The 57,172-nt window shown below is 61.1% G+C and carries 53 protein-coding genes (2 of these 53 cut by a window edge); 27 read left to right on the plus strand and 26 right to left on the minus strand.

Going from position 1 to position 57,172, the window contains the following annotated elements:
* Positions 1–916: the 3' portion of a ribose-phosphate pyrophosphokinase gene (locus PR017_RS10045; protein WP_111222706.1), read on the plus strand. 17 nt of this gene lie to the left of the window's left edge; 916 of the gene's 933 nt are visible here — the last part of the coding sequence; its start codon lies off the left edge, out of view; its stop codon occupies positions 914–916.
* 26 nt (positions 917–942) lie between these two features.
* On the opposite strand, the gene PR017_RS10050 is transcribed toward PR017_RS10045, so the two are convergent.
* The 4 genes from PR017_RS10050 to PR017_RS10065 all read right to left on the minus strand — a co-directional run bounded on the left by PR017_RS10050 (position 943) and on the right by PR017_RS10065 (position 5,683).
* Positions 943–1,329 carry a DUF779 domain-containing protein gene (locus tag PR017_RS10050; protein WP_111222705.1) on the minus strand — a complete coding sequence of 129 codons (387 nt, stop codon included), beginning with the start codon at positions 1,327–1,329 and terminating at the stop codon, positions 943–945.
* A 74-nt stretch (positions 1,330–1,403) separates the two neighbouring features.
* Positions 1,404–2,912, minus strand: a complete 1,509-nt coding sequence (adh, locus tag PR017_RS10055; protein ID WP_111222704.1) for an aldehyde dehydrogenase — start codon at positions 2,910–2,912, stop codon at positions 1,404–1,406.
* Between the two features lie 237 nt (positions 2,913–3,149).
* Positions 3,150–4,109, minus strand: coding sequence for a GAF domain-containing protein (locus PR017_RS10060; RefSeq protein ID WP_111222703.1), 960 nt, complete (start codon positions 4,107–4,109; stop codon positions 3,150–3,152).
* A gap of 119 nt (positions 4,110–4,228) precedes the next feature.
* The gene (locus PR017_RS10065; protein WP_111222702.1) at positions 4,229–5,683 is read right to left on the minus strand and encodes a hypothetical protein; all 1,455 of its coding nucleotides are present in this window, start codon (positions 5,681–5,683) and stop codon (positions 4,229–4,231) included.
* Positions 5,684–6,145: 462 nt separating this feature from the next.
* Here PR017_RS10065 and PR017_RS10070 point away from each other — a divergent pair, with 462 nt between their 5' ends.
* The 5 genes from PR017_RS10070 (at position 6,146) to PR017_RS10090 (ending at position 11,500) form a co-directional block, all read left to right on the plus strand.
* The gene (locus PR017_RS10070; RefSeq protein WP_111222701.1) at positions 6,146–6,766 is read left to right on the plus strand and encodes a 50S ribosomal protein L25/general stress protein Ctc; all 621 of its coding nucleotides are present in this window, start codon (positions 6,146–6,148) and stop codon (positions 6,764–6,766) included.
* A gap of 233 nt (positions 6,767–6,999) precedes the next feature.
* Positions 7,000–9,366 (plus strand): putative bifunctional diguanylate cyclase/phosphodiesterase, encoded by a 2,367-nt coding sequence (locus tag PR017_RS10075; protein WP_111222700.1) that lies wholly within the window; start codon positions 7,000–7,002, stop codon positions 9,364–9,366.
* 20 nt (positions 9,367–9,386) lie between these two features.
* Entirely contained in the window at positions 9,387–10,106 is a 720-nt protein-coding gene (locus PR017_RS10080; protein WP_111222699.1) for a substrate-binding periplasmic protein, read from the plus strand.
* A gap of 94 nt (positions 10,107–10,200) precedes the next feature.
* Positions 10,201–10,926: an aminoacyl-tRNA hydrolase gene (gene pth / locus PR017_RS10085; protein WP_111223004.1), complete on the plus strand. Its 726-nt coding sequence runs from the start codon at positions 10,201–10,203 to the stop codon at positions 10,924–10,926.
* Positions 10,927–10,930: 4 nt separating this feature from the next.
* Positions 10,931–11,500 (plus strand): YcxB family protein, encoded by a 570-nt coding sequence (locus tag PR017_RS10090; protein WP_111222698.1) that lies wholly within the window; start codon positions 10,931–10,933, stop codon positions 11,498–11,500.
* A 42-nt stretch (positions 11,501–11,542) separates the two neighbouring features.
* Here PR017_RS10090 and clpS read toward each other — a convergent pair whose 3' ends face one another.
* The gene (gene clpS / locus PR017_RS10095; protein ID WP_111222697.1) at positions 11,543–11,854 is read right to left on the minus strand and encodes an ATP-dependent Clp protease adapter ClpS; all 312 of its coding nucleotides are present in this window, start codon (positions 11,852–11,854) and stop codon (positions 11,543–11,545) included.
* A gap of 360 nt (positions 11,855–12,214) precedes the next feature.
* On the opposite strand from clpS, the gene ychF reads away from it, so the two are divergent.
* Genes ychF through PR017_RS10110 form a run of 3 tightly spaced genes read left to right on the plus strand, consistent with a single transcriptional unit; the run spans position 12,215 to position 14,294 of the window.
* The gene (ychF, locus tag PR017_RS10100) at positions 12,215–13,318 is read left to right on the plus strand and encodes a redox-regulated ATPase YchF (RefSeq protein WP_111222695.1); all 1,104 of its coding nucleotides are present in this window, start codon (positions 12,215–12,217) and stop codon (positions 13,316–13,318) included.
* 41 nt (positions 13,319–13,359) lie between these two features.
* Complete coding sequence (locus PR017_RS10105; RefSeq protein ID WP_111222694.1) at positions 13,360–13,830, plus strand: MaoC family dehydratase; 471 nt, start codon at positions 13,360–13,362, stop codon at positions 13,828–13,830.
* Entirely contained in the window at positions 13,827–14,294 is a 468-nt protein-coding gene (locus tag PR017_RS10110; protein ID WP_111222693.1) for a MaoC family dehydratase, read from the plus strand. The genes PR017_RS10105 and PR017_RS10110 overlap by 4 nt, the downstream gene beginning before the upstream one ends.
* Positions 14,295–14,321: 27 nt before the next feature.
* Here the strand turns inward: PR017_RS10110 and PR017_RS10115 are convergent, their stop codons facing one another.
* The 4 genes from PR017_RS10115 to petA all read right to left on the minus strand — a co-directional run bounded on the left by PR017_RS10115 (position 14,322) and on the right by petA (position 17,829).
* Positions 14,322–14,864 (minus strand): adenine phosphoribosyltransferase, encoded by a 543-nt coding sequence (locus tag PR017_RS10115; protein ID WP_111222692.1) that lies wholly within the window; start codon positions 14,862–14,864, stop codon positions 14,322–14,324.
* 167 nt (positions 14,865–15,031) lie between these two features.
* Positions 15,032–15,889 (minus strand): cytochrome c1, encoded by an 858-nt coding sequence (locus PR017_RS10120; protein ID WP_111222691.1) that lies wholly within the window; start codon positions 15,887–15,889, stop codon positions 15,032–15,034.
* A 23-nt stretch (positions 15,890–15,912) separates the two neighbouring features.
* A complete protein-coding gene (locus tag PR017_RS10125) occupies positions 15,913–17,235 on the minus strand; it encodes a cytochrome b (RefSeq protein WP_111222690.1) in 1,323 nt (440 codons plus the stop codon).
* Between the two features lie 15 nt (positions 17,236–17,250).
* Positions 17,251–17,829, minus strand: a complete 579-nt coding sequence (gene petA / locus PR017_RS10130) for a ubiquinol-cytochrome c reductase iron-sulfur subunit (RefSeq protein WP_111222689.1) — start codon at positions 17,827–17,829, stop codon at positions 17,251–17,253.
* A 379-nt stretch (positions 17,830–18,208) separates the two neighbouring features.
* Between petA and PR017_RS10135 the strand changes: the two genes are divergently transcribed.
* Together PR017_RS10135 and PR017_RS10140 are read left to right on the plus strand one after the other, a co-directional pair.
* Positions 18,209–19,141: an endonuclease/exonuclease/phosphatase family protein gene (locus PR017_RS10135; RefSeq protein ID WP_111222688.1), complete on the plus strand. Its 933-nt coding sequence runs from the start codon at positions 18,209–18,211 to the stop codon at positions 19,139–19,141.
* A gap of 253 nt (positions 19,142–19,394) precedes the next feature.
* A complete protein-coding gene (locus PR017_RS10140) occupies positions 19,395–20,375 on the plus strand; it encodes an acyltransferase (protein ID WP_161959389.1) in 981 nt (326 codons plus the stop codon).
* 28 nt (positions 20,376–20,403) lie between these two features.
* Here PR017_RS10140 and PR017_RS10145 read toward each other — a convergent pair whose 3' ends face one another.
* Positions 20,404–22,254, minus strand: coding sequence for an ABC transporter ATP-binding protein (locus PR017_RS10145; protein ID WP_111223003.1), 1,851 nt, complete (start codon positions 22,252–22,254; stop codon positions 20,404–20,406).
* Between the two features lie 381 nt (positions 22,255–22,635).
* Here PR017_RS10145 and PR017_RS10150 point away from each other — a divergent pair, with 381 nt between their 5' ends.
* Together PR017_RS10150 and PR017_RS10155 are read left to right on the plus strand one after the other, a co-directional pair.
* Entirely contained in the window at positions 22,636–23,097 is a 462-nt protein-coding gene (locus PR017_RS10150; RefSeq protein WP_111222686.1) for a tRNA (cytidine(34)-2'-O)-methyltransferase, read from the plus strand.
* Positions 23,098–23,298: 201 nt separating this feature from the next.
* Complete coding sequence (locus PR017_RS10155; protein ID WP_111222685.1) at positions 23,299–24,945, plus strand: Na/Pi cotransporter family protein; 1,647 nt, start codon at positions 23,299–23,301, stop codon at positions 24,943–24,945.
* Between the two features lie 68 nt (positions 24,946–25,013).
* Here PR017_RS10155 and PR017_RS10160 read toward each other — a convergent pair whose 3' ends face one another.
* Positions 25,014–25,271 carry a hypothetical protein gene (locus PR017_RS10160; protein WP_111222684.1) on the minus strand — a complete coding sequence of 86 codons (258 nt, stop codon included), beginning with the start codon at positions 25,269–25,271 and terminating at the stop codon, positions 25,014–25,016.
* A gap of 172 nt (positions 25,272–25,443) precedes the next feature.
* Here PR017_RS10160 and hemF point away from each other — a divergent pair, with 172 nt between their 5' ends.
* Positions 25,444–26,352, plus strand: a complete 909-nt coding sequence (gene hemF / locus PR017_RS10165; protein ID WP_111222683.1) for an oxygen-dependent coproporphyrinogen oxidase — start codon at positions 25,444–25,446, stop codon at positions 26,350–26,352.
* A gap of 83 nt (positions 26,353–26,435) precedes the next feature.
* On the plus strand, positions 26,436–26,705 hold the full coding sequence (locus PR017_RS10170; protein WP_111222682.1) for a hypothetical protein: 270 nt from the start codon (positions 26,436–26,438) through the stop codon (positions 26,703–26,705).
* Positions 26,706–26,770: 65 nt separating this feature from the next.
* Here the strand turns inward: PR017_RS10170 and PR017_RS10175 are convergent, their stop codons facing one another.
* From PR017_RS10175 to PR017_RS10185, 3 genes are read right to left on the minus strand one after another with little or no spacing between them, the layout of a single operon-like run.
* Positions 26,771–28,021 (minus strand): CCA tRNA nucleotidyltransferase, encoded by a 1,251-nt coding sequence (locus PR017_RS10175; protein ID WP_111222681.1) that lies wholly within the window; start codon positions 28,019–28,021, stop codon positions 26,771–26,773.
* Positions 28,018–28,653, minus strand: coding sequence for a CoA pyrophosphatase (locus PR017_RS10180; protein WP_111222680.1), 636 nt, complete (start codon positions 28,651–28,653; stop codon positions 28,018–28,020). Before PR017_RS10180 ends, PR017_RS10175 begins: the two co-directional genes overlap by 4 nt.
* Entirely contained in the window at positions 28,646–29,272 is a 627-nt protein-coding gene (locus tag PR017_RS10185) for a DUF1285 domain-containing protein (protein WP_111222679.1), read from the minus strand. The genes PR017_RS10180 and PR017_RS10185 overlap by 8 nt, the downstream gene beginning before the upstream one ends.
* Before the next feature lie 160 nt (positions 29,273–29,432).
* Here PR017_RS10185 and PR017_RS10190 point away from each other — a divergent pair, with 160 nt between their 5' ends.
* From PR017_RS10190 to PR017_RS10210, 5 genes are read left to right on the plus strand one after another with little or no spacing between them, the layout of a single operon-like run.
* The gene (locus tag PR017_RS10190) at positions 29,433–30,446 is read left to right on the plus strand and encodes an AAA family ATPase (protein WP_111222678.1); all 1,014 of its coding nucleotides are present in this window, start codon (positions 29,433–29,435) and stop codon (positions 30,444–30,446) included.
* Between the two features lie 14 nt (positions 30,447–30,460).
* Entirely contained in the window at positions 30,461–31,381 is a 921-nt protein-coding gene (locus PR017_RS10195) for a DUF58 domain-containing protein (RefSeq protein ID WP_111222677.1), read from the plus strand.
* Entirely contained in the window at positions 31,378–34,203 is a 2,826-nt protein-coding gene (locus PR017_RS10200; protein WP_111222676.1) for a DUF4159 domain-containing protein, read from the plus strand. Before PR017_RS10195 ends, PR017_RS10200 begins: the two co-directional genes overlap by 4 nt.
* 1 nt (position 34,204) lies before the next feature.
* On the plus strand, positions 34,205–36,274 hold the full coding sequence (locus PR017_RS10205) for a hypothetical protein (RefSeq protein ID WP_111222675.1): 2,070 nt from the start codon (positions 34,205–34,207) through the stop codon (positions 36,272–36,274).
* A gap of 2 nt (positions 36,275–36,276) precedes the next feature.
* A complete protein-coding gene (locus PR017_RS10210; RefSeq protein WP_111222674.1) occupies positions 36,277–36,705 on the plus strand; it encodes a GNAT family N-acetyltransferase in 429 nt (142 codons plus the stop codon).
* A 9-nt stretch (positions 36,706–36,714) separates the two neighbouring features.
* On the opposite strand, the gene PR017_RS10215 is transcribed toward PR017_RS10210, so the two are convergent.
* On the minus strand, positions 36,715–37,284 hold the full coding sequence (locus PR017_RS10215) for a GNAT family N-acetyltransferase (RefSeq protein ID WP_206423235.1): 570 nt from the start codon (positions 37,282–37,284) through the stop codon (positions 36,715–36,717).
* Between the two features lie 197 nt (positions 37,285–37,481).
* Here PR017_RS10215 and PR017_RS10220 point away from each other — a divergent pair, with 197 nt between their 5' ends.
* Positions 37,482–38,459: a glutathione S-transferase family protein gene (locus PR017_RS10220; RefSeq protein ID WP_111222673.1), complete on the plus strand. Its 978-nt coding sequence runs from the start codon at positions 37,482–37,484 to the stop codon at positions 38,457–38,459.
* A 10-nt stretch (positions 38,460–38,469) separates the two neighbouring features.
* On the opposite strand, the gene PR017_RS10225 is transcribed toward PR017_RS10220, so the two are convergent.
* On the minus strand, positions 38,470–38,958 hold the full coding sequence (locus PR017_RS10225; protein ID WP_111222672.1) for an NUDIX domain-containing protein: 489 nt from the start codon (positions 38,956–38,958) through the stop codon (positions 38,470–38,472).
* Between the two features lie 105 nt (positions 38,959–39,063).
* Between PR017_RS10225 and PR017_RS10230 the strand changes: the two genes are divergently transcribed.
* The 3 genes from PR017_RS10230 to PR017_RS10240 all read left to right on the plus strand — a co-directional run bounded on the left by PR017_RS10230 (position 39,064) and on the right by PR017_RS10240 (position 41,634).
* A complete protein-coding gene (locus tag PR017_RS10230; RefSeq protein WP_111222671.1) occupies positions 39,064–39,972 on the plus strand; it encodes a metallophosphoesterase family protein in 909 nt (302 codons plus the stop codon).
* Positions 39,973–40,288: 316 nt separating this feature from the next.
* Positions 40,289–40,801: an RNA polymerase sigma factor gene (locus tag PR017_RS10235; RefSeq protein WP_111222670.1), complete on the plus strand. Its 513-nt coding sequence runs from the start codon at positions 40,289–40,291 to the stop codon at positions 40,799–40,801.
* Positions 40,798–41,634 carry an anti-sigma factor family protein gene (locus tag PR017_RS10240; protein ID WP_111222669.1) on the plus strand — a complete coding sequence of 279 codons (837 nt, stop codon included), beginning with the start codon at positions 40,798–40,800 and terminating at the stop codon, positions 41,632–41,634. Before PR017_RS10235 ends, PR017_RS10240 begins: the two co-directional genes overlap by 4 nt.
* A 79-nt stretch (positions 41,635–41,713) precedes the next feature.
* Here PR017_RS10240 and leuA read toward each other — a convergent pair whose 3' ends face one another.
* The 6 genes from leuA to PR017_RS10270 all read right to left on the minus strand — a co-directional run bounded on the left by leuA (position 41,714) and on the right by PR017_RS10270 (position 47,043).
* Positions 41,714–43,456: a 2-isopropylmalate synthase gene (gene leuA, locus PR017_RS10245; RefSeq protein WP_111222668.1), complete on the minus strand. Its 1,743-nt coding sequence runs from the start codon at positions 43,454–43,456 to the stop codon at positions 41,714–41,716.
* Positions 43,457–43,811: 355 nt separating this feature from the next.
* On the minus strand, positions 43,812–44,054 hold the full coding sequence (gene brnA, locus PR017_RS10250; protein WP_111222667.1) for a type II toxin-antitoxin system BrnA family antitoxin: 243 nt from the start codon (positions 44,052–44,054) through the stop codon (positions 43,812–43,814).
* Positions 44,041–44,304 (minus strand): BrnT family toxin, encoded by a 264-nt coding sequence (locus tag PR017_RS10255; protein ID WP_111222666.1) that lies wholly within the window; start codon positions 44,302–44,304, stop codon positions 44,041–44,043. Before PR017_RS10255 ends, brnA begins: the two co-directional genes overlap by 14 nt.
* Before the next feature lie 36 nt (positions 44,305–44,340).
* Positions 44,341–45,531, minus strand: a complete 1,191-nt coding sequence (locus PR017_RS10260) for a benzoate/H(+) symporter BenE family transporter (protein ID WP_111222665.1) — start codon at positions 45,529–45,531, stop codon at positions 44,341–44,343.
* 99 nt (positions 45,532–45,630) lie between these two features.
* A complete protein-coding gene (locus PR017_RS10265; RefSeq protein ID WP_111222664.1) occupies positions 45,631–46,365 on the minus strand; it encodes a class I SAM-dependent DNA methyltransferase in 735 nt (244 codons plus the stop codon).
* Positions 46,366–46,458: 93 nt separating this feature from the next.
* Positions 46,459–47,043: an ATP-dependent Clp protease proteolytic subunit gene (locus tag PR017_RS10270; protein WP_111222663.1), complete on the minus strand. Its 585-nt coding sequence runs from the start codon at positions 47,041–47,043 to the stop codon at positions 46,459–46,461.
* A gap of 218 nt (positions 47,044–47,261) precedes the next feature.
* On the opposite strand from PR017_RS10270, the gene PR017_RS10275 reads away from it, so the two are divergent.
* Entirely contained in the window at positions 47,262–48,077 is an 816-nt protein-coding gene (locus PR017_RS10275; protein ID WP_111222662.1) for a DUF2076 domain-containing protein, read from the plus strand.
* Positions 48,078–48,140: 63 nt separating this feature from the next.
* Here the strand turns inward: PR017_RS10275 and queF are convergent, their stop codons facing one another.
* On the minus strand, positions 48,141–48,605 hold the full coding sequence (gene queF, locus PR017_RS10280) for a preQ(1) synthase (RefSeq protein WP_111222661.1): 465 nt from the start codon (positions 48,603–48,605) through the stop codon (positions 48,141–48,143).
* Positions 48,606–48,811: 206 nt separating this feature from the next.
* Between queF and PR017_RS10285 the strand changes: the two genes are divergently transcribed.
* Entirely contained in the window at positions 48,812–49,492 is a 681-nt protein-coding gene (locus PR017_RS10285; protein ID WP_111222660.1) for a GNAT family N-acetyltransferase, read from the plus strand.
* A 57-nt stretch (positions 49,493–49,549) separates the two neighbouring features.
* On the opposite strand, the gene PR017_RS10290 is transcribed toward PR017_RS10285, so the two are convergent.
* The 3 genes from PR017_RS10290 to PR017_RS10300 all read right to left on the minus strand — a co-directional run bounded on the left by PR017_RS10290 (position 49,550) and on the right by PR017_RS10300 (position 56,107).
* Positions 49,550–51,739: an anthranilate synthase gene (locus tag PR017_RS10290; RefSeq protein ID WP_111222659.1), complete on the minus strand. Its 2,190-nt coding sequence runs from the start codon at positions 51,737–51,739 to the stop codon at positions 49,550–49,552.
* 254 nt (positions 51,740–51,993) lie between these two features.
* Positions 51,994–53,520, minus strand: coding sequence for an ABC-F family ATP-binding cassette domain-containing protein (locus PR017_RS10295; protein WP_111222658.1), 1,527 nt, complete (start codon positions 53,518–53,520; stop codon positions 51,994–51,996).
* Positions 53,521–53,878: 358 nt separating this feature from the next.
* Entirely contained in the window at positions 53,879–56,107 is a 2,229-nt protein-coding gene (locus PR017_RS10300) for a TonB-dependent hemoglobin/transferrin/lactoferrin family receptor (protein ID WP_111222657.1), read from the minus strand.
* Positions 56,108–56,376: 269 nt separating this feature from the next.
* Between PR017_RS10300 and PR017_RS10305 the strand changes: the two genes are divergently transcribed.
* Positions 56,377–57,172, plus strand: the 5' portion of a protein-coding gene (locus PR017_RS10305; protein ID WP_111222656.1) for an extensin-like domain-containing protein. Its footprint extends 155 nt past the window's final position; the window shows 796 of its 951 coding nt (coding positions 1–796); the start codon lies at positions 56,377–56,379; the stop codon falls past the right edge of the window.

The following is a 57,172-nucleotide window of genomic DNA, read 5'->3' on the forward strand; positions in this document are numbered from 1 at the left end:
GAACTCGAACCGGCAACTTGCCGAAGCGATCTGCAATTATCTCAACGTGCCCTTGGGCAGGGCAACTGTCCGCAGGTTCGCCGACCAGGAGATCTTCGTCGAGATCCAGGAAAACGTCCGCGGCGAGGACGTCTTCCTTGTGCAGTCTACCTCTTTCCCGACGAACGATCACCTGATGGAACTGCTGATCATGATCGACGCCATGCGCCGCTCGTCAGCACGACGCATTACTGCAGTTATCCCTTATTTCGGTTATGCCCGCCAGGATCGTCGCGCCTCCGGCCGTACACCTATTTCAGCCAAGCTCGTCGCAAACCTGATTACCGAGGCCGGCGCCGACCGCGTGCTGACGCTCGACCTGCATGCTGGCCAGATCCAGGGCTTCTTCGACATCCCGACCGATAATCTTTATGCCGTGCCGGTTCTGACGCGGGACATCAAGGCGAACTACGACATCAGCAACGTCACAGTTGTTTCCCCCGACGTCGGCGGTGTGGTCCGCGCCCGAGCGCTCGCAAAACGCCTCGACTGTCTGCTGGCGATCGTTGACAAACGTCGCGACCGTCCCGGCGAGTCCGAAGTCATGAACATCATCGGTGACGTTCAAGGCAAGGATTGCATCCTCATCGACGACATCGTCGATTCCGGCGGCACGCTTTGCAATGCCGCCGATGCGATGCTGGCCCAAGGCGCTGCCAGCGTCACGGCATACATCACACACGGCGTACTGTCCGGTGGAGCCGTCACCCGCATCACCTCGTCCAAGCTGAAGGAACTTGTCATCACGGACACGATCCAGCCGACGACAGCGGTGCAATCCGCCCACAACATCCGCGTTCTCTCGACGGCCAGCCTGATGGGCGAGGCAATCAACCGTACCAGCCAGGAAGAATCGGTTTCCAGCCTGTTCGACTGAGGCCGCCTACCGAAAATCCATAGTTCCTAGACCCTTTTCACCAAGGGGATCGCGCAGGCTTCGCCTCCGTCGAACATCCTCGAGCGCGTCAGAAACCGTTTCTCGCGGCCATTGTCGAGCGAGAACATGCCGCCCCTGCCCGGCACTACGTCGATGATCAGTTGCGTGTGCCGCCAGGCTTCGAACTGGCTGCCGGATATGTAGACCGGGACACCGCCGATCTCGCCGAGCTTCACGTCATGATCGCCGATCATGAACTCCTCCACCGGGTAGCACATCGGCGATGATCCATCGCAGCAGCCACCGGACTGGTGAAAAAGCACGTTCGGATGATCGACCTGGATTTCGCGTATTAACTGCAGCGCCGCATCGGTCGCCAGAACCCGCGGTTCGCCATTGATGGTTTCGGACATCTTACCTCCTGCAAACGCATTGCCCTCCCCCTTTTCAGGGAGAGGGCCGATACCTTCAACCATTCGCACCGCTCTCAAAAGAAACCGAGTGCCTTGGTGCTGTAGCTCACCAGCATGTTCTTGGTCTGCTGGTAATGATCGAGCATCATCTTGTGGTTTTCACGGCCGACGCCCGACTGCTTGTAACCGCCGAATGCCGCATGGGCAGGATAGGCGTGGTAGCAGTTGGTCCAGACACGTCCCGCCTGGATTTCGCGGCCAAAGCGGTAGCATCGGTTGGCATCGCGGCTCCAGACACCGGCACCGAGGCCGTAGAGCGTGTCGTTAGCGATCTCGAGCGCTTCCTTATCGTCCTTGAAAGTCGTCACCGAGACCACGGGGCCGAAGATCTCTTCCTGGAACACCCGCATCTTGTTGTGACCCTTGAAGATCGTCGGCTTGACGTAGAAACCGTTGGCGAGTTCGCCGCCGAGGTCATTGCGCGAGCCTCCGGTCAGCACTTCCGCGCCTTCCTGCCGGCCGATGTCGAGATAGGCGAGGATCTTCTCCAGCTGCTCGCTGGAGGCCTGCGCGCCGATCATCGTGGCGCTGTCAAGCGGGTTGCCCTGCTTGATCGCCTCGACGCGCTTGACGGCCTTTTCCATGAACCGGTCATAGATGGATTCCTGGATCAGCGCCCGGCTGGGGCATGTGCAGACTTCGCCCTGGTTGAGCGCGAACATCGCAAAGCCTTCCAGCGCCTTGTCGAGGAAATCGTCGTCCTGCGACATGACGTCGTCGAAGAAGATGTTCGGCGACTTGCCGCCCAGTTCCAGCGTCACGGGGATGAGGTTTTGGCTGGCATACTGCATGATCAGCCGACCCGTCGAGGTTTCGCCGGTGAAGGCAATCTTGGCGATGCGCGGGCTGGTGGCCAGCGGCTTGCCAGCTTCAAGGCCAAAGCCATTGACGATGTTGAGAACGCCGGCAGGAAACAGGTCGCCCACCATTTCGGCCCAGATCAGCAGCGACGCCGGCGTCTGTTCGGCAGGCTTGATGACCACGCAATTGCCGGCGGCAAGCGCCGGCGCGAGCTTCCAAGCGGCCATCAGGATCGGAAAGTTCCATGGAATGATCTGGCCGACGACACCGAGCGGTTCATGAAAATGGTAGGCGACCGTGTCGTGGTCGATCTCGCCGATCGAGCCTTCCTGTGCACGGATGCAGGCTGCGAAATAGCGGAAATGGTCGATCGCTAGCGGAATATCGGCCGCCATGGTTTCGCGGATCGGCTTGCCGTTATCCCAGGTCTCGGCCTTGGCGAGCAGCTCGAGATTGTCCTCCATGCGCTGCGCCACCTTCATCAGGATGTTCGAGCGCTCCGTGGTCGACGTCTTGCCCCAGTTATCCTTGGCGGCATGGGCGGCGTCGAGGGCAGCGTTGATATCCTTCTCGTCGGAGCGAGGAATTTCGCAGAGCTTGCCGCCGGTCACGGGCGTGGTGTTGTCGAAGTATTTTCCGGAGATCGGCTCGCGCCACTGGCCACCGATGTAGTTGCCGTATTTTAGCTTGAACGGCGACTCGACGATTTTCTGATGCAGCATGTCATTCTCCCTGAGTGAACTGATCCTGCGGATCGATGGGAGGAACCTGCACCCGGAAAGGGGCCTGAGGTAGAGCCGGCAATCAATGCCGCAGTGCACAGTGTTTCACTTGTGAGACAGGATGATGCCTATGCGACAGGCAAACGATCACGCGATAGGCAACATCCACCCGACAGGGACGGTTCACGCAGCCTCATGAGCCTGGGTTCCAGCCACGTCCGTCGGGGCCGGCTGAAATCAGTGAAGCGCAAGCTTCTTCATCTTGCGGTGCATCGTCGCGCGACTGATGCCGAGTTGCTGGGCTGCCTGTGAAACGTTGCCGTGATTGCGCGACAGCACGCGGCGCAGGGCTGCGCGCTCGGCTGCCATGAGGTCAGCGCCATCGTCGCTGCGGTCCTCGTGCAAGGCATCAGATGCCGGCAGTCCAGCCTTTATCCGGGCATCGTCGAGTTTGAGCGCCAGCCTTGCAGCGCGGGTGGCGCCGAGAATGAGGTCGTCCTTGTCAACGGCCAGAAGCGCTGCCGCCGGATTGCTGCCGCTTGGAACCATAACGATCCGGGAGCCGCGAAACGCGCTACGGAAGAGATTGGTCTCGATGCGCAGCGCGGCATCGCGCACCGCCTGCGACAGGATGGCGAGCGCCATTTCATTGACGTCCTCGCGGCAGGTCGAAATATCGAGCGCGGCCGTCAGCTGCCCGCGATGATCGCGGATCGGCGCGGACGTACAGCTGAGATTGATGTTCGAAGAGAGAAAATGCTGGTCGCGGTAGACCGTCACCGAACGCTCGTCGGCCAGTGCTGTGCCGATGCCATTGGTCCCGGCACTGGCTTCGCTCCAGACAGCACCAGGCCAAAGCCCGAGGCTGCGAAAATCCTTGTCCTCGCTGCCCGTTCCGCGCCGCTCCAGCGCAACGCCCTTGCTGTCGGTGAGAAGCAGGCAGCAACCGGCCTTGCCGACCGTCAGGAACAGGCGGTCGAGCTCGTCGGTCGCTTCGACGATGAGCTGCGCAGATTGCTCCCTTGCCAGCCGAAACTCCTGCTCCGTCAGCCGCAGCGGCGCGCAGTTCTGCTCCGGCGCCAACTGGTACATCGACATGCAGCGGTGCCAGGAGGCTATGATTGGTGAACTCGCCGCGGCCGATTTCAGCTGCGCGCTGGCGTAGACTCGCTCCGCATGAGCAATCTCATTGTGCATGCGCCCCTCCCAAGGCTTCGAAGCTGAAATCTTCGCGCGAAACGCTGGCAAGCGCAATGCCTAAGTGCAGCATGCCGGTGGTATCGGCGCGTGGACAGCTTCTCCGCGAAAAGCGGTCGTCATTTTGCCGGTGTGATCACCTGGCCATTGACGGTGAAGGCGCCATCCTCGGTCACAGTGACATCCCAACGCTGCCGGCCGTCCGGATCGGTCTTGGCAAATCCCTTGGCCATCATCATCCCAAAGGAGATCTGGTTAAGCTCAGCGTCAGTCTTTGCGGCATTCTGCACGAAGGCGATGGTCTTGTCGTAGTCGCGGGAAAGCACGCTCATCTGCAATGCGTAGCGATTGGTTTGCTGAAGGTTGGAGACAACCTTGCCCGACACGGAGATGTCGTAGACGCTGGAAACTGCACTGATCTCGGGAAAATCGATCGTCAGCTTGTCGGTTGGAAAGATCGCACTGCCTATTTTGCGGCCATTTTCAGTCGACAGGCCCTCCGGCGTCGAGAAATCGGTCTTCAGCAGCATGTCAGCGGCTGCCGCAAAGTTCATGTCGGGGATACCGACTTCAACCACGGTCGTGTCGGGCACCAGCGCCTCGTAACCCTCCGGTACCAGCCCGGAAGCAAGTTTCAGCTTCTCCGCCCTCAGCCCGAAGCCGATGCTGGACGCTTCGGTCAGGCCGTTCATCTTGAAGGAGTAGGTCAGCTTGTCCAGCGAAGCCGTCCCGACATCGGTCAAAACCGAGAGATTGCTGGCGACGGCGGTCTCCTCAAGCGAGCCGAAAAGCGGCAGCGCATTGCGCACCAGCTTCTGGAATTTTTCGCCACCGCTCTTCGACAGCTTCTTGGCTTCGGCGTGTTCGAAGGCAAAACGGATGAGATCGCGCAAAGCATTGATTGGCACGCCGGTCGCCTTGGCGTCGAATGTCAGATTGTCCGCCTTCATCTCGGCATTTCCCGAGGCCTGGCCGGCGATCTTCTCGTAAAAGCTGGGCATCGCGCCGCTGGCGATCATATCGACGGTGCCGGGCTTTGCCGTGTCGATGGACGAGAACTTGTAGGTCATGCCGGCAGCACCGGCCTCGACCTTCTGAGCGCCCGAGATCGAGGACATCCTGAAGTCCCGCGCCGTCGCATCCAAGGAGCGCATGTAGCTGATCGCCGGATCGAACACCCCGCTGTAGACCATCGACCCCATCTGATATTGAATGTCGGTCGCCGGCCCGTCGCCCAACTTGGAATGAGCCGAAATATCGACGGAGTTGTCACCATCGATGTTCCACAAGCCCTTTTCCGCAGGCGCCGCGAACATCGTCAGCGGCTTCAGACCGGAAATCGTGAAATCCGGGGAAGGAAAACGGTCGAGCAGCTTCGTGAGATCGTAGGTAACCTCGTAGCGATTGCCGATCGGCTTGACGGAGAGAAAAGTGCTGGCGATATCGTGGGGAAGGAACGCGCTGAGCGAGTTGCGCAGATCCTTGGCACCCTGCTCGTTCACCTCGGCGCCGTAAGATGCGCCCGAAACTCCTGTGGTCAGAACGATTGCAGCAGCGATGGTCCGGTAACGCATAACAACTCTCCCTTTGCCGTTGCACCGGGCGACTGTGAAAGACGACGCTGCAACCTGTCAACCGCCGATCTGCCTAAACCGGACCGCCTGAACAACTTATCCCGTGTCCCAAACTGCCTGCTGCAGAAACCGGCACCGCGCTCTTCCCGCATAGCCTGCGCGTCCAACGCTGCGGGAACGATCTCTACATGTTACAATATTGCGCAGCCTGCGGGCCCCGAACGGTCTCAAAATACCGTCCACACAATACGCGTCAAAACTGCTTTTCGGCGCAGATATCGCGCTTTTGTCGCCATGCGGCCGGTAGTATTGCGTTTTGCAGTCTTTTGCCCTATACGCCACGCGTCCGCGCAGACACCCTTGGAGGCAATGCGGATGGGGCCGGTTTCGGCCGTCCTCCGGTCTTGCCACGCGGTTCACCGCAAAGGCCAAGACTCTCCAGTAATCTTGAAAGGAATTGCCATGAGCAACCAAAGCTATCAGCTCAAGGCCGACGCACGCGAACGGGTCGGTAAGGGGTCCGCCCGTGAACTTCGCCGCAAAGGTCTCATTCCTGCTGTCATCTATGGCGACAAGCAGGCTCCCGTTTCCATCACCTTGAACACCAATGAAGTCACCAAGCGCGTTCACGCCGGTGGCTTCCTGACAACGATCGTCACGGTCGAAGTCGACGGCAAGTCCTACCGCGTCCTGCCGAAGGACTACCAGCTCGACCCGGTCCGCGACTTCGTTCTGCATGTCGATTTTCTGCGCGTCTCCGGCAACACCCAGGTGACCGTTGAAATCCCGGTTCACTTCCTCAACGACGACAAGGCACCTGGCATCAAGCTCGGCGGCGTTCTCAACATCGTTCGCCATGCAGTTGAAGTGACCTGCCCTGCCGACAAGATCCCGGAATTCTTCTCGGTCGACCTGACCGGCCTGAAGATCGGCGACAGCATCCACATTTCGGACGTCACACTTCCGCAGGATGTACAGCCTGTGATCACAGATCGTGACTTCACGATCGCCACCATCGTTCCCCCGGTAGTCGGCGTCACTGAAGACGAAACGACAGGGGAAGAAGGCGCTTCGGAAGAGTAAGCTTTTCCGAAATCGTCGAAGAAATCAGAACCCGCCATCCTCGCTGGACGGCGGGTTTTTTCGTGCCTGCAGCCAGCTGTGGACCAGCGGCCTCGGGCACTGAGATACCACACCGTTAACCCCGCCGTTTCAGCAACCCTTAACAAATCTGTGAAACTTTACGCCACAGAGTTGCAGCCGTCCGATAAACATCGCTCGAGCGCCACCTTCAACCAGGGGAAGATTCGGACGCGATGAACAATTCCGTCGAAAACAGGTTTTTTGCGATCGTCTGCGGCGCCCTTCTGGTCTTCGTCGCACCGCTGTTCGTGCTGTTCCTGTTTCTCTCGTCGGAACGCGCCGAGAAGGAAATCCGCGATCACATCACGGTCTTGCTGGCCGCCAACGCACAGGCGCTGGCCAAGCCTCTCTGGGATCTGGACGAGGACACCATCACCCAGGTCAGCGCCACCACCGTCTCCGAGGGCGAGCAGGTCCAGGTCAACGTCCGCGACACATCCGGACAGCTGGACATTACCCAATCGACCATTCCCAAATCCTTCGACGGCAAGCTGGAATCGATCTCGCGCGCCATCACTTACATGACGGTGGACGGCAGGAAGACCCTCGGCACCATCACCGTTCTCTACCCGCAGCTCGGCATCTTCGATGGGTTGAAGCACGAAGAGATCGTCTTCATCTCGATTTTCATTTTCGCCGTACTGACCGTTTTCGGAACAGCCCTGATCGGTAATCGGATATTTGTCATCCAGCCGCTGATGCGGCTTGCCCATGCCATCGAGGCGACACGCCAGCTCGGCTCCCGCCACCACGTCGACTGGCAATCGAACGACGAAATGGGTCGGCTGGCGCGCAGCTTCAACGAGATGCAGATCAAGCTGGAGCGCGAGGAGACAGAACTGAAGCTCGCCCATCGCGGCGCAACCGATACCTACAACCTCACCCCCGCCATGCTGTTCTCCCTGGACCAGAACGACTGCATTTCCGCCGTCAGCGATTACTGGCTGGCCGCGACAGGCTACCGGCGGGAGCAGGTTCTTGGCCGCCCCTTCGCCAGCCTGCTGATGGAACAGTCCCGCGAGAAATACATTCAGCGAAAGCAGAAACACGGCCGGGCTGCACCGCAGATCGAGGTGACGGTCAAGTTCCCCTGCGCAGACGGCCGGATCATGGATCTGCTCATCCTGGAATCGACAGCCGCCAAGGGCGGACGGTCGCTGTCGGTCATGACAGATGTCACCGAACTCAAGCAATCCGAGGACCGCAATCTGCGCCAGGCGATCACCGATCACCTGACCGGCCTCCTGAACCGCCAGGGTTTCGAGACGGCGCTCGATGCCAAGATCAACGAGGCAGACCTACGCCGCCGGGAACTGGCCTGCCTGTTTATCGATCTTGACCGTTTCAAGTGGATCAACGACAATCTCGGCCATGCTGCAGGCGATGCAGCACTGTGCGAACTCGTCGCGCGTCTGCAGGCCCATTTGTCGCCAGGTGACATCGCAGCCCGCCTCGGCGGGGACGAATTTGCAATTCTGATCTTGTCCGAAGACGCCGAAGAAAAGGCACTCGCCATGGCAGCCAGCGTCGCAGAGATCTTCGCAGCTCCGTTCGTTGGCGATGCCCGCCTCAGCGCCAGCATCGGTATCGCCATCTATCCGCGCCACGCTGCCAACGCCTCCGAACTGCTGCAAAAGTCAGACATGGCCATGTATGCCAAGAAGCGCGAGGGCAAAAATGGCGCGCAGATCTTCGACAACAGCATGTTGGACGACGCACGCGGCCGCGCCGAGGTGGAAGCCTTCATCGAGACAGGCCTGACCGAAGACTGGTTCGAGGCTTACCTGCAGCCGATCGTCAACATCGAGGATCGTTCGATTGCCGGCTTCGAGGCGCTGATGCGCCTGCACCATCCACAGAAGGGAGTCCTGCCGCCAAAGCCGATCATCGATATCGCCGAGGAAACCGGATCCATCATCCGCATCGGAACGCGGATCATGGAAAAAGCCATCGCCAACCTCGCCCGCATTTCCAGGCTCGACGGCATGCAGGATGTCTATCTGGCGATCAACTTCTCGCCACTCCAGTTCGAGCCGGCCCTGCCCGCATTGATCGCCGGTCTGCTCATGCGCCACGAAATCAAGCCGCAACGGATCGTCATCGAGATCACCGAGGCGGTCCTGATGGACGACAACCCCGAGGTCCGCAACATCATCAACGAGATCTGCGGTTTCGGATGTCGCATCGCGCTGGACGATTTCGGGACGGGCTACTCGTCGCTCAGCTACATCAACCGCTTTCCGGTCGACATCATTAAGATCGACCAATCTTTCACCAAGGCTATCAACGATGCGTCTCCGGACGTCCGTCGGAAAAGCCGGATGCTGGTCGAAAGCATCACGACCCTGTCCCACAAGATGAACTGTACGGTGATCGCTGAAGGCATAGAGACCGAAGACGAGTGTGCGACGCTGATCGCCATGGGTATCGACTACGGCCAGGGCTACCTGTTCCACAGGCCACAGCATCCGGATGCGCTGCTGGAAACGCTGGCAGGCCACACTAGCGGCGGTCGCGGCAGTATGGCCTTGGCATCCTGAACCTCGCGCTGGAGAAGCCCATGATCAAAATGCTTTTGCCTTTCCTGATTGCTTCCCAGCTTACCGTCACTGCCGAGGCGCAGACTGTATCCTTCGTGACGGAAGAATATCCGCCCTTCAGCTACCGCGAAGGAAACGACATCCGGGGCGCTGCCGTCGACCAGATCAGGCTGATGATGCGCGGATTGAACGATTTCACCATCGACGTCGTCCCTTGGGCCCGCGCCTATTCACAGGCCCGGACGACACCGATGAACTGCGTCTTTGTCACTGCCCATACAAGCGATCGCGACACCCTGTTCAAATGGGTTGAGCCGCTGCTGGTCGATCGCAATTTTCTCGTCAAACACACAGGCACTTCGGTCAACGCGACAACCCTCGAAGAAGCAAAACCGTTTACAGTCGGCACCTGGCGCGAGGACTACACCGAGACCCTGCTGCGCAATCTCGAATTCCCTAAGATCGACGTTGCCAACACCATGTCGGCGACGCTCAAGAAACTGATGAACGACCGCATCGACATGATGCCGCTGTCGGAACCTTACCTGGACAAGCTGATCAAGGAGGGTAAGCCGCTGGAGCGCGTCGTCCTCTTGTCGCGCCAGGTGATGGGCATCGCCTGCCACAAGGACTTCCCCGAGGATTTGCGCCAGAAGATGCAGGTTGCATTGACCGGGCTGATAACTGACGGAACGCAGAAGCAACTGTTCCAGCAGTACGGAATGGCGCTCGAAAACTGAGGCCTCGACCCCTCATCCGCCAGAAAATCCGTCTTGACTTGACGACCCATTCGCGTCGATGAACGGCTTCGTCATCTGCGAAAGGACGACAGCCATGCTTCTTATCGCCGGCCTCGGCAATCCCGGGCCCCAGTACAAAGCCAATCGCCACAACATCGGCTTCATGGCCGTCGATGCCATCCACCGTCGCCACAGCTTCTCGCCCTGGACGAAGAAGTTCAAGGCCGTCATTGCCGAAGGTGAACTCGATGGACAGAAGGTGCTGCTCATCAAGCCGCAAACATTTATGAACCTCTCGGGCGAGTCCGTCGCTGAGGCGATGCGCTTCTACAAGCTGCAGCCTGCAGATCTCGTCGTCATCTACGATGAACTCGATCTCGTTCCAGGCCGCGCACGGCTGAAGACGGGCGGCGGCCATGGCGGACACAACGGCATCAAGTCAATCGACGCGCATGCCGGGCGCGAGTATCGCCGCCTTCGCCTCGGCATCGGCCATCCCGGCGTCAAGGACCTGGTACAGAGCCACGTGCTCGGCGACTTCGCCAAGTCCGACAAGACCTGGCTGGAGCCTCTGCTCGAAACGCTTGCCGACCACGCCGACATGCTGGTACGCAACGAGGATTCGCAGCTGATGAACAAGCTGGCGCTTTCAGTGGGCGAAAAGTCGTCGGAAGAAAAGGCACCGAAGCTGGCCGCATCGGGAAAGCCACCAGGCCAGTCGCATATCCGCGCTGCACGGAATTTCAACCAGCCCAAGGCCCTGCCGACGACCGGCCCGATGGCGGATATGCTGAAGAAGTTGTTTGGTGGCAAGGAGTGACGCGATGGCTTCATCACCGGAGATACCCACCGACGCGTTAAGCGATAACAAGACAGCTTACACGCTCACGGCTGCGGAATTCGCGATGGGCAACGAACTTATGCAACGCTCCAACTTTCAGGTTGCTGGCGTCATTGTGCCATCCATTGTGCTGGGATGCGCAGTATCCTTATTTCTGCCGGGAGATCCGCCGGGCCGGCTCGACATGGCGATTCGCGTTGTGACAATGAGCCTCGCCATATTCTGCGGCTTGCTTGCTATTACCAAGCTCAAAAGGTTCCGCAATCGCCGGCGGGCGGTGACCAACTATCGCCTGTCGCCCTTCTACCACGAGCGGTGTGTCTTCGAATGGAACGATGAGGGCGTACGAGTCGAAACCGACAGCGGATATCAATTGTACAGGTGGAAATATATTCGCGCATGGTGTGAGGACGACAGGATCATGGTCCTATTCTTCGGACCGCATATTTACATCTATCTGCCTAAACGCGCTCTCACCCCACAGATGACGGAAGGCCTGAAAAATAGACTTGATCAGGCGGGCTTGCACCGAGCCAAACTTTTTCCCATCTGATCCGATAACCAGGATACCCTTTATCCGCCACCACCTCCCCGCCTATTCCTCCGGCTCGGTGGTGAACATCAACGGGAATCCGGCTTCCTTGCCGTAGTCGGTTGCTTCCTTGGCCTTGGTCTCGGCAATGTCCTTGGCACAGACGACGATGACGCAGGAACCCAGTTGATGGGCCGTGATCATCATCCGCGCGCCGGTTTCCTCGCTCATGCGGAACACCGCCTTCAGCACCATGATGACGAAGTCGCGCGGCGTAAAATCGTCGTTGATCAGGATGACCTTGTACATCTTGGGCTGCTCAAGCTTAGGCTTGATCACGGTCTTGGGTTTGAGGTTTGTACTGCTGGCACTCATGGAAAATCCGTCTCCTGAAGACGCCGGAGCTCTGCTGGGCTCGACTTGGCCTTATATTGCGCTGCGACAGGCAGTGTTCAAGCAGGCAATGTTCAAGAACGAACATGCGTGTCTTACAAGCTGAGGCCCATGCTCGATGACCAGCGCGGCCGATGGGCAAACCATAGCGCCCCGATAGAATCGGCTGGTCTGCTGAAGTTATCACACCGCTTTTCAATGACATCGCTTCGCCCTAGATTGTAGGGCAAATCCGCCATACCTTCAAGACAACGGCCCTGCAGATGCCGAAAGGCTTGACCGCCCTGCTCCTTTATCTCATACGCACAGCCAAACATTTCCAGTAAATCAGGTGTCACAGCCATGGGCTTCAAATGCGGTATCGTCGGCCTTCCGAATGTCGGTAAGTCCACACTCTTCAATGCGCTGACCAAGACGGCGCAGGCTCAGGCGGCCAACTATCCGTTCTGCACCATCGAACCGAACACCGGCGAAGTCGCCGTGCCGGATCCGCGCATGCAGAAGCTGGCCGGCATTGCGGGCTCGAAGGAAATCATCCCAACCCGCATTTCCTTCGTCGACATTGCAGGCCTGGTGCGCGGAGCCTCCAAGGGCGAAGGCCTCGGCAACAAGTTCCTCGCCAACATCCGCGAAGTCGATGCTGTGGTGCACGTGCTGCGCTGCTTCGAAGACGACGACATCACCCATGTCGAAGGCCGCATTGATCCGGTCGGCGACGCCGAGACGATCGATACGGAACTGATGCTGGCCGATCTCGAGAGCCTGGAGCGTCGCACCGAGCAGACTCGCAAGCGCGCCAAGAGCAACGACAAGGAATCGATGACGCTGTTGCCGATGATGGACGCGTCGCTCGCGCTCCTCAACGAAGGCAAGCCGGTCCGCACGCTGCTGCCCAAACTCGACGCCGAAGAGCTGGAGATCCTGAAAGGGCTGAACCTGCTGACGTCGCACCCGGTGCTCTACGTCTGTAACGTCGCCGAAAGCGATGCGGTCAGTGGCAACGCCCATACCAAGGCCGTGGAAGAAATGGCCAAGGCGCAAGGGTCGCAATGCGTCATCATCTCGGCCGCCATCGAATCCGAAGTGGCGCAGCTGCCGGATGAAGAATCCAAGGAGTTCCTGGAGGCCCTCGGCCTCAAGGAAGCTGGCCTCGACCGCCTGATCCGCGCCGGCTACAGCCTGCTCGACCTCATCACCTACTTCACCGTCGGCCCCAAGGAAACGCGTGCCTGGACGATTGCGCGCGGCACCAAGGCACCGGCAGCGGCCGGCGTCATCCATACCGATTTCGAACGCGGCTTCATCCGCGCCTTCACAATCGGCTACGACGACTACATCAACTTCAAGGGTGAAGTCGGCGCCAAGGAAGCTGGCAAGGGCCGCGACGAAGGCAAGGAATACGTGGTTCAGGACGGCGACGTCATCCACTTCCGCTTCAACACCTGATCCGGCGCAAGCCGTATTGCGCGAAGCGGGAGGAGACCGCGATGGCTGACAAGAGACTTGCATTCGAAGATTTCACCGCCGGCCGCAGCTTTCCGCTCGGTCCAATGGCGGTGACGTCTGATGAAATCATCGCATTCGCACGGGAGTTCGACCCGCAGCCGATGCATCTTGACGAGGAAGCCGGCCGCGCCAGCATCCTTGGAGGCCTTGCAGCGTCGGGCTGGCATACTTCGTCGATGTTCATGCGGATGATGTTCGACAGCTTTCTGTGCCGTTCGCTCTCCGAAGGCTCGCCGGGCATCGACGTCATGGAATGGCGAAAGCCGGTCCTCTCCGGCGATACGCTGTCCGGCCGTTCGACAGTGCTCGAAGCCCGTCCCATGCGGTCGCGACCGGGCATCGGTATCGTTAAATTCCGTCACGAGGTGGAGAATCAGCGCGGCGAGATCGTCAACCTCGTGGAAAACTCCATCATGTTCCGCATCGAGACCGCAGCGGGGGATCCGGCATGACAATGGCGGAGACCTATGCCATCGGCCTCAAGGTCGATATCGGCACCTACACCTTCGACGCGGATCGCATCGTCGCCTATGCGACACGCTTTGACCCGCAACCTTTCCACGTCGATCCGGAAGCGGCGAGGCAATCGCTGTTCGGCGGCCTCTGTGCCTCCGGCTGGCATAGCTGCTCGGCCTGGATGAAGACCTTCGTCGCTTTCTGGGCAGAGGAGACGGCCCGCCTCGAAAGCCGGGGCCTGACGGCGCCGAAACTCGGCCCCTCGCCCGGCTTCAAAAACCTGCAATGGCTGCGACCGATCTTTGCCGGCGACACGGTGCGCTATTCGGTGACGCTGTTGTCGAGCCGCAGCCTCGCCTCGCGCCCGGGATGGATCATCAACACCATCCTCTGCGAGGGCGAGAACCAGGACGGCATCCCGGTTCTCCGTTTCGAAAGTAGCGTCCTCGAATTCGAGTGACGCCGCTCTCGATGGCTCGGGAACCGGCTAGTGGCCCGAGAATTCCACCAGCGTGTGCACAGGCACATCCAGCGCTTCAAGCTTACGGCGACCGCCGAGATCCGGGAGGTCGATGACAAAGCAGGCAGCCACCACCTCGGCGCCCATCTGTCGGAGCAACTGCGTCGCGCCGACAGCGGTGCCGCCTGTGGCGATGAGGTCGTCGATGAGGATGACCTGTTCGCCGGGCATGACCGCATCGCGGTGCATCTCCATTTCGTCGAGGCCGTATTCGAGGCTGTAGGCGATGCTGACCGTTTCATGCGGCAGCTTGCCCTTCTTGCGAATGGGGATGAACCCGGCTGACAGCTGGTGGGCCACAGCGCCGCCGAGAATGAAGCCACGCGCTTCCATGCCGGCGACCTTGTCGATCTTCATGCCGGCACAGATCTGCACGAGTTCATCGACGGCACGCCGGAAAGCCCGGGGATTACCGAGCAGCGTGGTGATATCGCGGAACATGATGCCGGGCTTAGGATAATCCGGAATGGAACGGATAGATCGGATAAGTTCATTGTCACGGGTTGTCATTGGCGAAGGAGCCTGCTGCTGTTCGTTGCAAAAAGCCACCAATAGGGTGGAGCAGCCAGCCATGTCCAGCCGAAAGCGCAATCGCAGTCGCGCAAGCTGAGACAGCTTCGAACCTAGCAATGACGAGGCCGCCCGAAGCGGCCTCGTCGTTACCTATCGCGTCCTGCTCAGTGTTCCGTCTTGGCGTAGACCGACCGCTTTACCAGGTAGATCAGGACGGTGAAGATCAGCAGGAACACCATGACCATGAAGCCGGTGTGCTTGCGCTCCTCCAGATGCGGCTCGGCAGCCCACATCAGGAAAGAAGACACATCATGGGCGTACTGATCGACGGTCTGGGGCGATCCGTCGTCATAGGTCACCTGGCCATCGGACAGCGGCTTCGGCATGGCCAGCACAGCTGCGGCATGGAAGTACGGATTGTAGTGCCCATTCGGCGGCACCTGGAAACCGGCCGGCGGTTCCTCGTAGCCTGTCAGCAGCGAGTATATGTAATCCGGCCCGTTTTCCTGATATTGCGTGAAGATATCGAAGACGAAGCGCGGAAAGCCGCGCTCGACTTCACGCGCCTTGGCAAGCAGCGAGAAGTCCGGCGGTGCGGCACCGTGGTTGGCAGCCTCAGCCGCTTCCTTGTTGGGAAAAGGCGACGGGAAATGGTCGGATGGCACAGCCTTCCGGGTGTACATCTCCCCTTGCGCATTCGGTCCGTCCTGCGTCTCGTAGTTGGCGGCGAAGGTCTTCACCTGCGCCTCCGAATAGCCGAGATCGCTGAGTGTGCGGAACGGCACGAGGCTCATCGAATGACAGGCGGAACAGACCTCGGCATAGACCTTCAGCCCGCGCTGCAGTTGCGCCTTGTCGTAGTAGCCGAAGGGTCCGGCGAACGTCCACTTCTGCTCTCGCGGCTCCTTGAGCGGATAGACCGGCGTCGCCTCGGCGGCCGGCTTGGTGTCCTCGGCACGAAGCGCCGTGCCTGCGCCAGCGAGGATCGCCAGCGTCAGAAAGCCGGCAGCGAACTTGCTCATCGTCGTCTTCCCCATCTCCGCGCTCATGCCCCGACCACGACCGCTGGAGCGGACTTGCGGCTCTGCTTCTCGAGTACCGCCTCGGTAATCGAGTTTGGTATTCGTCGCGGTGTCTCGACGAGGCCAAGGACCGGCATGATCACCAGGAAGAAGCCGTAGTAGAACAGTGTCCCGAACTGCGAGTAGGCGACGTAATTGCCCCTCAGGTCGCCGTGGAACAAGAGGCCGAAAAGCCCGGTACCTTCCGCCGGCATCGCTCCGAGCCAACCGAGAAAGATGGCGTTGGCGACGAACAGCCAGAAGCATACCTTGTACCAGGGACGATAGACAGCCGAGCGAACCTTCGACGTGTCGAGCCAAGGCACGAAAAACAGCACCAGGATCGCGCCGAACATGGTGAGCACGCCGGCCAGCTTCGAGTCGATCGGACCGATGCTGAAGGTGATCGAGCGCAGCATGGCGTAGAACGGCAGGAAATACCATTCAGGTACGATATGCGCCGGTGTTTTCAAGGGATCGGCAGGAATGTAGTTGTCGGCGTGGCCGAGATAATTCGGCAGATAGAAGACGAAATAGGCGTAAACCAGCAGGAAGACGGACACACCGAGCGCATCCTTCATCGTCGCATAGGGCGTGAAGCGCACCGTATCCGTCTTTGTCTTGATCTCGACGCCGGTCGGATTGGTCTGGCCTGCCACATGCAGCGCCCAGATATGCAGCACGACGACGCCGGCAATCATGAACGGCAGCAGGTAGTGCAGCGAGAAGAAGCGGTTCAGCGTCGGATTGTCGACGGCAAAGCCGCCGAGCAGGAACTGCTGGACCCACTCGCCGACGTAAGGCAGCGCCGAGAAGAAGCCGGTGATCACGGTCGCGCCCCAGAACGACATCTGGCCCCAGGGAAGCACGTAGCCCATGAAGCCAGCCGCCATCATCAGCAGGTAGATGATGACGCCGAGGATCCAGAGAACCTCGCGCGGCGCCTTGTAGGAGCCGTAATACAGGCCGCGCGCGATGTGCAGGTAGACGGCGACGAAGAAGAACGATGCACCGTTGGCATGCATGTAGCGCAGCAGCCAGCCATGGTTCACGTCGCGCATGATCTTTTCGACGGAGTTGAACGCCACGGTCGTCTCGGCTGCATAATGCATTGCCAGCACCACGCCTGTCAGGATCTGCAGCACCAGCATGACAGCCAGCATTGCGCCAAATGTATAGGCATAGTTCAGGTTGCGCGGCACCGGATAGGCGACAAAGCTGTCATAGACCAGACGCGGCAAAGGAAGCCGCGAGTCGATCCACTTTTCAAGTCCGGTGGATGGCTCGTAGGTTGATTGACCACTCATGATTCAGTATCCCCCTCAACCGATCTTGATCACTTTGTCGGATGTAAATGCGAACGTCGGTATGGCGAGGTTCATGGGTGCGGGACCCTTCCGGATACGACCGGCAGTGTCATAGACCGACCCATGGCACGGACAGAACCAACCGCCATATTCCCCCGAAGTGCCGAGCGGCACGCAACCGAGATGGGTGCAGGAACCGATCATTACGATCCAGTTCTCCTTTCCCTTGCCCGCCGAGCGGGCGATGTCGGTTGCTTGTTCTTCGGGAGGCAGGTTGGCGTTGCGCGCGACCGGGTCCTTGAGGTCGCCGATCGGGGCGGAATTGGCCTCGGCGATTTCTTTTTCTGTCCGGTTGCGGATGAAGACGGGCTTGCCACGCCATTTGACTGTCAACGACATGCCGGGTTCAAGGCTGGAAACATCGATTTCGACAGAAGCAAGCGCCAGCGTGGATTGATCCGGCCGCATTTGGTCGATAAATGGCCAGACTGCCGAAACGGCACCGACTACGCCGGCCATGCCGGCTGCTATATACAGAAAATCGCGCCGCGTCGGCTCGCCTAAGGTCTCGCTCTTCGTGTCGTTCTCGCTCACGCGGCCCCTCCTCTTCACGCAGAACCGCGGATGTGCCGCGGCAATCCCTCAACTCCGGCGAATCGCCCAGGCCACAATTCTGCCATAGATTTTCTCCGCCCCCAGCCGTTTTCTAAGCTTGATCGAACGCCATGTCCAGTCTTGCCAGCGGAGGTGGGCACAATGTCGCGGGCAAAACTACAGTTTTATCGGCGCATGACAGATCAAAACCGTCTACGCTTGGACTATTGTGGTAACCGCATGAATTGCCGAGGGATTCGCAAAGCAAATCCCCGCGTTGCACTGCAAAAACAACCATCGCAAACTTGCTGCGTTGCAACAACAGGGGCACCGTGCTAGTCGCTCCGCAGAAGCGCGCATCCAGAGGTAAGCCAGGGTCATGAGAGATACCGTCTATTGCGTGATATCGGTGGTGACCACCTGCATTCTCGGCATCCTGGCGGCCCGTTATGTCACACACCTGTGGATCCTCGCCTTCTTCGAGAGCCTGCAGACGCACATCGGCATCGCCTGCATTGTCGGAGCGCTTCTGGCGCTCGCAGTGCGGCGCCACTGGTACGCCATCGCGATGTTGGTGGTCGCGATCGTCATCACCGGCCACTCGATCGTCCTGCTTCAGGCCCGCGCAGAAACGCCAGCGCCTGCTGACGCGCAACCGTCCTACCGGCTGCTGTCTTTCAACATCGACGGCGACAATTTCTCCAATTCGGAAAAAATTGCCGATCTCGTTCTCAACTCCAAGGCCGATGTCGTGGAAATGTTCGAGGCGCCGCCGATGCTGTCGCAGATGACGCGACTGGCTGCCGTCTATCCCTACCGCATCGGCTGCGGCGTGATGGAGGACAATTGCGACAGCCTGTTGATGTCCAAGCGGCCGTTCATCTCGCAGTCGATCGGTAGCCTCAGCGGATTGTGGCGAAACCGCTTCATTCTGGCGACCGTAGACATAGATGGCCAAAAGATCGCCTTCGCCTCCGCCCATCTGAGCAAACCTTATTTCGACGACTTCCATGCAGACGAACTGGCAGCCTTGTCAGATTCCTTGAACGCGGTCCGCGAACCGCTGCTGCTGGCCGGCGATTTTAATGCGGCCGTGGTCGAACCCGACATGCAGGCGTTTCTCCGCCGCAGCAACTTGGCCCACGTTTTCCCGGAGCCCGCAACCTGGCCGATCGAGGCCGGCGCCTTAGGCATCGCCATCGATCACGTGTTTGCGCGGCCCCCGCTGCAGCTGAAATCCGTGCGTCGGATCGAGGATGCCATGGGGTCGAACCACTACGGGCTCATCACCGACTTCACCATCGCCCGGTAGTCCGACTATTCCGCATGGAAGGCAATGAAGCCTCCGGATGCCTGGCCCAGAGCTCGGAATAGAGGCCGCTGCTGCGAAAGCGGCATCATTTTGCGCCACGCGTCACGCTCTTCTGCTCGTGCCCTTTTTCGGGACACATTCTCGGGCAGACAGTCAGCCGGACACAGTGAGTTCACCAAAACCGGACGATGGCGCTTGCACTCCAGCGGCGCGCAAACGAAGACGACCTGCCTATCCTCAAGGAGATTTGCCGATGGCCGACGAAATCCTACTCGCCAGGCCAGACCGCAACACGTCCATAGATGCGATGCGCTACGTTTTCTCATTCGCCATCGTTCTGCTGCACTGCCTGCCTCCGGCCCAGCATCCGTCTTACCCCGACTGGGCAGCACTCGTGGCCATCGCCTGTCGCGTTGCGGTGCCGTTCTTCTTCATCACCAGCGGCTACTTCCTGAGACCCTTGGCAAAGCTCGATCTGTCGGTGGTCTTCAAGCCGTTGAACCGCCTGCTGCCGATCTACCTGTTCTGGATGCTCGCCTACTTCGTCTTCCTGCAAATCTGTCCGATCCAGCAATGGTCGTTCAGCCCGCGCGACATGATCTCGGGGGGCACCGCTTTCCACCTCTGGTTCCTGCCGGCGCTCGGACTTGCGCTGGTGCTGGTATCGGCGGGAACGAGCCTCATCGGCATCAGGGCCACGGGCACCCTGTGCGTCGTCCTTGCAGCCATCGGCGTGATTTTCAGCAGCTATCACAATGTGCTTCATCTGCCAGGCAATCCGCAACGCGGAGGCCTGTTCATCGCACCTCTGTTCGTTTACCTCGGCCTCTGCGCCAAGGTGGGAAACTGGACGCTGGGCAGATGGGCGGCCCCGGCGATCGGTCTCTCCTACATTGCCCTAATCCTGGAGGAATGGCTGATCTATCGCGCTTCGCATGCAGCCGTTTTCGTCAGCCACGACTTCACAATCGCCACGTATCTGGTCGGCCTGACGTGTTTTCTCGGGGTGCGCCAGATACCGCGTTCACAGTTTGTGGACCGGCTCGCGTGGTCTGGCCGGATCAGCCTGACTGTATATGCCAGCCACGTCTTCTTCCTCTGGCTGCTCGCACCCGTCATAGGCAACGATGAGATCTGGAGAGTCGGGCTCCTGACCATCCTGTCTTTCGGCCTGGCCACACTTCTGAGCCTTGCGCTCATGCGCATTCCGGGCCTGCAGCGCGTCATCGTATGACGACGCGCTGCCATGTTGTTACCGCGCCCTACTCCGCAGCAGCCTCGGTGGAGTGGTCAGCGAGGAAGCCGCCCGACTGGCGGTTCCACAGATCGGCGTAGATGCCGCCCCTAGTGATGAGGTCCGCGTGGCTGCCGGTCTCGATCAGCTTGCCCTTGTCGAGAACCACGACGCGGTCCATCTCCGTCAGCGTCGACAGCCGGTGGGCGATGGCGATAACCGTCTTGCCCTGCATCAGCGCGAACAGGTTCTCTTGGATGGCCGCCTCGACTTCCGAATCGAGCGCCGAGGTCGCCTCGTCGAGGATCAGGATCGGTGCATCCTTGAGGAACACCCGGGCAATTGCCACCCGCTGCCGCTGGCCGCCGGAGAGCTTGACGCCACGCTCGCCGACCTGCGCATCGAGACCCCTGCGGCCGTTCAAGTCGACCAGGTTCTCGATGAACTCCCACGCGTTGGCACGCTTGGTCGCCTCGACGATCTCGGCGTCGGTGGCATCCGGGCGGCCGTAGGCGATGTTATCGCGGATGGAGCGATGCAGCAGCGACGTATCCTGTGTCACGACGCCGATCAGCGCACGCAGGCTCTCCTGCGTCACGCCGGCGATGTCCTGCCCGTCGATGGTGATCTTCCCGGACTCCAGTTCGTAGAAGCGCAGCAGCAGGTTCATCAGCGTCGTCTTGCCGGCGCCGGAACGCCCGACGAGGCCGATCTTCTCGCCAGCATGGATATCCAGCGTCAGATCCTCGATCACACCCTTCGCCTTGCCGTAATGGAAGCGGATATGGTCGAAGCGGATCGCCCCCTTCTGCGCGACCAACGTCGACGCCGAAGGCCGATCGATGATGTCGTGCTTCTTGGTCATCATCTCCATGCCGTCATAGACCGTGCCGATGTTCTCGAACAGCGCAGATACTTCCCACATGATCCACTGAGACATGCCGTTGACACGCATCGCCAGACCTATGGCGATCGCAATCGCGCCGACCTCGATGGAACCGTTCAGCCAGAACCATATGGAAATCGCCGAGATGACGAAGAGCGCCACGCAGTTATTGATGTAGACCGACGCCTGGAAAAGGCTGACGTAGCGCATCTGTCCGTAAACCGTCTGCAGGAACAGATCCATCCCCGCCTTGGCATAGGATTCCTCGCGACCGGCATGGGAGAACAGCTTCACGGTCGCGATGTTGGTGTAGCTGTCGACGACACGACCGGTCATGGTCGAGCGCGCGTCGGCCTGCGTCGCGGCGATCTTGCGGAGCTTCGGGACGAAGAAGCTGACGATGCCGATATAGATCGCCAGCCAGACGAGGAGCGGCAACAGCAGCCGCCAGTCTGCCGTTCCGACGATGATGATCATCGTGATGATGTAGGTGACGACATAGACGAAGACGTCGAGCAGCTTCATCACCGTTTCGCGCACGGCAAGCGACGTCTGCATCACCTTTGTGGAAACGCGGCCGGCAAATTCGTTAGCGAAGAACGTCATGCTGTGGCGCAGCAGGAACCGGTGCATCTGCCAGCGGGCAATCATCGGATAATTGCCGAGCAACACCTGATGCATGATGATCGAATCCAGCACGGCCGCGACCGGCAGGCCGACAAGCACCATCGCTGCCATCCAGAACAGCGTCGCGCCTTCCGTTTGCAGGAACGTTGCCTTGTCGGCATGCGACAGCCAGTCGACGATCTGGCCGAGAAACCGGAATAGCGTGACCTCGCCGATGGCAATCAGCATCGTCAGGAAGCCCATGGCGGCAAGCCATGGGGCTGCAGGCTTTGTGTAGTGCCAACAGAAAGCAAATAGCCCGCGCGGCGGAACGCTGGGTTCCTCGCTCGGGAATGGGTTCAGACGCCGTTCAAACCAGCCAAACATGAAATGCTCCAGAAACGTCGAAGCCGCATCCCGCCGCTGCGTCCAATGGTTTCGCAGCGTCATATGGGAGCGGTCGCGGAAAGAACGAGGCCGTATCAGCCGCGCGATGGTTCAAAAAGGGAGAAAGTCGTCAGATCCTGACGAAAGCAGCCGGATTAGACACCGGCGTACGCACCGGGAGACGAACAGCCAAAAATCGATCCATTAGCGCCTCCTGCTGGTTTGCGTTGTGAACAATGTGCCTTTTATCGCAAAAACGACGTCTGCAAAAGCCCCAAAGAAGGTCCGAACACGCAGAACTTGCGATGGGACGCATCACAGACGTTGATGACCGCACATTTCAGTTGCGGGTTTTGCTGCCGATCGGATAGTCGAGGAGCCATGACCGCCTTGCACATCGCCCTCTACCAGCCGGATATCGCCGGCAATACCGGCACGATCCTGCGGCTTGCTGCCTGCCTCGATCTTGCCGTCGACATCATCGAGCCCGCCGGCTTCGACATCTCCGATCGCAACCTTAAGCGCGCCGGCATGGACTATCTCGGCGCAGTGGCCCTGACACGCCACATCAGCTGGGCGCATTTCGAGGCCTGGCGACGCGGGACCGGGCGCCGGCTGGTACTCGCTTCCACCAAGGCAGCCGAACGCTACACAGATTTCCTCTTTCGCGCCGGCGACATCCTGCTGTTCGGGCGGGAAAGCGCTGGCGTCCCGGATGCGGTCCACGAGGGAGCCGATAGTCGCATCCTCATTCCGATGGTAGAAGGCCAGAGATCCATCAACGTCGCGATGTCGGCGGCAATGATCGCGGGCGAGGCGTTGCGCCAGACACGCTGGGGCTGAGGGCGCGCTGCCATCAGTGACGCAAATTTGACCTGCAGATGTCGCTACAAGCGTTGATTTGCAGCGGGTTTTGTCCATATAATAGTTAGCCGACGAGCAAATTTTGCCGGGTGCGGCTCTCTCCAGCGCTGAAATTACGTGCCTTTTCAGTCTCCGGTCGATGCCGGAAGCCTACGGCATGAGAAGGAAATCCCGCGAAAAATGGACTCAACCACGGTCATGATCAACCTGTTCGGCGCAGTAGCCTTGCTGCTGTTCGGCCTGTCGCAGGTAAAGGACGGCGTCACCCGCGCTTTCGGTGCCCGCCTGCGGACCGGGCTGGCGACCGGGACACGCAGCAGCGGCCGTTCCTTCGTCTCCGGCTTCGTCGCGACGATCGCGCTGCAAAGTTCGACCGCGACCGCGCTAATGGTCGCGTCTTTCGTCGAACGTGACCTGGTGATCCCGTCCATGGCACAGATCGTGCTGCTCGGCGCCAATGTCGGCACCGCCGTGACGGCATGGATCGTGGCAACCGGCATCGAGTGGCTGTCGCCCCTGATCATCCTGATCGGCATCGTTCTCTACCGCCGCTCGTCGAGCAACCAGCAGGGCGCAGGCACGGCGCTGATCGGCATCGGCCTGATGCTGCTATCGCTGCAGCTACTGAGCATGGCGACGGCACCGATCCGCGAATCCCAGGCGCTTGCCGCCTTCATCGGCCTGCTCGACGGCGCCCTGCCGGTCGCATTGATCTTCTCGGCCGCCCTCGCCTTCATCTCGTCGTCGAGCCTTGCCGTTGTCGTGCTGATCCTGTCCCTCGCCTCCACCGGCATCCTGTCGCCCGCCCTCTCCATTGTCCTGGTGCTCGGCGCCAACCTTGGCGGCGCCATTCCGCCCGTCGTCGCAACCATGTCCGGTCCCGCAACCGCCCGCCGCGTGACGCTTGGCAACCTCATCGTACGCGCCATCGGCTGCGCCATTGCCATGCCATTGGCCGGCAACGCTGGCGCCCTTCTGCAAGGCCTCGGCTTTGCGCCCGCAAAACTGCCCGTCGACGCACATTTGATGTTCAACATCGCGCTTGCCGCCCTCGCATGGCCGTTTTCTCCACTGATTTCAAGGCTGATGCTGCGGCTGGTGCCCGCCGATGCCGCGACCGAGGACAGCCCGAGATTCCTCGACGAACAGGCTCTCGGGACCCCTGTGGTTGCCGTCGCTAGCGCGACCCGCGAAGTTCTGGCCGTCGGCGATCTCATCGAACGCATGTTGATCCGCACGCAGACCGCATTCGATAACAACGACCTGGCCTCGCTGAAGGAAATCCCGCTGCTGGAAAAGCGCGTCGATCGGCTGCAGCAGGAAGTCAAGGTCTATCTCTCCAGGCTCGGCCGTGGCGGGCTCGACGAGGAAACCAGCCGTCGTTCCATCGTCATCATCGATTACGCCATCAATCTCGAACATATCGGCGATATCATCGAGAAAGGCCTTTCGGAGCAGGTGGCGAAAAAGATCGGCCACGGCCTCGCCTTTTCCGACGATGGCTTTGCCGAGCTGCAGCGCCTGTTCACGATGACCATCGACAATCTGAGGGTCGCCCAAACGATCCTCGTGACGCGCGATTTCAATCTCGCCCGCCAGATGATGGAAGTGAAGGTCGATGTCCGTCGGCTCGAGAAGCAGTCTTCGGATCGCCATATCGCCCGGCTGCGCGACGGTCGCATGGACAGCCTGCAAACCAGTTCGCTGCATCTGGACATGCTGCGCGACCTCAAGCGGATCAATGCCCACATCGTCTCCGTAGCCCACCCCATCCTCGACGAGAGCGGCCTGCTGATCGAAAGCCGCCTGCTGAACGCAGCTGAGTGAGATGCTCGCGGGATGAACTGAAGATCGGTGCCGATGAATGAGCGTCGAACGCCGGCGCAGAAAAACGATCAGTCTGCGGTCGGCAGGCGGCGCATAGTGAATTCTATGCGGTCGCCTTCGACCTGTCGCCAGCTTTCGACTTCCGTCCAGTAGGCGGCCTTTGGAAAATCGTCGAACCATTGGCGGGCTTTTTCGCGGGCGTCGGGGCGACTGAGGCAATAGGTTTCGCGCACAAAATCTCCCCTTCCGCCGGCAAGCTTGCTGCGGCGGTGGCGGTCGATCTGGCGCTTGAGCCCATCAAGGGGCGGCGATCCCGTAATCTTCATGATAAACCTTGCCTTTGCGCCAAGATAATACCAGACGCTTCATTTTGCGAGTCGATTATGCCGGTGTTCAAGCGGGGGATGCTGGCTGCCACCTTGCTTTGCTGTTATGCAAAACCCGATTTTGAAGGCCGTGCGAGTCGTGGCCGCTGCACACATGGCGCCGGAGATACTTATGGAAAGACCACAGCTTCCGACCGGATTGCCTGACGACATCGAGGACAAGAAGCTTGCTGCGCGCGGCTGGTTCGAGAGCCTGCGTGACACGATCTGCGCGGAATTCGAGGCGCTGGAAGACGAGTTGACCGGCCCTCTTGCCGACCAGGAACCGGGCCGCTTCGTTGCCAAGGATTGGCAGCGCGAGGGCGATGGCGGCGGCGGCAGGATGTCGATGATGGAAGGGCGCGTCTTCGAGAAGGTCGGCGTCCACACGTCCACCGTGCACGGCGAGTTTGCCCCCGATTTTCGCAGCCAGATCCCCGGTGCCAACGAGGATCCGCGCTTCTGGGCCTCCGGCATTTCGCTCATCGCCCATCCCGTCAATCCCAACGTGCCGGCCGTGCACATGAACACCCGCATGGTGGTCACGACCAGCCGCTGGTTCGGCGGCGGCGCCGACTTGACGCCCGTCCTTGATGGCAGGCGAACACAGGAAGACCCCGACAGCCAACTATTTCACCGTGCCATGGAGATCGCCTGCGGCCGTCATACGGTTGCAGACTATCCGCGCTATAAGGCCTGGTGCGAGGAGTATTTCTTCCTGAAGCACCGAAACGAATCACGCGGCATCGGTGGGATTTTCTACGACTGGCTTCATTCGAGCGAGGAGGACGGCGGCTGGGAGGCCGACTTTGCCTTCACGCGCGATGTCGGAAGGGCATTTTCGATGGTCTACCCGCGGATTGTAAGGTCGAACTTCAACAAGCTGTGGACAGAGCAGCACCGGGACGAACAATTGATTCGCCGCGGACGCTATGTCGAGTTCAATCTTCTGTACGACCGCGGCACGATCTTCGGCCTGAAGACCGGCGGCAATGTAGAGTCTATCCTGTCGTCCCTGCCGCCCGTGGTTCGTTGGCCCTGATGTCAACAAAACGTGAGGGTCTTACAAAGTAACGCGTTGCTACTACTTTAACTTGAACATGGTACAGTCAGAGGAGGATTGTCATGTCTACGAAGAGCAGTGCAGCCCCTACCCCGACCACAGCGAGTGCGATGGATACTCCTGACTTTATCAGGAGGCTGGCGGAGGACCAGCGCATCCGAAGCGGCTCCGATCTGCCTTTATCCTGCTTCATCGAGCAGGTGAAGATGCAACTGAAAGGCCGGCCGGCCAACGATGTATCCCGTATTCCGCAGGACCGCATCGCCAGGCGCTCCGTCGCCCACCGCCACCAGACGTCGGAGCTTTTCAAAGCCTGGGCAATGCCTGAATAGGCTGAGCAGGCTGCAACACCACCATCGGGCGCAGCTTCTGCGATAAGCGGAGGCTGCCCTGAAAATCAGACCATTTCTCGTAGCCGCGACAGCAGGGTAGCCTTGTCGGTCGCGAAATTCTCGTCGACCCACTGGCGTTCAAGATCGCCCAGCACTTCGCCCACGCGCGGGCCGGCAGCAATTCCTGCCTTCAGCGCATCGGCTCCGCTGACTGGAAAGACCGGCTTCTGCCAGCCGCCTGCGCGATCCAGCAGCTTGCCGATGCGTGCCGTACGCGCCATCTCTGCAAAGTCGCCCTCCGCCTTGCCCCGCGCCACCGCAAGGGCGAGCTTCAACCTGGTGCGGATACCCTCTGCTCCATGGCCATACAGCAATCTTTGAAACGCTGCGTCAGAGATCTCGTCGTCGACGACGGGTGCGGCCGCCCATGTGGCAAGCCTCGCCGCCTCTGCCTTCGACAGGCGCAACCGGATCGCGAGCTTTGCCAGCCTGTCGGCATCTGGCGGCACTATGGAGGCAAGTCGCAGCAATGGATCCGGCGACCAGCCAAGCGCCCGTTCGGTGGAAACAAGCGCCGGGATGGCGTCGATGCCCCACTTCTCGGTTTCCGGCAAGATATCGGTGAGCACGCTGATCTGGCGCATCCAAAGCAGCGCACGCCCCGGATCGGGTGCTCCCAGCAGCTTCTTCATTTCCGACCAGATGCGCTCGGCCGACAGCGATGCCAGTGTGGCGCGCGCGCCGGCACAGGCCCTGAGGCCCGCAGCATCGGGCCGACCGGTGCCATAGAAGGCAAAGAACCGGAAAAAGCGCAGTATGCGCAAATGATCCTCGGCGATCCGCGTTGCCGGCTCGCCGATGAACCGAATGGTCCTGGTCTCTATATCCGCAAGGCCGCCAACGAGATCGATGACCTCGCCGGTAGCGGTCGCATAGAGCGCATTGATCGTCAGATCGCGGCGTTCGGCATCCGCCTGCCAGTCCGTGCTGAAAGCCACCTCGGCATGACGTCCGTCGGTCTCGACGTCGCGGCGCAACGTCGTCACCTCGAACGGCTTGCCATCGATCACCAACGTCACTGTGCCATGCGCGATGCCGGTCGGTACGGCCCTGATGCCGGCCGCCTTGGCACGGGCGACGACAGCGTCCGGCAGCAGCGTCGTCGCGACGTCGATGTCGGCGACATCGAGCCCCATCAGGCTGTTGCGGACTGCTCCGCCAACGATGCGCGCCTCGCCGCCGTCGGTGTTGAGCAACGCCAGAACCTGTCCGAGCGCCGCATCCGCGAACCACGTCTCTCCGGCAACAGTCGTCATGCGTAAAGCCTCTCGTACAATGTCCGGACGATCCCGGCGGTAATGCCCCAGATCATCCATTGACCGTAGGGCATGCGGTAGAAATGACGCTCGCTGCCCTTCCACTCCATGCTGTCGCGCATATGGTGCGTCGGGTCCATCAGAAACGACAGAGGCACTTCGAAAGCATCCTCGACCTCGGTCGGACTTAGCGTCAGCTCGAAACCCGGCTTGACGACCGCCAGGATCGGCGTAATGCGGAATCCGGTCGCAGCCAGATAATGCGGCAGGCGGGCCACCGGTTCGACGAACAGATTGGCAAGCCCGATCTCCTCCTCAGCCTCGCGCATCGCGGCAGCCTCCGGCGACGCATCGTCCGGATCTATGGCGCCGCCCGGAAAGGCGATCTGGCCAGAGTGCTTGCGCAGATTTGTCGTGCGCTGCGTAAAGATGACCCGTGCGTCGTCTCCCTCGTCGATGACAGGCACCAGCACCGCGGCGTCGCGTAGCGTCATCCCCTCGACGTCGAGAATTCTCTCTCGGTTGAGAAGGTGATCGCCGTGCTCACGCCAGGCAAGCTCGACCGGGTTACCCGTCTGGTTGAGCGCGCGGCGGCGGAATTCGGCTGCCGAATAAAGCGGAAACTCACTCATCTGCCAGGGCATTCAGCGTCAGCGCCGTCATGATCGGGAAAGTCGCGCCGCCGGAGCGGACGCAGAACATCGCGACGCCGTCGATGTCGAGCGTTTCGCCGAGAGCCACCAGATCGTACATGACGGCCCGTGACACCAGCGCCTCCAGCCGGCCGCGCACGTGCAGGTAGGGCTTGAGCTCGTTGTTGTCGCCATGCATGAGGAAGCGCAGCGGATGGCTCTCGCCTGCCTCCACGACGTCCCCAACGTTCGTCCGGAATGTCAGTAGCGGATGGCCGTCAACCTGCGTCATCGTCATCTCGACGGCCAGAAACGGCGCATCGACGACGCGGATGCCGACTTTTTCCACAGGCGTCACGAGATAGGTCTTGCCGTCCTCGTCCTTGCGCAACACCGTCGAGAACAATCGCACCAGCGGCGCGCGGCCGATCGGTGTCCCCATGTAGAACCAGGTACCGTCGCTGCGGATTTCCATGTCGAGATCGCCGCAGAAGGGCGGGTTCCACTTGTCGACCGGCGGCGGACCCTTGGCGTGGTCTCCGGCATCTCCGGCGGCGCGCGAAATCAGGGCAGCCAAGCCTGCCGCGTCGGTCGTCGCGCTGATTTCCTCGGCTGCCATTGTTCCGTCCCGGTTCGTCGCTAGTTCTTGCTGTCACACGAGATAGTCATTCGAGACGCGCTTGTCAGCATTGTTGTGAGGGATAAATTCTCTTGAGTATGGGGCAAATCTGTATGAACTGCGAATCGACACACCCGTCTTTCAGCCGCCGGAGATGCACATGGGCATGATCAATTCGACAGAGGCTAGCCTCGACGACAAGGCCATGATTGCATCTGCAGAGCGTGCGCTTGCCGATATCGCCGCAATTCGCGACCAGATATCGAAGGTCATTTTCGGCCAGGAAAGCGTCGTCGAGAAGACTGTGCTCGCGGTTCTGGCCGGCGGCCACGCGCTGCTGGTCGGCGTTCCCGGCCTCGCCAAGACCAAGCTGGTGACGACGCTCGGCGACGTGCTCGGGCTGGGAGCCAGCCGCGTACAGTTCACCCCTGACCTGATGCCATCGGACATTCTAGGCTCGGAAGTGATGGACCAGGACGACACCGGTCGCCGTTCATTCCGCTTTCTCAAGGGCCCCATCTTCGCACAATTGCTGATGGCAGACGAAATCAACCGCGCCTCGCCGCGCACCCAGTCGGCGCTGCTGCAGGCGATGCAGGAATATCATGTCACAATCGCCGGCCAGCGCTACGACCTGCCGGCGCCTTTCCACGTGCTTGCCACCCAAAACCCGCTGGAACAGGAAGGCACCTATCCGCTGCCGGAAGCGCAGCTAGACCGGTTTTTGCTGCAGGTCGATGTCGGCTATCCGGAATTGGCCGACGAGCGCCGCATCCTGCTCGACACGACCGGCATGTCGGAAGCAAAGGCCGGCGCTGCCATCGATGCTGGCAGGCTGTCCGAAATCCAGAAGCTTATCCGCCAGATGCCGATCAGCGACAGCGTCGTCGATGCCATCCTGTCTCTTGTCCGCTCGGCCCGACCGGGCCAGGGCAACGCCACGACAGACAAGCACGTCGCCTGGGGCCCGGGCCCGCGCGCCGGCCAGGCGATGATGCTCTGCACCCGCGCCCGCGCCCTCTACCAGGGTCGCCTCGCCCCGTCGCTGGACGATGTACACGCGCTCGCCGAACCGATCCTGCAGCACCGCATGGCGCTGACGTTCGTCGCCCGCGCCGAAGGCATGTCAGTTCGCGACGTCATTTCCGACCTGGTCAAGCAGGCCAGGACCTAGGGAGAGAGCGCCGCGTGGCATCCATCGGACAGATCGTCAATCCGACATCCGGCAGCGATGCCCTTTCCCGCGCCCGGCAACGGGCAGCTCTCGTCCCCGATTGCCTGGTCGAGGCGAAGCGCATAGCCAACACCGTGATTGCCGGCTGGCACGGCCGCCGCAAGCGCGGCATCGGCGAGAATTTCTGGCAGTTCCGCCCCTACAGCGATGGCGAGAGCCTGTCGCGCATCGACTGGCGGCGCTCGGCCCGCGATGACCATACCTATATCCGCGATCATGAATGGGAAGCGGCACACACCATATGGCTCTGGGCCGACATGTCGCCGTCGATGATGTTCAGGTCGTCGCTCGGTCATGTCTCCAAGGAAAGCCGCGCGCTGGTCGTCATGCTGGCATTGGCCGAAATCCTCGCCCGCTCCGGCGAGCGCATCGGCTGCCCCGGCATCATGGAACCGATTTCCGCCCGCAACGCTGCCGAGCGACTGGCGACGGCGCTGATGCATGCGCCGCTGGGCGGTGGCCTGCCGCAGACGGCGATGATCCGCGGCTGGAGCGACGTCGTGCTGATCGGAGATTTTCTCGACGATGCAGATAGCATCATGGCCCGTCTCGGCCCGCTTGCACGGCGCGGATTGCGCGGCCATGTGGTCGAGATCGCCGATCCCGCCGAGGAAACATTTCCCTATAGCGGCCGCACCGAGTTCACCGATCCGGAAACCGGCGAAAAGCTGGTGGCCGGCCGTGCCGAGACAATCCGCGAGGATTACCAGCGTGCCTACCTGGCGCGCCGCGACAGCCTCGGAGAGACGCTGCGCCACCTCGGCTGGACATTCGTCACCCACCGCACCGACCACCTCGCCTCCGAGGCGCTTGTCGCTGTGCACACCTACCTGTCCGGCATGCCGACCAGAGCCACCCATGGTGGTCAGTTGTGAGCGCGCTGGGTTTTGCCTATCCGGCGATCCTGGCAGCTCTGATCGCCCTGCCGGCGATATGGTGGCTGCTGCGCATGACGCCGCCGCGCCCACAGACGGAAGTCTTTCCGCCGCTGAAGATCCTGGCCAAAGTGCTCAGACGAGAGGAAACCCCGGCCAACAGCCCGTGGTGGCTGACGCTGCTGCGTATGCTGATGGCGGCGGCCGTCATCCTTGCAATCGCCGATCCCGTCTTCAATCCGCGCACCAACACCCTTTCCAAGGCGGGACCTCTGGTTCTGCTGATCGACAACAGCTGGGCGAGCGCTGCCGATTGGGATCGCCGCGTGCAAACCGCCGACGCGCTGATCGGCGATGCCGATGCCAGCGAGACGCCCGTCGTCATCGCCTTCACCGCCAACCAGACCAACGATGCCATCCCAGGCACCGCGATGGCAGCGCGCGACAAACTACATGCCGCCGCCCCTATGCCGCTGGTACCGGATCGCCCACGCGCCGTGCAGGCCCTGAAGTCGGCTCTCGCTGGCGCCCATCCCGGCACGCTCGTTTTCCTGTCAGACGGAATTGCTGCCGCCGACAAGGACGATACCGTTCAGCAGCTCGCTTCCCTCTCTCCCGCAGACCTCCGCCTGCTGGAGGGCGATGCAAGCCAAGCCATCGTCCTGACCAAGGCCGCCAACGCCGCCGACGCCATGACCGTTACCGCGAGCCGCCTCGATAGCGCCGGCCCCGCCGGTTTCACGCTCAGCGCGCAGGATGCCCAAGGGCGTCCGATCGCTGCCGGCAAACTCGCCTTTACCGCTGGCCAGTCGGTCGCATCGGGCACGATCACAGCCCCCTTCGAGATGCGCAACGACTTTGCCCGGGTCAGCATCGATGGCCACACGACCGCAGGCTCGGTGCATCTCCTCGACGACGGCTTCAAGCGTCGCCGCGTCGCCCTGCTCTCCGGCCAGGCCGTCGACGAGTTCCAGCCGCTGCTGTCACCGCTCTACTATATCCAGAAGGCACTTTCGCCTTACGCCGACCTCGTGAACCCTGAGGCCGACGATCTGGCGAAATCGATTACCGAGCTTCTGGCCGGCAATCCGTCTGTCATCATCATGGCCGACATCGGCCGCCTGCCGGCAGATGCCTATGCCCCGATGCAGCGCTGGATCGCCAATGGCGGGACGTTGATCCGTTTCGCCGGTCCGCGCCTTGCAGCAGCACCGGCCGACGATCCGCTCGTGCCTGTGATCCTGCGCCAGGGCGAGCGTGCGCTGGGCGGCGCCATGTCCTGGGCCGAGCCTCAACCACTCGCCGATTTCCCGGCTTTCGGGCCGTTTGCCGGCATGCCGAAACCGTCAAATGTGCTGGTCAAGCGCCAGGTTCTGGCCGAGCCGACGCCAGATCTGGCCGAGCGGACATGGGCAAGCCTTGCCGACGGAACACCGCTGGTCACCGAGAAAAACGTCTCCGCCGGCCGCATCGTGCTATTTCATGTGAGCGCCGAAGCGTCGTGGTCGGATCTGCCGATTTCAGGTGATTTCGTCGAGATGCTACGCCGTATCGTGCAGATGTCCCGCTCCGGAGGCGTCACAGCTGCCGACGGATCTGCCAAGTCAGCCGCCGGTATCCTGCCGCCGTATCGGCTTCTGACGGCCAAGGGTGCGCTGAACGGTGAGACCGGCAGCGCCCGGCCGCTCGACACCGGCAAGAAGGGGCCTCTGCTCGCAAGCTTCGACAACCCGCCGGGTCTCTACGGCTCGGAAGAAGGATTTACCGCATTGAATGTCCTTCCCGAGGGCGCCGAACTGAAGCCTCTCGACGCATCGGCTTCCATTGGGGTGCAGCGCGAAGGACTGATCGGCGGACAGGCATGGTCCGCCAAGCCGGTATTGTTTACCATCGCCCTCCTTCTGCTGCTGACCGACAGCGTTGCCGTGCTATTCATGAACGGCGCCTTCAGCGGCATCCGGCGGCCGTCTCGCTCAGCCGCAAAGACCGCCGCGATTCTCGCCATCGCCTTCTCTACGGCGGCTTTCCTGCACCCGGTCGACATGCGCGCCGACGATGCGAGGCCCGGCGACGACATCCTACAGTCACGGCTCGACAAGACGCATCTGGCCTATATCTTGACCGGCGAAGACGAGGTCGATCGTATCTCCGAACGAGGTCTGGCGGGCCTCACCGACTTCCTCACTTACCGCACGACACTCGAACCCGGGCCGCCTGTCGGCGTTGATCCCGCCAAGGACGAACTGGCGCTCTTCCCCCTGCTCTACTGGCCGGTGACCTCGACTGCACCGATGCCTAGCACTGCCACAATGAACCGCATCGACGCCTATATGCGCGCCGGCGGCACCGTGCTTTTCGACACGCGCGATGCATTGAGTTCCGTCGGCGACAATTCGGCTCCCGGCCCGAACGGCGAACGGCTGCAGGCGATCCTTGCCAATCTCGACATACCGCCACTCGAGCCCGTTCCCGCCAAGCACGTGTTGACGAAATCCTTTTATCTGCTGTCGAGTTTTCCGGGACGCTACACCGGCAGCCCGTTGTGGATCGAATCCCATCAGGACAACCGCGCCGACACCGGTACCAAGCAGGCAGCCACATCGGACGGCGTGACGCCGATCATCATCACCGGCAACGACTTCGCCGGAGCCTGGGCTGTCGACGACAACGGCACACCGCTCCTGCCAACGGTGCCGCAAGACGACATGCAGCGGGAATATGCCTTCAGAACCGGCGTCAACATCATGATGTATATGCTGACCGGCAACTACAAATCCGATCAGGTCCACGTTCCGGATCTGCTGGAACGGCTGGGGCAATAGCATGACGCTGGATTTCCAACCCTTTCTCCCCTGGCCGGTAATTATAGTCTTCGCCGCAGTCGTTGCAGTGATCGCCGCCTTCGCCATCTGGCGTCGCCTGCGTGGCGCATGGCTCCGCGCACTCGCAGCTCTTGCCTTGCTGGTAGCACTCGCCAACCCGCTGCTGATGCAGGAAGACCGCGACCGGCTGTCGACCATCGTGCCCGTCATCATCGACCGCAGTCAGAGCCAGCTGACGCCCGAACGCATCAAGATGACCAACGATGCCCTGGCGCAACTGAAAGACCGCCTGGCCGCCTTCCCGCGCATCGAGCCGCGCTATGTGGAGTCCAAGGATACGGCGGACACGGATGCCCCGGCGACGCGGCTGTTCTCGGCGCTGGCCGGTGCCATCGGCGATGTTCCGCCGGCGCGCATCGGCGGCGCCATCTTCCTCACCGATGGACAGATCCACGATATCCCCTCGACCGCCCAGTCGCTTGGGTTCAACGCTCCCATACACGGACTGATCACCGGCAAAGCCAATGAATACGACCGTCGCATCGAAGTGGTGCGCGGCCCTCGCTTCGGCATCGTCAACGAAGAACAGCAACTGACCCTGCGCGTCGCCGACGATGGCCCGAGCCCCGGCGGCGTGGCCCCCGTCACGGTGAAAATGAACGGCAACGAGATCGCCACCCTGCAGGCGACCCCCGGCCAGGAAACGCCCTTCAGCTTCAAGGTGCCGCGTGCCGGCAACAATGTCCTCGAGTTTTCCGTCGCGGAACTGCCGGGCGAGATCACGCTTGCCAACAATCGTGCCGTCCACCTGATCGAGGGTATCCGCCAGAACATGCGTGTGTTGCTGGTATCTGGCGAGCCGCATGCTGGCGAGCGCGCCTGGCGCAATCTGCTGAAATCCGATGCCTCGGTCGATCTCGTGCACTTCACCATCCTGCGTCCGCCGGAAAAGCAGGACGGCACGCCGATCAACGAGCTGTCGCTGATCGCCTTTCCGACACGGGAACTGTTCGTCGACAAGATCAAGGATTTCGACCTGATCATCTTCGACCGCTATCAGCATCGCGGCGTGCTACCGATCCTCTACTACGACTATATCGCCCAGTACGTTCAAAACGGCGGCGCACTGCTGATTGCCGCAGGACCGGAACACGCAGGCCAGGATTCGATCGCCCTGACGCCGCTGCAGTCCGTCCTGCCGGCAGAGCCGACAGGCGAGATGATCGACAAGGCCTTCTATCCCCGCCTGTCGGAGGAAGGCCGCAAACATCCCGTTACCCGCGGCCTCGACGGCTCGGATGTCGAGCCGCCGCATTGGGGCCGCTGGTTCCGCACGGTCGATGTCGAGCCGCCGCAGGGCCAGACCGTGATGGTCGGAGCCGACAATCATCCGCTGCTGGTGCTGAACCGCGCCGGGGAAGGACGCGTCGCCATGCTGCTGTCTGACCAGGGCTGGCTGTGGTCACGCGGTTTCGAGGGTGGTGGCCCGAGTGTGGCGCTCTACAGGCGCATCGCCCACTGGCTGATGAAGGAACCGGCGCTCGAAGAAGAAGCGCTGACCGCCACCGCGTCCGGCCGCACGCTTCAGATCGCCCGCCAGACGATCGGCGACGATCCCGGCAGCGCGACGATCAAATATCCTTCCGGCAAGTCGGAAACCGTCAAGCTGGCGCAGGGCGAGCCCGGCCTCTATCGCGCCGAGAAGCACACCGATGAGATCGGGCTGTTCCAGATCACCAACGGCAACCTCTCGACACTGGTCCATGTCGGCGCCGTCGATGCACCGGAATTCAAGGCGATGATCTCGACAACGGAGACGCTGAAGCCGCTGGCCAGCCAGACCAAGGGGCTTGTGACGCGCGTGGCTTCGGCCGGCGACATCGTCGTCGTGCCGCCGGTCCTGCCGGTGCGGGGTGCAGTGCGCATCGCCGACGACCAGCGCATGAGCATCCGGCTGACAGACGAGACGGTTCTGCGCGGCATCAACACGCTGCCGCTGTTTGCAGGGTTCCTTGGCCTCGCCGCCCTGCTCTTCCTGTTTACGGCGACCTGGTGGCGCGAAGGACGATAGCCATGGCAACCCTGGACCTGACCGACGCGCCTCTTGACGGCGACATGGCCGTGATCATGAGCGGGTTGATGTCGTTCAACGCATCGGACGTCGGGCCGCCCGAGCGACGGTCGCTGGCCGTGTTCATCCGCGGAGACAACGGCAAGGTGATCGGCGGGCTGCTGGGCGTGACCGCCTGGGGCTGGCTGTTCACCCAATGGCTGTTCGTTCCCGAAACGCTGCGCGGCCAGGGAATGGCTGGCAAGCTGCTCGCCAAGGCGGAAGCCGAAGCACTGGAACGCGGATGCCACGGCGCCTGGATCGACACCTTCAATCCGCAGGCGCTGCGGGCCTATCAGCGCCAGGGCTATGTGGCCTTCGGTACGCTCGCCGACTTCCCGCTCGGTCGCAGCCGGACGTTCCTGCAGAAGCAGCTCGCCGTAACATCCTGATAAGCTACGCTATTCAGTCCAGCCGATGGCGCCCTTGAGCCGCGCATGGACGTCATCCGCCATCGGCACGGCGAGCACCCGGCGCGGATCGACCGGCCCCGGAAAGGCAAGCGCGTTATAGGCCACCTTCTCGAAACCGAGCGGTTCGTAGTAAGGCGGATCGCCGACGAGGATGACCGCCTCCGAGCCCTTCCGCCGTGCAGCTTCGACGGCAATACGCACCAGCTCGCGACCGATGCCCCGGCTCTTGTGCGAGGGCCGGACGGCCAGTGGGCCTAGAAGATGGCCCCTGACGGCACCTGCCATGACGGCCGTCATCCGGACGGATGCGACTGTCTCGCCGTCGTCGGCGCAGATGAACGACAGTGACCGGTCGTGCGGACCCTGCTCGCGGATACGCGCTGCCGCCCGGACGAAACGTCCCGGACCAAAGGCTTCTTCGTTGATGAGTTCGATGACGGCGTCATGGGACGCGTCCTCGGTGAGGTAGACCAGATCGTGCTTGTGCATGAAACGTAACAAACCAGATGACAAAAAGGGATGGGTCTCGGAAACGCCGGATGCGGCGTTCGGGTCCATCAGCGTCGTCGCAGGTCTCTGGTTACGGTCATCGATCACAGTCCTTGAAATCTGACGAGGCCGATAGCAGGAAATATTTGCCTCGTCCAACGTAAAATGCGGCAAATGCAACAGCAACGGACTGTTCAATCTTTGCACGCTCGAAATTCCGCCCGGCAGCGTATGTATCGTTCCAGGCAATTCGAAAGGACGATGACATGGGCATGCTGGTTGACGGCGTCTGGCAGGACGTGTGGTACGACACCAAGGAAACCAAGGGCCATTTCAAGCGGGCTGCGTCGCAGTTTCGCAATTGGGTGACCGCCGACGGCAGTGCCGGCCCATCCGGCACCGGCGGCTTCAAGGCCGAGGCCGGTCGGTATCACCTCTATGTCGCGCTCGCCTGTCCATGGGCCCACCGGACATTGATCTTCCGCAGCCTCAAGAAGCTGGAAAACATCATTTCCGTGTCGATCGTCGATCCGCTCATGCTGGAGAACGGCTGGGAATTTAAAAACCGCGACGGCGGCTCGGTCGATCACATCTTCGGCGCCAATGCCATGTGGGAGATCTACACGAGGGCGGATCCTCAATATTCCGGGCGCGTCACCGTACCCGTCCTCTGGGACACCAGGACTGGCACCATCGTCAACAACGAGTCGTCCGAAATCATCCGGATGTTCAACAGCGCTTTCGACAGTCTTACCGACGTAAGGCTGGACTATTATCCGGACCCTCTGCGGACCGAGATCGACGAGATCAACGCCATCGTCTACGACACGGTCAACAACGGCGTCTACAAATCCGGTTTTGCGACAACGCAGGACGCCTATGAAGAGCACGTGCAAAAACTCTTCGCGACCCTGGACAGTCTCGACGCCCGCCTGGGGAAAAGCCGCTACCTCGTCGGCAACACGATCACGGAAGCCGACTGGCGGCTGTTTACGACACTGGTTCGCTTCGACGCTGTCTATGTCGGCCACTTCAAGTGCAACATCCGGCGCATCGAGGACTACCGGAACCTGCCCGGCTACCTGCGCGAACTCTACCAGGTGCCGGGCGTCAGTGAGACAGTCAACATGGAGCACATCAAGCGGCACTACTACGCCAGCCACAAGACCATCAATCCAACCGGCATCGTGCCCATGGGCCCGGCACTCGATTTCAACCGGCCACACGGTCGTGACGCGCTGTAGCGCCCGGCACCTACCAGTAGCCGGTGGGTGCGAGGTTGCCGTTGATTTCCTGCAGCCGCCGGTGGGTGGCGGCGGTGGTGGTAGGCGGCAGGGCGTCGAGGGCGAAGAAGCCGCTCTCGACAATCTCCCAGTCAGGGTCGCGCCGCGCCGTCTGCTCGACGCTAGCGCGGTAGAAGGCCACGTGATCGCGACGGCTGACGGAGCGGTTGAAATAGATGCCTATCAGGGTCGGTGTGCCCAGAATGGCCAGATTGCCTTCCTCCCGCAGTTCCTTGGCCAAGGCCTGCTCCACAGTCTCGTGCCTTTCGACACCGCCGCCCGGCATGTACCAGCCGGGCAGGTATGAATGGCGAACCAGGAAAATTCGCCCCTCGCTGTCGAAGCAGGCAGCCCGCACCCCGAGCGTCATGCCGCGCGACAGTGCAAAATAGAAATGTGCCAGCGGACCGGCGAGCCTGTGCTTCCACCCGCGCCCTTCCTGTACCAGTTCGTCGTCCATGCCATCCCTCTCTCAGCGGCCCATCGGGGCGGGCCTGCCAAAACTTCCCCTTGTGCAGGCATACGAAGCATTTGATTTGAAACGAGACTGTTCTATGTCTCACCCATGTTCAAACTCGCGCATATCTCCGATATCCACCTTGGCCCGCTCCCACGGCTTTCCCTCTGGGAGCTTGCCTCGAAGCGCATCACCGGATTTGTGAACTGGCACCGGAACCGGCGCAAGCACTTGTTTGGCGGCACTCTGGATCTTCTGCTGGCAGACATCAAGGCGAAGGAGGCGGACCATCTTTGCGTCACCGGCGATCTCGTCAACCTCGGCACAAAGATAGAGATCCGCACCGCTGCGGAGTGGCTTGCAACCATCGGGCCGCCGGCGACGACCTCCGTCGTGCCGGGCAACCACGATGCCTATGTGCCGGGCTCCTATGAGAAATCCGTGCGCGCCTGGTATCCCTACGTGCGCGGCGATCTCGCACCCGCTGCCTGGGAGGAAGACATGCACGTCTTCCCTTACCTCCGCATACGTGACCGCGTCGCCATCATCGGCTGCTCGACGGCCGTTGCCACCTTGCCGTTTTCCGCCAGCGGATTTTTCGGATCGCGCCAGGCCCGCGAAACTGTACATATGCTGCGGGCTGCGGGCGAAGCCGGCCTGTTTCGCGTGCTGATGATCCACCACCCGCCGATCCGCGGGGCCGCGTCGTTCCACAAGCGCATGATCGGCATCCGCCGCTTTGCCGCCGTCGTCTCGACCGGTGGCGCGGAACTGGTGCTGCATGGCCATACCCACCTCAACACGCTTCACTGGCTGCGCGGGCCGATAGGCCGTGTCCCGGTGGTCGGCATTGCCTCGGCGTCGCAAGGCGTCGGCGGGTCCAAGCCTCCGGCCGCCTACAACATGTTTTCGATATCGGGCGGCCCGGGCGCCTGGAGCCTGAAGGCCGAGCGCTTCAGCCTCAATCACAGAGGGGATGGCATTTCGGCTGAGGGCACCGATATATTTGCGTCCTGAGGCAGCCATAATTGCTGCTGTATCCTTACCGGAAACAACAGTTTTATGGTCTCCGCACCTTTTACTTCGAAAAGACTGAGATATCTCCTGCCAATGGTTGCCCGCATCTGAGATCATCTGTCGCATCGGTCAACGAAGGCTTCATGCCGACTTGCGAAACAGGTCGGGAAATGGTCATATCGCTGTCATGGATGTCTTCTCGATGCGTGGACCGACATCAGCCCAGCAAGGGCTGGTGAGAACGTCCGATGCATCTATCACGTAGTCGAAAATTCAAACCCGCGTCCGGTGACGGTCACTTCATCGTGGAAAGACAATGCGCGCTCCCATCCCCGCCCCGGACATCCGTCGCGACCTCGTTGGCCTGCTGCCCAAGTTGCGACGCTTCGCAGTGACGTTGACCGGAGACGTGGCAGATGCCGACGAATTGCTGCAAAAGGTCTGTCAGCGCAGCGTCGCGAAAATCCATCTATGGAATACGGAAGAGCGGCTGGACAGCTGGCTCTACGCGATGACACGGCAGGTGTGGGTCGAAGAATCTCGCCGGCACCGGGTCCGCGCCGGCACTCCGAGAGCCGTCGCCGGCCAGAAAGGCGACGCCGCAGTGCTGCAGCCGCGCCCGACAGAAGGCAGCGACAGTCATCAGGCGATAGCGGCGCTGCCGGACGGCCTTGCCAGCGTCTTCCTGCTCGCCGATGTCGAAGGCCACAGCTACAAGCAGACAGCCGATATTCTCGGCATCCCGCTGTCGATCGTCGCCTCCCGGCTTGCGAATGCCCGCCTGGCCTTTGCCGCCGCCGGGCGCAATCGTCTTAGCCAGAGGTCATGACCGTGCAGGATATCCGCAAGACACCGATCGAAGCGCGGCTAGCCGCCTATATCGATGGCGAGGCCAGCCCTGAAGAGAGGCGCACGCTGGAGGATCTAATTTCCGGCGATGTTGACACGGGTCGCGTCTATGAAAACCTGCGGCAGGGCTCAGATATCGGACGCAAGGTTTTCGACGACCTCCTGAAGGAGCCGGTGCCCCTGGCGCTTGTGCGCTCGATCAAGAGCGCTCCGGCACCGAAGGTCCGTGAAGCGCGGCTCTCGCGGCCGGCCGTGAAGCTCGCGCCATCGGGCAAGCAGGCGCTGGCGGCGGCCCTGATCCTCTTCGTCATCGGCGGCGGCATCGGCTATCTCTTCGGCACCCAGCCGGGCGCGGCCCGTCTCACCCTCCCCCTCGTCCCGAACCAGGCACGAACCTGGCCTGACGACCTTGCCGCTGCCCAACGCATCTATCTGCGCCAGTCCAGCCATATCGTCGAACTCGGCGCGACAGAGAGCGATGAGATCATCACCTGGCTGACCTCGACCGTCGGCGTCAAGTTCAACCTGCCCGATCTGTCGAGCCAGGGCCTGGTATTTCAGGGCGCGCGTCTGCTGGTAGCGGGCGGCAAGCCGACCGGACAGCTGGTCTACCGCAACATCGACGGTGAAATCGTTTCGATCTGCTTCTTCAAGGACAGCGCCGGCACCGATGGCAGCGATTTCAACGAGATCATCAAGGACGATATCGGCATCGTTCCCTGGCACCGCGCCGGGGTCGGCTATGCCATCGTCGGCGCATCCTCGGACGCACTGCTCGACGACATCGCCAACCGCGTGTCGGTGGCGATCTGAACTGTGCCAGACGCAAAAATGGCGGCCTGCCGGGCCGCCATTTCGATGAGATGATGTTTCAAGCCGGGAGCGATGGGCTTCAGGAGCCGGCTTTCAAGACGAGAACCCGGTTGGCGGCCGAGACTATGGCCTCCAGCGACGCCGCAACGATATTGGTGTTGACGCCGGCGCCGAACAGTTTCCCACCCGGATAGGACGTCTCCACATAGGAGATCGCCGCAGCGTTCGAGCCGTGCTGGAGAGAGTGCTCGGAATAATCCTCCACCGACATTTCGACGCCGAGATAGGCCGACAGGGCATTGATGAAGCCATCGATCGGCCCGTTGCCACGACCCTCGATCTTCCTGAGTTCGCCGCCATCGGTGATTTCGGCCGTGATGATCCGTTGCCCCTTGTGCTCGGGATCGGCGAAGATGTGGTGATCGACGAACCGGATACGGGCATCTGGCTGTTGAACGTAAAGCTCCATGAAGCGATCGTAGATGCGCCTCGCCGGCAGTTCCTTGCCCTCGACATCGGTGATGTTCTGGATTTCCTGCCGGAACTCAACCTGCAGGTTGCGCGGCAGGTTCAGCCCGTAGTCCTGCTGCAGGATGTAGGAGATGCCACCCTTGCCGGACTGCGAATTGATGCGGATGATCGCCTCGTAGGAGCGTCCGACGTCCTGCGGATCGATCGGCAGATAGGGCACTTCCCACACCGAGGTGTTGGCGACCCTGCTCGCCTTCATCCCCTTGTTGATGGCGTCCTGGTGCGAGCCGGAAAAGGCCGTGTAGACGAGTTCACCGACATAGGGATGACGCTCGGCAATGGTCATCTGGTTGGAATATTCGTAGACTTCCTTGATACGCTCGATGTCGGAGCAATCGATCTGCGGGTCTACCCCTTGTGTGAACATGTTCAGCGCCATGGTCACGACATCGACGTTACCCGTACGCTCGCCGTTACCGAACAACGTACCCTCGACGCGGTCGGCGCCGGCCAGCAGAGCCAGTTCCGCAGCGGCAATGCCGGTACCGCGGTCATTGTGCGGATGCAGCGAGATGATCAGGTTTTCGCGATTGTCGAGGTTGCGGCACATCCACTCGATCTGGTCGGCATAGACGTTCGGCGTCGCCATCTCGACGGTCGACGGGAGGTTGATGATCAGCTTGTTGTCGGCCGTCGGCCGGATCTCGGCGATGACGGCGTTACAGATCTCCAGCGCCACATCCAGCTCGGTCCCGGTAAAACTTTCCGGAGAGTATTCGAAGCGATAGTCGCCGCCGGCCTTGGCGGCCATGTCGGTGATCATCTTCGCTGCATCGACGGCAATCTGCTTGATGCCGTGCACATCCTTGGCAAACACGACGCGACGCTGCAGTTCGCTGGTGGAATTATAGAAGTGCACGATCGGCCGGTTGGCACCTTGCAACGATTCGAAGGTGCGGGTGATCAGCTCGGGCCGGCACTGCACAAGCACCTGCAGCGACACGTCGTCGGCCACATTGCCTTCTTCGATGCACCAGCGGGCAAAGTCGAAATCGGTCTGCGAGGCCGACGGAAAGCCGATCTCGATTTCCTTGAAGCCCATCTCCAGCAACAGATGGAACATGCGGGCCTTGCGGTCATGCCCCATGGGATCGACCAGAGACTGGTTGCCGTCGCGCAGATCGACCGAGCACCAGATCGGCGGCTTGGTGAGTGTCTTCGAAGGCCAGGTACGGTCAGGAATGTTGACCTGCGGATAGGCGCGGTATTTTTCGGCAGCTTTGGCCATGCCCTTGAAGCGGGACATGGTTGAAGGAGACTTGCTGGCGGGGGAATGGGTCTGCTCGTCCATCGTCTTTTCCTCGTGCCGTCGATTGCCCGCCTCATAGCCGATCGGCTGGGGCTTGGCGATGACAAAAGCGGCTTTGAATGTGGGCCTTGAATGATTGTCGGATGCTAGGTCGAGGAGCGAATGCCGGGCGGGCTTGTCGGCCGCCGGGCGCTCCTCAACGGACCCGGCAACCGCGCGTAAGGCCGAGGAGAAGAAGCGAGGTGAAGGCGCGCGAGTTGTCACGCAAGTCGATGCGGCCGCGTGCAATCTGGCTTGAAATTTTTGCGCCTGTAGACTTCATGGATTGACTTATACCGGCGGCGCAAAAAAGAAGCAAGCCCCGCCCAGTCTTTCAGCATTTGCACGACTTCTGGCTTCAAGATACTTTTCTCTGATCCTGAGCGGCGGACAGACGCTCTTCAATCCACAAATTGATCAGTGATTGCCGTGTCAGCCCGACCCGGGCTGCTTCCTCGTCGAGGCTATTGACCACTGAGGTTGCAAAATCCACGCTGACCTTTTGGGTCGCCATGTTTGGGCGGGTTGCCTTTGTGAGGTCGAGATAGTCGAGTATATCCTCGCCATTGTCGAATTTCTCGTCGAGTTCACTTGCCTTCATAGAGAGCTATCTCCTCTTTCCTCGACCTGCGAACCGAAATGATCCTGATATTGTCATGACGTCTCGTGCAAATCGCGGACCAGTGCTTCCCGTCTATTTGACCGATCGCGACAAACCGGCTTTCAAGTCCGTCCCGAGCGGGGAATGAAATCAAAAAGCGATCGATCCAAAGACGCTGCGCCTCCACAAGATCAATACCATGCTTGATTTTGTTTGTTCTGCTTTTGTCGGGATCAAACTCAAAAGCCATGGCCGAGAATACCACCTAAGCGGCGATGCTTCCAGTCTACTTTATCGGAGGACGGGTGGCCACCAGACGCTGTAGCACCAGCATCAGCCCGCCGGCAATCAACCCCCAAAAGGCTCCGGAAATGCCGCCGAAGGACACGCCAGATGCGGTAACCAGAAATGTCACCGCAGCGGCTTCGCGCGTTTCGACCGCTTGAAACGCCGCCATGGCCGAGCCGGAAAATGCACCGATCAGCGCCAGTCCCGCCACGGCCTCGATGAGGATGGGCGGCGCCAGCGCGACGAAGGCGGTGACCGCGCCGGCAAGCAGCCCGAAGACGATATAGACGATGCCGGCGACCACGGCCGCCCAGTAGCGGCGGTCAGGATTGGCGTTGGCATCCTTGCCCGCACACATGGCGGCCGTTATTGCGGCAAGATTGACCGCATGCCCACCGAACGGCGTGCTCGCCAGCGAAAAAAGGCCGGTCATGGCAAACAGTGGGCGGGGTTTAGGATCGTACTGGTTGACCTTGAGCACGGCGATACCGGGAATATTTTGCGATGCCATGGTGACGATGAACAGCGGCAGCGCGATCGACACCAGCCCTGCCACGGTGAACAGCGGCCGGACCAGTTCGAGGCGCGGCATGAGCGACTGCTCGAGCGACGACAGCGATCCCGCCGGCATCTGCACCCCGAACGCCAGCACGGCGACAAAAGCCACAAGCGCAGCGGGAACCGCCCAGAGCCGCCGGAAAGCGCCGACGACGACCCAGGCAAGCACGATCGGCAATCCCAGCAGCGGATTGAAGGCGATGGCCTTCACCGGCGCGAAGCACAGGCCGATCAGCACGCCCGCAAGCATCGCATTGGCCAGCGGCGCCGGGATCGAAGCCACTGCACGCCCCAGTGGCCGGAAGAGCCCCGCAACGATAATCAATGCCGCACAGACGACGAAGCCCCCGACCGCCGCCTGGAACCCGCCCGCAATAGCCCCCGAGCTCGCCAGCAGCGCCGCCCCGGGTGTCGACCACGCGATACTCACCGGCAGCCGCGTGGAAAGACTGAGGACGATGGCGCAAAGCCCCATGGCAACAGACAGCACCGTCAACCCCGAAGCCGCCTGCCCCGGCGTTGCCCCAACAGCCTGCAGCCCATGCAGCACCACCGCGAAGGAACTGGCAAAGCCGACAAAAGCGGTGAGGCAGCCCATGAAGACGGCTTGGGCGGAAAGATCTTTGAGCATGGCGGCGGTAATGTCTCGTAACGGCGTTAAAGCTCAATGGAGCATTACAGGCCGGATTGGCGCAAGAGCACTTCGGCGCCATTTTGTAGCGCCACGCAATCAAGCATCAGGATGCCTGATGAAAAAGATCATCTCATCCGAATGCAACGGATCAAATGGTCCGCCATTCCAGTCGCCGAGCACTTTATCGACCTTCAAACCGGATTCGGTGATCGCTCTTTCGATCTCCTCGCGACTTGAGAACAACAACTCGCTTGACGACACCAGAACTTCGTCAGGAAAAGCGTAGCGCGTCTCGAAAAATATTCTTTTACCTTCACGTTTCGACACATCGCGCGTTTGCCGAACGACAACACCGTTTACCTCGAATGCACAGAAACCATCATTCCAACGCGCTCCCCAATCGACGGCTGGATTACGTGACTCGAACACCATGACACCATCGGCGGAAAGATGTTGGCGAACCGTCGCGAACGTTTCAAGCACATCTCGCTCCTCCAGAAGCACCTGAAAGACGTGTCCCGTCATGATAACGAGATCGAAACGCTTCTCCGATCGAAATTCCTGTGCAAAGCAATGGACCCAATCAATGCATGCACCTTGTGGCGTCTGCCGTGCTGCATCAAGCATGGCGCTCGCTGGATCGGCACCGGTGACATCATGACCGCGTGCAGCATAGACGTTGCAGATCAGTCCTGTCCCGCATCCGAGGTCGAGAATGCGCTTTCTGCCACCCTCTGCGAGAGCGGCGTAAAAATCCCGGCCGGCGGACCAGCCGTTATCGAGATCGTACAGGGCGGCAAGCCGGGGATGTTGGTAGTGAAGATCGGGCATGCCGTAAGCCCTCGTTTGTTAGCAATATGAGAGACGGCAAAAAAAAGCGCCCTCGCCCGCATTATGCAGGCAAGGGCGCTTGGTATGCAACAATCAGACTTCGCTTTGCGATGTCACGATGCGAGAGACCAGACCGTAGGTCTTAGCGTCTTCGGCCGAGAGCCAGTAGTCGCGGTCGGTGTCCTTGGCGATCTTTTCCAGCGGCTGGCCGGTCGCGGCTGCGAAGATCCGGTTCAGGCGTTCGTTCATCTTGATGATCTCGCGGGCCTGGATCTCGATATCCGATGCCATGCCGCGTGTGCCGCCGGAAGGCTGGTGCAGCAGGAAGCGGGTGTTCGGCAGGCAGAGCCGGCGTTCCTTGGGAACGCTCACGAAGATCAGCGCGCCGGCAGATGCAACCCAGCCAGTGCCGATGATCCAGACCTTCGGCTTGATAAACTTGATCATATCGTGGATGGAATCGCCGGATTCGACGTGGCCTCCGGGCGAACTGACATAGATACGGATGTCTTCGTCGCTGGCAGCGGCAAGCGCAACCAGTTGCGAGCAGACCTTCTGCGCCAATTCCTGGGTAATGCCGCCATAGATGAAGATAGAGCGCGACTTGAAAAGATTCGCCTCCGTTTCCTTGCCGAGCGGCAGTTCCGTCTTCTTGTCTTCCTGTTCGTCGTCGTTCATGAACAACTCTCCACCGTGATTTGTCGTGTGCCGCACATAATGCTGTTCCATGCGTAAAACAATGCGGGAAAAAGACAAGCCACTGAACCGGTGAAGATATCCTTGCCGCTCTCCACCAATTACGGAAATGTAACCTTGCAGGGCTTTGACAAAGCCTAAATCCCTTCCTACGTCAGATGGCGCGATCTGGAATCGCGTCAGGTTTTCAAGGAGCCGTCATGTCGCCCGAAGAACGTCAACTGCTAAGCTCTCTCTTCGACCGCGTCAAAGCCGCAGCGGCGACCCCGCGCGATGCAGACGCCGAAGCCTTCATCAACCAATCAGTGCGCGACAATCCCACCGCGCCCTACTTGCTTGCACAGGCGGTCATCGTCCAGGAACAGGGCATGAAGGCGGCTGCAGATCGCATCAAGCAGCTCGAGGATCAGGTCAAGGAACTGCAGGACAGTGCCGAACACCAGCCTGCCGCCTCGCAAGGTGGCGGGAGCTTCCTCGGCGGCCTCGGCTCCATCTTCGGCGGCGGACAATCCGCACCTCAGCCACAGCGCGCCGCTCCGGCCCAGCAGGGCTACGGCCAGCAGCAGGGTTATGCGCCGCAGCAGCAGGGCTATGGGCAACCGCAGCCGGGTCCCTGGGGCCAGCAGAGCCAGCAGCAGCCAGTCGGCCCCTGGAGCCAGCAGCCGCAGGCCCAGTCCGGCGGCGGCGGGTTTCTGCGCGGTGCGCTCGGCACGGCAGCAGGCGTTGCCGGTGGCGTGATGCTGGCGGAATCGCTGAGCAGCCTGTTCAGTCCGCATATCGGTGGTGCAGCGGCAGGGCTCGGCGGGCTTGGAGCCGCAGCAGCGGCACCGGCAGCAACCCCCGCCGTCGAGGAAACGGTCGTCAACAATTATTATGGCGACAGCAACGGCAACAACAACGACCAGAACGCCGGAAACGACGACAACGCCAATGACCGGAACCTGGTTAGCGACGACAGCGACACCGATTTCGACAATTCCTACGACAGCGGCGGCGACGACAGCTTCAACGTCTGACGTTTTCGCACAGCCCTGATGCAACGCCGCGCTTCACCCGAAGCGCGGCGTTTTCAATGCGGGTCAGCCGCGACCGCGATAGGTCGGGACGCCCTGGTCCGGCAACCACAGGCCTTCCGGCGGCTTGCCGGTCTGCCAGAAAACGTCGATGGGGATGCCGCCGCGCGGATACCAGTAAGCGCCGATCCGCAGCCATTTGGGCTGCAGTAGCTCGACGATACGCTTGGCGATATACACAGAACAATCCTCGTGAAAGGCGCCGTGATTGCGGAATGCATGCAGGAACAGCTTTAGCGACTTCGATTCCACCAGCCATTCGCCGGGCACGTAGTCGATGACGATATGGGCGAAATCGGGCTGGCCGGTCATCGGGCAAAGCGAGGTGAACTCGGGCGCGGTGAAGCGCACGAGGTATTCGGCACCCTGGTGGGTGGCCGGCACCTTTTCGAGCATTGCGGTCTCGGGGCTGGTGGGCGTTGCGGTCTGGCTGCCGAGCATGGACAGGCCGGAAACATCGGTATTGGGCATGGCTTCAAGCCTCCTTGTTCGTTCTGACGCGGGCACCTGGCTTGACCGCCTGGCGCCGTGGTTGTTACTTCGCGGATCGCTTGGCTATCCCCTATGGCATCTTCGAGGCGATCGCAAATACAAGCGATGCCGTTGAGCGGTATCCGGTCCCTGCCTGCCGCAAAGTGAGTTGGCGAAAGCCCAAAGCATAATCAGGAGAAATCGCCGTGACGCACATACTCGATCGGCCCGTCTGGAACACGCTGCAGATGAGCCATGCGCCGCTGGCGATCGGCGGGCCCCTCGCCAAGCGGTTTGCGCCATCGACCGTTCCCTTTGCCGCCGCTGCCGACGACACGCCGGAAAGCCTTCAGGCGCTGGCAAGCCTGCCCATTGGAGACGAAAGGATAGTGCTCGTGGAAGCCGGTCCGATTGTCATTCCGGAGGAACTTGTGGTCCTTGCGGTAGGCGAGCTCTACCAGATGACAGCCGACCGGCCGCATGAGCGGATCGCGGATCCCCGGATCGAGCTGCTGGACGAAAGCGACGCCGCCGAGATGCTGGAACTGGCGCTGTTGACCAAGCCCGGTCCTTTCACGCTCGGCGCACAAAAGCTCGGCCCTTTCTGGGGCGTCAAGATCGAGGGACGGCTGGTCGCCATGGCCGGCCAGCGCATGCGCCTGCCCGGCTTCGGCGAACTCAGCGGTCTCTGCACCCATCCGGATTTCCAGGGTCGCGGTCTCGGCAGCCTGCTATTTCGATTCGTTGCCGGTGAAATCGCCGCCCGCGATGAGGTAGTCTTCCTGCATGCCTATGTCGGCAACACGGCGGCGATCGCGCTTTACCAGGCGCTTGGCTTCAGCATCCGCGCAACGATGAACATGCGCGCCGTTCAGCGGCAGGCGTAGGCTTGATCAAGACGGCGGTATCGCCGCCGTCTTGCTACCACATCTTGCATCCAGACGTCAGGCCGCCTTGGTCTTTGTCCGCCGCGCAAGGTTTGCCACGACATTCTCGATCATCCGCATGCCGGCATCGCCACCAAGCGTCATGATCGATTCCGGGTGGAACTGCACCGCTGCAACCGGCTCCTTGGTGTGCTCGATACCCATGATCGTGCCATCCTCGCTTTCCGCCGTGATCATGAATTCACGCGGCAGGGTCGAGGGGTCGGCGAAGATCGAGTGGTATCGCCCGACGGTCACTTCCCTGGAAAGGCCCGAAAACACGATACCGGGCTCGAGCACGCGGATGCGCGACGGCTTGCCGTGCATCGGCACGGCCAGCTGCCGGAGATCGCCGCCATAGGCTTCGGCCAGTGCCTGCAGGCCGAGGCAGACGCCGAAGATCGGCAGGTTGCGGGCTCGTGCCTTCTTGATCGTCGCCTTGCAGTCGAAATCCTTCGGGTTACCCGGCCCCGGGGACAGCACGACGAGATCGGGGTCGAGGCGGTCGAAGACTTCTTCGGACACAGGCGTGCGGACCGTTGAAACGGTGGCACCTGTCTGGCGGAAGTAGTTGGCGAGCGTGTGGACGAAGCTGTCCTCGTGGTCGACAAGCAGGATGCTGACGCCCTTGCCGACCGCAGCAACATCGCGCTTGGTCTTAGCGGAACCGGCAGACTTTGCATCGCGGATGGCAGAGAGCATGGCGGACGCCTTCAATTCGGTTTCGGCTTCTTCCTCTTCGGGGATAGAGTCGTTGAGCAAGGTAGCGCCGGCCCGCACCTCCGCTATACCGTCCTTGATGCGCACGGTGCGCAGAGTCAGGCCGGTGTTCATGTCGCCGTTGAAGCCGACCATGCCGATGGCGCCACCATACCAGGCGCGCGGGCTCTTTTCGCGGCTTTCGATGAAACGCATGGCCCAGAGTTTCGGCGCACCGGTGACGGTGACGGCCCATGCGTGCGACAGGAAGCCGTCGAACGCATCCATGTCGTCGCGCAGTCGCCCCTCGATGTGGTCGACGGTGTGGATCAGGCGCGAATACATCTCGATCTGACGGCGGCCGATGACCTTGACCGAGCCCGGCTCGCAGACGCGGCTCTTGTCGTTGCGGTCGACGTCCGAGCACATGGTCAGCTCGGATTCGTCCTTCTTCGAGTTCAGAAGCTTGAGGATCTGCTCGCTGTCGGCAATCGGGTCCTCGCCGCGCTTGATCGTGCCCGAGATCGGGCAGGTCTCGATGCGACGGCCGGAGACGCGCACGAACATCTCTGGCGATGCGCCGACCAGATATTCCTGGTGGCCGAGGTTGATGAAGAACGAATAGGGCGACGGATTGATCGCCTTCAGACGCTTGGAAATATCCGAAGGCTTCGAATCGCAGCGCTCCATGAACTTCTGCCCTGGAACGACCTCGAACAGGTCGCCCTTGCGAAAGCTCTCCTTTGCCTTGTTTACCAGCTCGGCAAATTCGCCCGGGCGATGGTCGCTCTTCGGAGGAATGGTGTTCGTGTGGTGGAACGGCTCCGGCGGGATATCACCGGCCTTGTCCTCGGTCGTCAGCCCGCCCTTTTCAAAGTCGTAGCGGTCGATCCAGGCCTTGGCGGCGTAGTTGTCGACCACGAGGATCTCGTCGGGGAGATACAGCACCATGTCGCGCTGATCGGAGGGACGCGTCAGCTTCAGGTCGATCGCGTCGAACTGGAAGGCGATATCGTAGCCGAAGGCACCGTAGAGTCCGAGGGCAGCGTCGGCCTGCGAGTAGAACAGGTCGGTTACGGCGCGCAGTACGGTGAACACCGTCGGCATCTTCGAGCGCTCTTCCTCTGTGAACACCCGATCAGGCGCCTTGACGGTGAGATCGAGCCGACGCGGCGTCGACGCACCGAGCGCCAGTTCGCGCACGGTTTGCAGCCGCGCCTCGATAAAGCCGAGGATGACCTCGCCGCGCTCGTTGTAGGCTTCGATCCAGACATTGCGGCCAAAGCAGGAGATGCCGATGGGCGGATCGACGACGGCGGTGTCCCAGCGCGTGTAGCGGCCCGGATACTCGTAGTTGGAGGAAAACACCGCGCCGCGCCGCTCGTCCAGCTTGTCGATGTAGGACGAGACCGCGTCGTCATAGGGAATTGACCGACGCTGGCGGGTCACCGTAATGCCGCCCTTGGTCTCGTAGATTTCCGCACCATCGTCCCGCAGGATCGTAACCATGACCGTCTCTCCGCTTCTTCAGGCCCGGATGACAGGCGCTTTACATACAAAAAAAGCCGCCTGAAACTCTCGGGCGGCTTACTCGTCGTCTTTGAACACGATTGATCGAGGCCGCTGTTAGCGAGCCCACCACCACGATGCACTGTTCGAAGACATGTTCATGGGAAAATTGTTAGCGCGAGATGCGGCGATGCGCAAGCGCCAATTCGGCTGAAAGTTTCGGGCGGCCGACTGCCGCCCGAAACCGCGCAAACTCAAGCCGACAGCTGCGCCGAGGTGAAAAACGCCTCGGGTCCATCGACCTCGATCAGCTTTTTACGCTCGATCTGCCAGAAGCGGTTGCCGACCGTCCTGACAAAGCTGCGATCGTGCGACACCAGCAGGCAGGTGGACCCCTCCGCCAGCAATTCACCCTCCAGTGCCTCCTGCCCCTCGATGTCGAGATGGTTGGTCGGCTCGTCCAGGAGATGGAAATTGGGTTGGCGCAGGTGCAGTAGCAGCATCGCCAGCCGCGCCTTCTGGCCGCCCGATAGCCGGCCGATTGCCCGTCCCTGCATCTCGACGCTGATACCGGCGGTGGCCAGCAGACTGCGTGCCTTCGGCTCGCCGAGCGCGAACAGCCGGGTCAGGACCGCCATCGGCGTATCTCCGTCGGCAAGATTGGCGAGCGACTGATCGCTGTAGCCGAGCACCAGCGAGGGCGTTGCCCGCACCTGAGCCGTCGCGTCGCCCGGCGTTTCGATCGCCCCCCTGATCATCTCCATCAGCCGCGTCTTGCCAGCGCCATTCGCCCCGAGCAGAACGATGCGGTCGCCTTGGCGGATCCAGAGCTTGCCGGTCTTGAACAACGCCATGCCATCCGGAGTGCAGACAGTGGCATCTTCGAGGGTGACGAGGATCTTCGCCTGGCTGGCACTGCTGCCCAGCCGGATGGCTCCGGCCGAGCGCTCACGATGGCCCGGCCGGGACGCATCCTCGAGGCGGTCGGCCCGCTCCTTCAACTGCCTTGTCTTGACGGTCAGCAAGTCGCTGCCGGAGTTGATGCCGATATTCTTGAGCTTGGCTGCCTGTCGCCGCAGCTGTTGCGCGGCTTTCATATCCTTCTCGTAGCGCTGCTCCTGCGACGCATCGATATTATCGAGCCCGGCCCTCGCCATGCTGTAGGGAAGCTGGAACTGCTGCGACTGCTCGGCCCTGAGGAACAGCGTGCGGTTGGTGACGGCATCCAGGAACGCCCGGTCGTGGCTTGCGACAAGCACCGAGACGGCGCGAGGCAGAGCGTTCAGCCAGTTCTCCAGCAGCGCGATCTTGAACAGGTCCAGATGGTTGGTAGGCTCGTCCAGCAGCATCACGTCCGGCTCGGTGACCGCGACGCGTGCCACCAGCGCCAGCCGCTGCCAGCCCCCGCTCAACTGCGCAAGCGGCCGCTCGCGAAGGGCCTCTGGCACGGCCAGCGTATCGAGCACCACATCGACGCGCCAGCTCTCGCTGTCGGCCTGCCCGGGTGCAAGTGCCTGCGCGACCGCCGCATGAAACGGCAATTTCGCCAAGGTGGGCGCGACGTTCTGTTCGACATACCCGATTGTCAGCCCGCGCGACCGCGTGACGTCGCCTGCCGTCGGTTCGAGACGGCCTGCAATGCAGTTCAGAAGCGTGGATTTACCGCGGCCGTTGGCCGCAACAATGCCGACCCGATCTCCGCCATTGAGGCTGAAATTGAGGTTGGAGAACAGCGGCTCGCCAAGGGTGACGGCAAGATTGTGCAAGGTGATCGAAGACATTTCTAGTTCTCTGGTCTGACCGGGCAACGACCACCAACCAGCGTCGGCAGTACGGCTCGGCAATTATCAGGATGCAGCACGAACGCAAACGTTCGACTACAGGCCAAATGGGCAGACCAGAAAGGTATGAGAAAGTGACAGCCTCTGATCAGCCCTGCAAACGCATCCGCAGGGCATCGGTCGGGCCGAACTGGCGATTGCGCCAGAGTGTCATGATCATTGCGGCCCTCCTTTCTCAAAAAGACTGAGATGGGCTCATAGCATCGAAATCGGCTCGGTTCAAATCCGCGCTGTCGCCAGGATTGAAGCAGGGCGATGCCGAAGCACCGCCCTGCTGCGAACTATATCGGACAAGCGATCAGAAGCGCTGCGTCAGCGTCAGCTTGAAGGCACGACCTGCCTCCGAGTAATATTCCGGCGGCTGCGTCGCAGACTTTACATTCAGCGCGTCGTAATAGGTCTTGTCGAAGACATTATAGACGCCGGCGCGCAGCGTCAGGCCCTTGACCTGCACAGGCTTCCACCAACCCGTCAGATCGACGATGCCGTAGCCCGGCGTCCGGAAGGCATCGCCGTCCTTCTTCGGCTCCTTGGTTGCGGTGATCAGCGTCACGTCCGTGCCCCAGGTCTCCTTGGCATAACCGATTGTAAAGGCAGCCTTGCCAGGCGCGATAGAGTCGACATATTCGCCGCTATCGGCATCCTTTCCGTTGGCATAGGCAAGCGAGCCGCTGACGTGGATACCATTGTCGAAGGTCTTGTGGCCGCTGAGTTCGAGGCCGAAGATACGGACATTGGCGCGGTTGAAGTATTCGGTAATGCCGAGAGGATAGGTACCCGTCGCATCAGTAGACAATTGCGTGTCGATGAAATTCTTGTAGCGATTGTAATAGGCGCCAATGTGTCCGCCGAACTCCTTGTCGCCAAGGTTGGTGCCGATCTCGAAGCCGTTGCTGGTTTCTTGCTTGAGGTCGGGATTGCCGTAGCTGACATAGCCGCCGGGAACGCCGTAGTTCTCGTAGAGTTCGGTGACGCTGGGCGCGCGGAAACCCATCGACCACTGCGCGTAGATCTCGATATCATCCTGTGGCTCGTAGGAGGCGCGCAGCTTCGGCGAAAAGCGCGTGCCGCTCTGTCCGTCCGGCATACCGCTGTAGTTGGCGCTGCCCGTATAGGCCGAGGTCTCCTTCGGAGAATAGTCGTACCAGTCGAAACGCACACCGGGAGTGAGCGAGAAGCGGCTGTCACCAAGCGCGATCTTGTCGTCGACGAATGCGCCGACGCGCTTGCCGTCGACATCGGGCATATCCGACTGGTTGGTGTGCAGAAAGCTGCAGGCGGAAAAGGCACGGAATGGCCCAGGACCGCAATTGTCCACGCCGGCGGAATATTGAGTTGTCTTGTCGAAAGCGACATTCAGACCAAAAGTGAGCGTGTGGTGCAGGCTGCCGGTGTCGAAAGTCTTGGAGGCATTGCCGTTGAAACCAATGCTCCGGTTTTCAAGATCGGCGTCGCGCGAATACGGGCCCACGACCGAGGTCGACCGATAGCCGTCGGATCCGCTTTCACGCAGCAGATCCTGCCAGAAGAACACAGCATTCGCTGTGTCGACCAGGGTGTCGGCGCTCGACGCCTCATACTTGTAGTCAAGCGACACGCGGTCACGCTTGACATCTTCGCTGCCGTCGTAGTTGCCAGGACGATAGTTGCCGGTGAGGCTCTGGCTAGTCCTCAGGTCAGTGTCGATATCCTTGTTATAGTGCTCCGCCGTCAAGCCGAATGTGCCGACATCGGTATATTGTCTGATTTTGAACAGGCCGCTTCGCTGGTCGTAATCGGCAGGGTTCGCTACCGAACGCGTCGCACCATAGCCGCCGACGTCGGCCTTGCTGTCGGTCTCATGGCCCTTCGTATAGCCGCCTTGGAAGAGTACCGCTGTGTTATCGACGCGCTTGGCAACGGCAGCCGATCCACCGGTGCTCTTGTCGGTGCTGTCATATCCGAGCTTGAAGACCCCGCCCCATGTCCGGCCCGGATCGATCAGATCCTCCGGCTCCAGCGTGCGCAGCACAACCGCACCGCCAAGCGCACCCGAGCCGGCACGGCTGGAATCCGCGCCGCGCACCACGTCAATGGTCGACAGGGCATTGAAATCGAAGGCGCTGACGCCTCCATCGGCGGAACGGGCACCGTCGAGGAGATACGGGATCTCGATGCCGTCGACGGTGGTCAGGATGCGGTTGTCCTGCAGTCCGCGCAGGTTGATGCCGCCCGACGTCCGGTCGAAGCCAAGCCCGACTTCGGTGCTGCGGGCAAGATCCTCGAGGCTGGTGATTTGCTTGTCGTCGATCGTCTCAGCGGTGGTTTCAGTGGCGGTCGGCGAATCCGCCAGCACGTCCTTTTCGCCTTTGGCGCCCTTGCCTTTTACGACGATGGCCTGAAGCGGCGTCACACGGTCGCCCTTTCCACTGGCCTCGACGGCCTCGTCGGGCGTTGCGGTCTGCGCGCGCGTAGCGACTGCCGCAAGATCGTAAGCTAGAAATGTGGTGCAAGCCAATACAAGCGCGCGGGTGTGCCGGGCAACCATAACCAATCCTCTCAAAAGATGCTGTACCGGGCTGGCTGGTTGGTGCGCTGTGAACACCCAAGGGGCTGGCTAGGCGGACGGAAAGAGGCAGAAATACATGCCTCCTTTCTGCCCGATAAAAAACATGAGTAAGATTGTCAATATATCAGGTCAATATAAACATGAATAGATCAGTCATGTTTAAGCCTCGCCGACTTTTGTTGCTGATCTGCAACGAATGCGGCTCCGAAACGTTGCCACCCGTCAGACAAAGAAACGGGTAAAACCTCATGCTCTTCCGGATTGCCTCCCTCGTCGCCTGTGTCACCCTTCTGACTTCAGCCACCCTGCCACAAACCGGGCCGCTGCCAGAGACGCGCCCGGACATCAAGCCTGCGGAGACCGCTCAGCCGGTTGCTCCCATCCCCGAGCCGAAACCGCAGTCCGTGCCGGTACAGGAAACACCAGCTGCAAAACCTCCCACCGAAGCGACGCCTTCCGATGGCACGACCAGCGGAAAGCAAGGTGGCGATGCGCCTGCCACGAAGGCAACGACACCCGATGGAGACACAAGCAAGCCCGATGCCGACACCGGCAAGGACGACAAGAAATCACCGGTATCGAACGCCACCGACGGCAAGGGAAATCCGCCTGCTGAGCCGCTCACCATCGAACCGGAATCCGATGCGGAGCATCAGGCCTGCCTGAAAGACCTGCAGGCCATGGGCGCGGTATTCAAGGATCTGCCCCGCATCGACGACGGCGATGGATGTGGCATCGACAAGCCAATAAGCCTCTCGGAAGCGTTGCCAGGCGTGAAATTCAAGCCAGAAGGCACGCTGCGCTGCGAGGCGGCGCTCGCCCTCTCCCGCTGGATGAAGGAAAGCGTCATTCCGGCAGGCGAGGCTGCGCTAAAGGCCGCCGGCCCAATCGTCACCATAAACCAGGCCTCGACCTACATCTGCCGGCTGCGCAACAACGCGAGCACTGGCAAGATCTCCGAGCACGCCCGGGGCAATGCCATCGACATCGCCAGTTTCACATTCAAGGATGGTAGGAATGTCGAGGTACAGCCGCGCAAGGAGG

The sequence above is a fragment of the Rhizobium tumorigenes genome (genome assembly GCF_003240565.2).
Taxonomy (GTDB): Bacteria; Pseudomonadota; Alphaproteobacteria; order Rhizobiales; family Rhizobiaceae; genus Rhizobium; species Rhizobium tumorigenes.

Coding starts and splice junctions, on each gene's coding strand:
- PR017_RS10210 (WP_111222674.1), top strand. CDS start 36,277: ATGGCAACCCTGGACCTGACCGACGCGCCTCTTGACGGCGACATGGCC.
- PR017_RS10075 (WP_111222700.1), top strand. CDS start 7,000: ATGAACAATTCCGTCGAAAACAGGTTTTTTGCGATCGTCTGCGGCGCC.
- PR017_RS10270 (WP_111222663.1), bottom strand. CDS start 47,043: ATGAACGACGACGAACAGGAAGACAAGAAGACGGAACTGCCGCTCGGC.
- PR017_RS10115 (WP_111222692.1), bottom strand. CDS start 14,864: ATGACAACCCGTGACAATGAACTTATCCGATCTATCCGTTCCATTCCG.
- PR017_RS10065 (WP_111222702.1), bottom strand. CDS start 5,683: ATGCGTTACCGGACCATCGCTGCTGCAATCGTTCTGACCACAGGAGTT.
- PR017_RS10090 (WP_111222698.1), top strand. CDS start 10,931: ATGGCTTCATCACCGGAGATACCCACCGACGCGTTAAGCGATAACAAG.
- PR017_RS10135 (WP_111222688.1), top strand. CDS start 18,209: ATGAGAGATACCGTCTATTGCGTGATATCGGTGGTGACCACCTGCATT.
- PR017_RS10150 (WP_111222686.1), top strand. CDS start 22,636: ATGACCGCCTTGCACATCGCCCTCTACCAGCCGGATATCGCCGGCAAT.
- PR017_RS10080 (WP_111222699.1), top strand. CDS start 9,387: ATGATCAAAATGCTTTTGCCTTTCCTGATTGCTTCCCAGCTTACCGTC.
- PR017_RS10190 (WP_111222678.1), top strand. CDS start 29,433: ATGGGCATGATCAATTCGACAGAGGCTAGCCTCGACGACAAGGCCATG.
- PR017_RS10120 (WP_111222691.1), bottom strand. CDS start 15,889: ATGAGCAAGTTCGCTGCCGGCTTTCTGACGCTGGCGATCCTCGCTGGC.
- PR017_RS10295 (WP_111222658.1), bottom strand. CDS start 53,520: ATGTCTTCGATCACCTTGCACAATCTTGCCGTCACCCTTGGCGAGCCG.
- PR017_RS10220 (WP_111222673.1), top strand. CDS start 37,482: ATGGGCATGCTGGTTGACGGCGTCTGGCAGGACGTGTGGTACGACACC.
- brnA (WP_111222667.1), bottom strand. CDS start 44,054: ATGAAGGCAAGTGAACTCGACGAGAAATTCGACAATGGCGAGGATATA.
- PR017_RS10160 (WP_111222684.1), bottom strand. CDS start 25,271: ATGAAGATTACGGGATCGCCGCCCCTTGATGGGCTCAAGCGCCAGATC.
- PR017_RS10105 (WP_111222694.1), top strand. CDS start 13,360: ATGGCTGACAAGAGACTTGCATTCGAAGATTTCACCGCCGGCCGCAGC.
- PR017_RS10140 (WP_161959389.1), top strand. CDS start 19,395: ATGGCCGACGAAATCCTACTCGCCAGGCCAGACCGCAACACGTCCATA.
- hemF (WP_111222683.1), top strand. CDS start 25,444: ATGGAAAGACCACAGCTTCCGACCGGATTGCCTGACGACATCGAGGAC.
- PR017_RS10060 (WP_111222703.1), bottom strand. CDS start 4,109: ATGCACAATGAGATTGCTCATGCGGAGCGAGTCTACGCCAGCGCGCAG.
- PR017_RS10290 (WP_111222659.1), bottom strand. CDS start 51,739: ATGGTTACGATCCTGCGGGACGATGGTGCGGAAATCTACGAGACCAAG.
- PR017_RS10255 (WP_111222666.1), bottom strand. CDS start 44,304: ATGGCTTTTGAGTTTGATCCCGACAAAAGCAGAACAAACAAAATCAAG.
- PR017_RS10205 (WP_111222675.1), top strand. CDS start 34,205: ATGACGCTGGATTTCCAACCCTTTCTCCCCTGGCCGGTAATTATAGTC.
- adh (WP_111222704.1), bottom strand. CDS start 2,912: ATGCTGCATCAGAAAATCGTCGAGTCGCCGTTCAAGCTAAAATACGGC.
- PR017_RS10240 (WP_111222669.1), top strand. CDS start 40,798: ATGACCGTGCAGGATATCCGCAAGACACCGATCGAAGCGCGGCTAGCC.
- PR017_RS10110 (WP_111222693.1), top strand. CDS start 13,827: ATGACAATGGCGGAGACCTATGCCATCGGCCTCAAGGTCGATATCGGC.
- queF (WP_111222661.1), bottom strand. CDS start 48,605: ATGCCCAATACCGATGTTTCCGGCCTGTCCATGCTCGGCAGCCAGACC.
- PR017_RS10235 (WP_111222670.1), top strand. CDS start 40,289: ATGCGCGCTCCCATCCCCGCCCCGGACATCCGTCGCGACCTCGTTGGC.
- PR017_RS10070 (WP_111222701.1), top strand. CDS start 6,146: ATGAGCAACCAAAGCTATCAGCTCAAGGCCGACGCACGCGAACGGGTC.
- PR017_RS10125 (WP_111222690.1), bottom strand. CDS start 17,235: ATGAGTGGTCAATCAACCTACGAGCCATCCACCGGACTTGAAAAGTGG.
- PR017_RS10050 (WP_111222705.1), bottom strand. CDS start 1,329: ATGTCCGAAACCATCAATGGCGAACCGCGGGTTCTGGCGACCGATGCG.
- PR017_RS10260 (WP_111222665.1), bottom strand. CDS start 45,531: ATGCTCAAAGATCTTTCCGCCCAAGCCGTCTTCATGGGCTGCCTCACC.
- PR017_RS10265 (WP_111222664.1), bottom strand. CDS start 46,365: ATGCCCGATCTTCACTACCAACATCCCCGGCTTGCCGCCCTGTACGAT.
- clpS (WP_111222697.1), bottom strand. CDS start 11,854: ATGAGTGCCAGCAGTACAAACCTCAAACCCAAGACCGTGATCAAGCCT.
- PR017_RS10225 (WP_111222672.1), bottom strand. CDS start 38,958: ATGGACGACGAACTGGTACAGGAAGGGCGCGGGTGGAAGCACAGGCTC.
- PR017_RS10170 (WP_111222682.1), top strand. CDS start 26,436: ATGTCTACGAAGAGCAGTGCAGCCCCTACCCCGACCACAGCGAGTGCG.
- PR017_RS10145 (WP_111223003.1), bottom strand. CDS start 22,254: ATGTTTGGCTGGTTTGAACGGCGTCTGAACCCATTCCCGAGCGAGGAA.
- PR017_RS10155 (WP_111222685.1), top strand. CDS start 23,299: ATGGACTCAACCACGGTCATGATCAACCTGTTCGGCGCAGTAGCCTTG.
- PR017_RS10180 (WP_111222680.1), bottom strand. CDS start 28,653: ATGAGTGAGTTTCCGCTTTATTCGGCAGCCGAATTCCGCCGCCGCGCG.
- PR017_RS10275 (WP_111222662.1), top strand. CDS start 47,262: ATGTCGCCCGAAGAACGTCAACTGCTAAGCTCTCTCTTCGACCGCGTC.
- pth (WP_111223004.1), top strand. CDS start 10,201: ATGCTTCTTATCGCCGGCCTCGGCAATCCCGGGCCCCAGTACAAAGCC.
- PR017_RS10185 (WP_111222679.1), bottom strand. CDS start 29,272: ATGGCAGCCGAGGAAATCAGCGCGACGACCGACGCGGCAGGCTTGGCT.
- ychF (WP_111222695.1), top strand. CDS start 12,215: ATGGGCTTCAAATGCGGTATCGTCGGCCTTCCGAATGTCGGTAAGTCC.
- leuA (WP_111222668.1), bottom strand. CDS start 43,456: ATGGACGAGCAGACCCATTCCCCCGCCAGCAAGTCTCCTTCAACCATG.
- PR017_RS10230 (WP_111222671.1), top strand. CDS start 39,064: ATGTTCAAACTCGCGCATATCTCCGATATCCACCTTGGCCCGCTCCCA.
- PR017_RS10300 (WP_111222657.1), bottom strand. CDS start 56,107: ATGGTTGCCCGGCACACCCGCGCGCTTGTATTGGCTTGCACCACATTT.
- PR017_RS10215 (WP_206423235.1), bottom strand. CDS start 37,284: ATGGACCCGAACGCCGCATCCGGCGTTTCCGAGACCCATCCCTTTTTG.
- PR017_RS10175 (WP_111222681.1), bottom strand. CDS start 28,021: ATGACGACTGTTGCCGGAGAGACGTGGTTCGCGGATGCGGCGCTCGGA.